This is a genomic window from Mesorhizobium sp. M0968 (genome assembly GCF_040319065.1).
Taxonomy (GTDB): domain Bacteria; phylum Pseudomonadota; class Alphaproteobacteria; order Rhizobiales; family Rhizobiaceae; genus Mesorhizobium.
In genome coordinates, this window is record NZ_JAMYNL010000008.1 from 111,559 (window position 1) to 166,584 (window position 55,026).

At 62.8% G+C, this 55,026-nt stretch carries 57 protein-coding genes, 1 tRNA gene and 2 pseudogenes (2 of these 60 cut by a window edge); 29 read left to right on the top strand and 31 right to left on the bottom strand.

The genetic code is table 11. From position 1 onward, the window contains the following. The 4 genes from NKH67_RS16605 to NKH67_RS16620 form a co-directional block, all read right to left on the bottom strand. Positions 1-75, bottom strand: partial view of a DUF2231 domain-containing protein gene (locus tag NKH67_RS16605; protein WP_353031325.1) — the start only. Its footprint begins 456 nt before the window's first position; 75 of the gene's 531 nt are visible here — the first part of the coding sequence; the start codon lies at positions 73-75; the stop codon falls past the left edge of the window. Between the two features lie 153 nt (positions 76-228). Beyond that, on the bottom strand, positions 229-1,224 hold the full coding sequence (locus tag NKH67_RS16610; protein WP_352769530.1) for an ABC transporter permease: 996 nt from the start codon (positions 1,222-1,224) through the stop codon (positions 229-231). Between the two features lie 23 nt (positions 1,225-1,247). After that, positions 1,248-2,792, bottom strand: coding sequence for a sugar ABC transporter ATP-binding protein (locus NKH67_RS16615; protein WP_352769527.1), 1,545 nt, complete (start codon positions 2,790-2,792; stop codon positions 1,248-1,250). Between the two features lie 112 nt (positions 2,793-2,904). After that, on the bottom strand, positions 2,905-3,867 hold the full coding sequence (locus tag NKH67_RS16620; RefSeq protein WP_352539964.1) for a sugar-binding protein: 963 nt from the start codon (positions 3,865-3,867) through the stop codon (positions 2,905-2,907). A 538-nt stretch (positions 3,868-4,405) separates the two neighbouring features. On the opposite strand from NKH67_RS16620, the gene NKH67_RS16625 reads away from it, so the two are divergent. Continuing rightward, positions 4,406-5,428, top strand: coding sequence for a LacI family DNA-binding transcriptional regulator (locus NKH67_RS16625; protein ID WP_353031406.1), 1,023 nt, complete (start codon positions 4,406-4,408; stop codon positions 5,426-5,428). A 69-nt stretch (positions 5,429-5,497) separates the two neighbouring features. Further along, a complete protein-coding gene (locus NKH67_RS16630; protein ID WP_353031327.1) occupies positions 5,498-6,640 on the top strand; it encodes an alpha-hydroxy acid oxidase in 1,143 nt (380 codons plus the stop codon). Between the two features lie 46 nt (positions 6,641-6,686). Here the strand turns inward: NKH67_RS16630 and NKH67_RS16635 are convergent, their stop codons facing one another. The 3 genes from NKH67_RS16635 to NKH67_RS16645 all read right to left on the bottom strand — a co-directional run bounded on the left by NKH67_RS16635 (position 6,687) and on the right by NKH67_RS16645 (position 9,537). After that, positions 6,687-7,001: an antibiotic biosynthesis monooxygenase family protein gene (locus tag NKH67_RS16635; RefSeq protein WP_352619465.1), complete on the bottom strand. Its 315-nt coding sequence runs from the start codon at positions 6,999-7,001 to the stop codon at positions 6,687-6,689. Between the two features lie 646 nt (positions 7,002-7,647). Then, positions 7,648-7,724 (bottom strand) — tRNA-Arg (locus tag NKH67_RS16640). Positions 7,725-8,049: 325 nt separating this feature from the next. Next, entirely contained in the window at positions 8,050-9,537 is a 1,488-nt protein-coding gene (locus NKH67_RS16645; protein WP_352455990.1) for an ATP-binding protein, read from the bottom strand. 335 nt (positions 9,538-9,872) lie between these two features. On the opposite strand from NKH67_RS16645, the gene rpmH reads away from it, so the two are divergent. From rpmH to yihA, 5 genes are all read left to right on the top strand, one after another. Beyond that, positions 9,873-10,007, top strand: a complete 135-nt coding sequence (gene rpmH, locus NKH67_RS16650; protein WP_008833937.1) for a 50S ribosomal protein L34 — start codon at positions 9,873-9,875, stop codon at positions 10,005-10,007. Positions 10,008-10,030: 23 nt separating this feature from the next. Then, positions 10,031-10,384, top strand: coding sequence for a ribonuclease P protein component (gene rnpA / locus NKH67_RS16655; protein ID WP_352539960.1), 354 nt, complete (start codon positions 10,031-10,033; stop codon positions 10,382-10,384). Positions 10,385-10,397: 13 nt separating this feature from the next. Further along, complete coding sequence (gene yidC / locus NKH67_RS16660) at positions 10,398-12,221, top strand: membrane protein insertase YidC (protein ID WP_352539959.1); 1,824 nt, start codon at positions 10,398-10,400, stop codon at positions 12,219-12,221. 143 nt (positions 12,222-12,364) lie between these two features. Beyond that, positions 12,365-13,003: a CatB-related O-acetyltransferase gene (locus NKH67_RS16665; RefSeq protein ID WP_352682273.1), complete on the top strand. Its 639-nt coding sequence runs from the start codon at positions 12,365-12,367 to the stop codon at positions 13,001-13,003. Beyond that, positions 13,000-13,659 (top strand): ribosome biogenesis GTP-binding protein YihA/YsxC, encoded by a 660-nt coding sequence (yihA, locus tag NKH67_RS16670; protein WP_353031329.1) that lies wholly within the window; start codon positions 13,000-13,002, stop codon positions 13,657-13,659. The genes NKH67_RS16665 and yihA overlap by 4 nt, the downstream gene beginning before the upstream one ends. 21 nt (positions 13,660-13,680) lie before the next feature. Here yihA and NKH67_RS16675 read toward each other — a convergent pair whose 3' ends face one another. Continuing rightward, the gene (locus tag NKH67_RS16675; RefSeq protein WP_352472344.1) at positions 13,681-14,430 is read right to left on the bottom strand and encodes a TetR/AcrR family transcriptional regulator; all 750 of its coding nucleotides are present in this window, start codon (positions 14,428-14,430) and stop codon (positions 13,681-13,683) included. Between the two features lie 143 nt (positions 14,431-14,573). Here NKH67_RS16675 and NKH67_RS16680 point away from each other — a divergent pair, with 143 nt between their 5' ends. Together NKH67_RS16680 and NKH67_RS16685 are read left to right on the top strand one after the other, a co-directional pair. Then, positions 14,574-15,752 carry an HlyD family secretion protein gene (locus tag NKH67_RS16680; RefSeq protein ID WP_352682277.1) on the top strand — a complete coding sequence of 393 codons (1,179 nt, stop codon included), beginning with the start codon at positions 14,574-14,576 and terminating at the stop codon, positions 15,750-15,752. 22 nt (positions 15,753-15,774) lie between these two features. After that, the gene (locus NKH67_RS16685) at positions 15,775-17,373 is read left to right on the top strand and encodes a DHA2 family efflux MFS transporter permease subunit (RefSeq protein WP_352682279.1); all 1,599 of its coding nucleotides are present in this window, start codon (positions 15,775-15,777) and stop codon (positions 17,371-17,373) included. Positions 17,374-17,499: 126 nt separating this feature from the next. Here NKH67_RS16685 and msrB read toward each other — a convergent pair whose 3' ends face one another. The 4 genes from msrB to NKH67_RS16705 form a co-directional block, all read right to left on the bottom strand. Further along, complete coding sequence (gene msrB / locus NKH67_RS16690; protein WP_023677487.1) at positions 17,500-18,000, bottom strand: peptide-methionine (R)-S-oxide reductase MsrB; 501 nt, start codon at positions 17,998-18,000, stop codon at positions 17,500-17,502. Positions 18,001-18,174: 174 nt separating this feature from the next. Next, the gene (locus NKH67_RS16695) at positions 18,175-18,732 is read right to left on the bottom strand and encodes a fasciclin domain-containing protein (protein WP_023677486.1); all 558 of its coding nucleotides are present in this window, start codon (positions 18,730-18,732) and stop codon (positions 18,175-18,177) included. Between the two features lie 204 nt (positions 18,733-18,936). Continuing rightward, entirely contained in the window at positions 18,937-19,641 is a 705-nt protein-coding gene (locus NKH67_RS16700; RefSeq protein ID WP_353031408.1) for an anti-sigma factor, read from the bottom strand. Then, positions 19,638-20,177: a sigma-70 family RNA polymerase sigma factor gene (locus NKH67_RS16705; RefSeq protein WP_352501141.1), complete on the bottom strand. Its 540-nt coding sequence runs from the start codon at positions 20,175-20,177 to the stop codon at positions 19,638-19,640. Before NKH67_RS16705 ends, NKH67_RS16700 begins: the two co-directional genes overlap by 4 nt. 126 nt (positions 20,178-20,303) lie before the next feature. Between NKH67_RS16705 and NKH67_RS16710 the strand changes: the two genes are divergently transcribed. Together NKH67_RS16710 and argB are read left to right on the top strand one after the other, a co-directional pair. Beyond that, entirely contained in the window at positions 20,304-21,800 is a 1,497-nt protein-coding gene (locus NKH67_RS16710) for an amidase (protein ID WP_352813992.1), read from the top strand. A gap of 96 nt (positions 21,801-21,896) precedes the next feature. Beyond that, positions 21,897-22,790 (top strand): acetylglutamate kinase, encoded by an 894-nt coding sequence (gene argB, locus NKH67_RS16715; RefSeq protein WP_352472350.1) that lies wholly within the window; start codon positions 21,897-21,899, stop codon positions 22,788-22,790. A 19-nt stretch (positions 22,791-22,809) separates the two neighbouring features. Here the strand turns inward: argB and bchE are convergent, their stop codons facing one another. Further along, a complete protein-coding gene (bchE, locus tag NKH67_RS16720; RefSeq protein ID WP_353031331.1) occupies positions 22,810-24,348 on the bottom strand; it encodes a magnesium-protoporphyrin IX monomethyl ester anaerobic oxidative cyclase in 1,539 nt (512 codons plus the stop codon). 102 nt (positions 24,349-24,450) lie between these two features. Continuing rightward, positions 24,451-24,927 (bottom strand): Lrp/AsnC family transcriptional regulator, encoded by a 477-nt coding sequence (locus NKH67_RS16725; RefSeq protein WP_352455982.1) that lies wholly within the window; start codon positions 24,925-24,927, stop codon positions 24,451-24,453. 140 nt (positions 24,928-25,067) lie between these two features. Between NKH67_RS16725 and phhA the strand changes: the two genes are divergently transcribed. Beyond that, on the top strand, positions 25,068-25,901 hold the full coding sequence (phhA, locus tag NKH67_RS16730) for a phenylalanine 4-monooxygenase (RefSeq protein WP_352472351.1): 834 nt from the start codon (positions 25,068-25,070) through the stop codon (positions 25,899-25,901). Here phhA and NKH67_RS16735 read toward each other — a convergent pair. Continuing rightward, a complete protein-coding gene (locus tag NKH67_RS16735) occupies positions 25,896-26,396 on the bottom strand; it encodes a MarR family winged helix-turn-helix transcriptional regulator (RefSeq protein ID WP_352691423.1) in 501 nt (166 codons plus the stop codon). The genes phhA and NKH67_RS16735 overlap by 6 nt on opposite strands. A gap of 93 nt (positions 26,397-26,489) precedes the next feature. On the opposite strand from NKH67_RS16735, the gene NKH67_RS16740 reads away from it, so the two are divergent. Then, positions 26,490-26,657 (top strand): hypothetical protein, encoded by a 168-nt coding sequence (locus NKH67_RS16740; RefSeq protein ID WP_023677478.1) that lies wholly within the window; start codon positions 26,490-26,492, stop codon positions 26,655-26,657. Between the two features lie 49 nt (positions 26,658-26,706). Here NKH67_RS16740 and NKH67_RS16745 read toward each other — a convergent pair whose 3' ends face one another. Further along, a complete protein-coding gene (locus tag NKH67_RS16745; RefSeq protein WP_023677477.1) occupies positions 26,707-27,468 on the bottom strand; it encodes a GGDEF domain-containing protein in 762 nt (253 codons plus the stop codon). A 161-nt stretch (positions 27,469-27,629) separates the two neighbouring features. On the opposite strand from NKH67_RS16745, the gene NKH67_RS16750 reads away from it, so the two are divergent. Continuing rightward, positions 27,630-28,337 (top strand): pyrimidine 5'-nucleotidase, encoded by a 708-nt coding sequence (locus NKH67_RS16750; RefSeq protein ID WP_352455977.1) that lies wholly within the window; start codon positions 27,630-27,632, stop codon positions 28,335-28,337. Positions 28,338-28,371: 34 nt separating this feature from the next. Here NKH67_RS16750 and NKH67_RS16755 read toward each other — a convergent pair whose 3' ends face one another. Next, entirely contained in the window at positions 28,372-29,211 is an 840-nt protein-coding gene (locus NKH67_RS16755) for an LOG family protein (RefSeq protein WP_352455976.1), read from the bottom strand. Positions 29,212-29,356: 145 nt separating this feature from the next. On the opposite strand from NKH67_RS16755, the gene dapD reads away from it, so the two are divergent. The 4 genes and pseudogenes from dapD (at position 29,357) to NKH67_RS16775 (ending at position 32,864) form a co-directional block, all read left to right on the top strand. Beyond that, on the top strand, positions 29,357-30,211 hold the full coding sequence (gene dapD / locus NKH67_RS16760) for a 2,3,4,5-tetrahydropyridine-2,6-dicarboxylate N-succinyltransferase (RefSeq protein ID WP_023677474.1): 855 nt from the start codon (positions 29,357-29,359) through the stop codon (positions 30,209-30,211). A 30-nt stretch (positions 30,212-30,241) separates the two neighbouring features. Further along, positions 30,242-30,619, top strand: a complete 378-nt coding sequence (locus NKH67_RS16765; RefSeq protein ID WP_352455974.1) for a DUF805 domain-containing protein — start codon at positions 30,242-30,244, stop codon at positions 30,617-30,619. A gap of 21 nt (positions 30,620-30,640) precedes the next feature. Continuing rightward, positions 30,641-31,429, top strand: coding sequence for a hypothetical protein (locus NKH67_RS16770; protein WP_352455973.1), 789 nt, complete (start codon positions 30,641-30,643; stop codon positions 31,427-31,429). A gap of 887 nt (positions 31,430-32,316) precedes the next feature. After that, positions 32,317-32,864, top strand: a pseudogene (locus tag NKH67_RS16775) (GGDEF domain-containing protein). On the opposite strand, the gene NKH67_RS16780 reads toward NKH67_RS16775, so the two are convergent. Next, complete coding sequence (locus NKH67_RS16780) at positions 32,854-33,885, bottom strand: 2-dehydropantoate 2-reductase (protein ID WP_353031334.1); 1,032 nt, start codon at positions 33,883-33,885, stop codon at positions 32,854-32,856. The pseudogene NKH67_RS16775 and the gene NKH67_RS16780 sit on opposite strands and share 11 nt — an antisense overlap. Before the next feature lie 130 nt (positions 33,886-34,015). On the opposite strand from NKH67_RS16780, the gene dapE reads away from it, so the two are divergent. Together dapE and NKH67_RS16790 are read left to right on the top strand one after the other, a co-directional pair. After that, positions 34,016-35,215 carry a succinyl-diaminopimelate desuccinylase gene (gene dapE / locus NKH67_RS16785; RefSeq protein ID WP_352819590.1) on the top strand — a complete coding sequence of 400 codons (1,200 nt, stop codon included), beginning with the start codon at positions 34,016-34,018 and terminating at the stop codon, positions 35,213-35,215. 2 nt (positions 35,216-35,217) lie between these two features. Beyond that, the gene (locus NKH67_RS16790; protein ID WP_352455970.1) at positions 35,218-35,826 is read left to right on the top strand and encodes a transporter; all 609 of its coding nucleotides are present in this window, start codon (positions 35,218-35,220) and stop codon (positions 35,824-35,826) included. On the opposite strand, the gene truA is transcribed toward NKH67_RS16790, so the two are convergent. Genes truA through def form a run of 4 tightly spaced genes read right to left on the bottom strand, consistent with a single transcriptional unit; the run spans position 35,808 to position 38,564 of the window. Next, complete coding sequence (gene truA, locus NKH67_RS16795; RefSeq protein WP_352977482.1) at positions 35,808-36,563, bottom strand: tRNA pseudouridine(38-40) synthase TruA; 756 nt, start codon at positions 36,561-36,563, stop codon at positions 35,808-35,810. The two genes, NKH67_RS16790 and truA, sit on opposite strands and share 19 nt — an antisense overlap. Positions 36,564-36,581: 18 nt before the next feature. Further along, entirely contained in the window at positions 36,582-37,091 is a 510-nt protein-coding gene (locus NKH67_RS16800) for a GNAT family N-acetyltransferase (RefSeq protein ID WP_352919951.1), read from the bottom strand. After that, positions 37,088-38,017 (bottom strand): methionyl-tRNA formyltransferase, encoded by a 930-nt coding sequence (gene fmt, locus NKH67_RS16805; RefSeq protein WP_352814130.1) that lies wholly within the window; start codon positions 38,015-38,017, stop codon positions 37,088-37,090. The genes NKH67_RS16800 and fmt overlap by 4 nt, the downstream gene beginning before the upstream one ends. A 16-nt stretch (positions 38,018-38,033) precedes the next feature. Next, positions 38,034-38,564: a peptide deformylase gene (gene def, locus NKH67_RS16810; RefSeq protein ID WP_352539945.1), complete on the bottom strand. Its 531-nt coding sequence runs from the start codon at positions 38,562-38,564 to the stop codon at positions 38,034-38,036. 103 nt (positions 38,565-38,667) lie between these two features. Here def and NKH67_RS16815 point away from each other — a divergent pair, with 103 nt between their 5' ends. Beyond that, a complete protein-coding gene (locus NKH67_RS16815) occupies positions 38,668-39,930 on the top strand; it encodes a DNA recombination protein RmuC (RefSeq protein ID WP_352835755.1) in 1,263 nt (420 codons plus the stop codon). A 39-nt stretch (positions 39,931-39,969) separates the two neighbouring features. Here the strand turns inward: NKH67_RS16815 and NKH67_RS16820 are convergent, their stop codons facing one another. The 3 genes from NKH67_RS16820 to NKH67_RS16830 all read right to left on the bottom strand — a co-directional run bounded on the left by NKH67_RS16820 (position 39,970) and on the right by NKH67_RS16830 (position 42,337). Next, positions 39,970-40,374: a GFA family protein gene (locus tag NKH67_RS16820; RefSeq protein WP_353031336.1), complete on the bottom strand. Its 405-nt coding sequence runs from the start codon at positions 40,372-40,374 to the stop codon at positions 39,970-39,972. A gap of 67 nt (positions 40,375-40,441) precedes the next feature. Beyond that, positions 40,442-41,404: a cation diffusion facilitator family transporter gene (locus NKH67_RS16825; protein ID WP_353031338.1), complete on the bottom strand. Its 963-nt coding sequence runs from the start codon at positions 41,402-41,404 to the stop codon at positions 40,442-40,444. 123 nt (positions 41,405-41,527) lie between these two features. Beyond that, entirely contained in the window at positions 41,528-42,337 is an 810-nt protein-coding gene (locus NKH67_RS16830; protein WP_353031340.1) for a transglutaminase-like domain-containing protein, read from the bottom strand. A gap of 215 nt (positions 42,338-42,552) precedes the next feature. Here NKH67_RS16830 and NKH67_RS16835 point away from each other — a divergent pair, with 215 nt between their 5' ends. Both NKH67_RS16835 and NKH67_RS16840 read left to right on the top strand, forming a co-directional pair. Then, entirely contained in the window at positions 42,553-42,678 is a 126-nt protein-coding gene (locus NKH67_RS16835; RefSeq protein ID WP_013528464.1) for a hypothetical protein, read from the top strand. A gap of 153 nt (positions 42,679-42,831) precedes the next feature. Continuing rightward, positions 42,832-43,138, top strand: a pseudogene (locus NKH67_RS16840) (DMT family transporter). Positions 43,139-43,220: 82 nt separating this feature from the next. On the opposite strand, the gene NKH67_RS16845 reads toward NKH67_RS16840, so the two are convergent. Further along, positions 43,221-43,649 carry a DUF6481 family protein gene (locus tag NKH67_RS16845; protein WP_023718183.1) on the bottom strand — a complete coding sequence of 143 codons (429 nt, stop codon included), beginning with the start codon at positions 43,647-43,649 and terminating at the stop codon, positions 43,221-43,223. Between the two features lie 228 nt (positions 43,650-43,877). Here NKH67_RS16845 and NKH67_RS16850 point away from each other — a divergent pair, with 228 nt between their 5' ends. The 3 genes from NKH67_RS16850 (at position 43,878) to NKH67_RS16860 (ending at position 47,389) form a co-directional block, all read left to right on the top strand. After that, the gene (locus tag NKH67_RS16850; protein ID WP_353031342.1) at positions 43,878-44,939 is read left to right on the top strand and encodes an LLM class flavin-dependent oxidoreductase; all 1,062 of its coding nucleotides are present in this window, start codon (positions 43,878-43,880) and stop codon (positions 44,937-44,939) included. A 133-nt stretch (positions 44,940-45,072) separates the two neighbouring features. Then, positions 45,073-46,233 (top strand): AI-2E family transporter, encoded by a 1,161-nt coding sequence (locus NKH67_RS16855; protein WP_352977473.1) that lies wholly within the window; start codon positions 45,073-45,075, stop codon positions 46,231-46,233. 154 nt (positions 46,234-46,387) lie between these two features. Continuing rightward, a complete protein-coding gene (locus NKH67_RS16860) occupies positions 46,388-47,389 on the top strand; it encodes an LLM class flavin-dependent oxidoreductase (RefSeq protein ID WP_352814003.1) in 1,002 nt (333 codons plus the stop codon). 157 nt (positions 47,390-47,546) lie between these two features. Here NKH67_RS16860 and NKH67_RS16865 read toward each other — a convergent pair whose 3' ends face one another. Together NKH67_RS16865 and NKH67_RS16870 are read right to left on the bottom strand one after the other, a co-directional pair. Next, on the bottom strand, positions 47,547-48,170 hold the full coding sequence (locus NKH67_RS16865) for a L,D-transpeptidase (RefSeq protein ID WP_353031344.1): 624 nt from the start codon (positions 48,168-48,170) through the stop codon (positions 47,547-47,549). Between the two features lie 254 nt (positions 48,171-48,424). Further along, a complete protein-coding gene (locus NKH67_RS16870; RefSeq protein ID WP_254815864.1) occupies positions 48,425-49,444 on the bottom strand; it encodes a LacI family DNA-binding transcriptional regulator in 1,020 nt (339 codons plus the stop codon). Positions 49,445-49,661: 217 nt separating this feature from the next. On the opposite strand from NKH67_RS16870, the gene NKH67_RS16875 reads away from it, so the two are divergent. From NKH67_RS16875 to NKH67_RS16885, 3 genes are read left to right on the top strand one after another with little or no spacing between them, the layout of a single operon-like run. Further along, on the top strand, positions 49,662-51,245 hold the full coding sequence (locus NKH67_RS16875) for a sugar ABC transporter ATP-binding protein (RefSeq protein ID WP_353031346.1): 1,584 nt from the start codon (positions 49,662-49,664) through the stop codon (positions 51,243-51,245). Beyond that, positions 51,242-52,555 carry an ABC transporter permease gene (locus tag NKH67_RS16880; protein WP_353031348.1) on the top strand — a complete coding sequence of 438 codons (1,314 nt, stop codon included), beginning with the start codon at positions 51,242-51,244 and terminating at the stop codon, positions 52,553-52,555. The genes NKH67_RS16875 and NKH67_RS16880 overlap by 4 nt, the downstream gene beginning before the upstream one ends. Next, positions 52,552-53,517 carry a substrate-binding domain-containing protein gene (locus NKH67_RS16885; protein WP_352835774.1) on the top strand — a complete coding sequence of 322 codons (966 nt, stop codon included), beginning with the start codon at positions 52,552-52,554 and terminating at the stop codon, positions 53,515-53,517. Before NKH67_RS16880 ends, NKH67_RS16885 begins: the two co-directional genes overlap by 4 nt. A gap of 68 nt (positions 53,518-53,585) precedes the next feature. Here NKH67_RS16885 and NKH67_RS16890 read toward each other — a convergent pair whose 3' ends face one another. The 3 genes in view from NKH67_RS16890 to NKH67_RS16900 are tightly spaced (each overlapping or abutting the next) and all read right to left on the bottom strand, a layout consistent with a single transcriptional unit that may run on beyond the window. Further along, positions 53,586-54,047, bottom strand: coding sequence for a MarR family winged helix-turn-helix transcriptional regulator (locus NKH67_RS16890; protein WP_352506064.1), 462 nt, complete (start codon positions 54,045-54,047; stop codon positions 53,586-53,588). Further along, entirely contained in the window at positions 54,044-54,628 is a 585-nt protein-coding gene (locus NKH67_RS16895; RefSeq protein WP_352506039.1) for an amino acid synthesis family protein, read from the bottom strand. The genes NKH67_RS16890 and NKH67_RS16895 overlap by 4 nt, the downstream gene beginning before the upstream one ends. Beyond that, positions 54,621-55,026 carry the 3' end of a UPF0280 family protein gene (locus NKH67_RS16900; RefSeq protein ID WP_353031350.1) on the bottom strand. 470 nt of this gene lie beyond the right edge of the window, so the window shows 406 of its 876 coding nt (coding positions 471-876); the start codon falls outside the window, past its right edge; the stop codon is at positions 54,621-54,623. The genes NKH67_RS16895 and NKH67_RS16900 overlap by 8 nt, the downstream gene beginning before the upstream one ends.

Here is a 55,026-nt window from a genome sequence, read left to right on the forward strand (position 1 = left end):
GACAGGAAAAGGTATCAGCATCGGGTGGAGGGGGTGAGTTCCTACTTTGGCGGTACTAACTGGATTCGTGGGCATGGAGCGCCTCCGCGTAGCAAAGCTTAAATAAACGCTCAGATACGGGTTTCGTTCCAAATAGAGACCGACCTGAACTGCTGTCGCGAAGCTCCGGCTGACTCTTTCACGCCACCTGCCATGGCAGTCGGCGAATTTCATCCAGCTATTTTTGCGTCACTCAGCGGCAGCACCCGCCACGCCCTTGCGTGTGGCTTCCAGCATCCGCCGCCGCGCCCTGAACACGCCCCATTGCTGGTCGACCAGCACGCCGATGAGGATCACCCCGCCCATGACGGCGAAGTTGAGCGAGGACGGGATGCCGAGCAGGTTGACGAGGTTCTGCAGCTCCTGCAGCAGCACGGTGCCGAGCAGGACGCCGATCAGCGAGCCTTCGCCGCCACGCAGCGAGAAGCCGCCGAGCACCGCGGCCGCGATGGCATAGAGCTCGTAGAACTGGCCGTGGCTCGCCGGCGAGATCGAGCGTGTGTACATGGCGAAATAGATAGCTGACAGCGCCGTCAGCACGCCGCAGATGAGATAGGCGGCCATGACGATGCGGCCGGTGCGGATGCCGGAATATTTTGCCGCTTCCTCGTTCTTGCCGATGGCATAGAGATAGCGCCCGAACACCGACCGGTGCAGCACCACCCACATGACGACGGCGATGACGATCAGCGCGATGAAGCTGTTCGGCACGCCCCAGGACCGCCCCGCCGTCAGGAACTCGAGTTCCGGGAAGTTCTGTCCGAAGGCAAAGCCGGCGGTGCCGTCAGCGGTGTAGAAGCGCGCCACGCCGCGATAGATCAACAGGCCGCACAAAGTCACCACGAAAGGCTGCAATTTGAGCCGGGTGATCAGCCAGCCATGCGCCAGCCCGATGATGCCGCCGAGCACCAGGATCAGCGGCAGGGCGACCGGCCAGGCCATGCCGCGCGTGGCGATGAAGTCGATGAACAGCACGCCGAGCAGCGCAACCACCGAGCCGACCGACAATTCGATGCCACCGGTGATGATGACGAAGGCTTGGCCAATCGACAGGATGCCGAACAACCCGATCAGGTTCGAGGTGTTGGCGAGATTGATCGGCAGCAGGAAGCGTGGGTTGATGATTGCCACCACCGCGCCGACCACCAGGATCAGGATCAGCAGGCCGAGATCTTTCTTGCTCATCGTCTTCTCCCAGTGCCTGCGAACTACTTCGGCTGCTTGCCGACCGCCAGCAGCAGCACGTTTTCCTGGCTGAACCGGTCCTTGTCGAGAATGCCCGAGATCTGGCCTTCATGCATGACGGCAATGCGGTCGGAAACGCCGATCACCTCCTCCATGTCGCTGGAGATCATCAGCACGGCGACGCCGGCGTCGGCCAGCGCCCGCATCAGCCCGTAGATCTCGGCCTTGGCGCCGATGTCGATACCGCGGGTCGGTTCGTCGAGAATCATCACCTTCGGCTTCATCGCCAGCCATTTGGCAAGCACGACCTTTTGCTGGTTGCCGCCCGACAGCGTACCGGTACGCGTCTGCACGGAGGGCGCCCTGATGCCGAGATCGGTCTTCTGCTTCTCGGCGGTGGCGGCCTCGGCGCCGGCCGAGACCAGCGAGCGCCGCGAATGCGCCGGCAGATTGGGCAGCGAGATGTTTTGGGCGATCGAAAGGTCGAGCAGGATGCCGGTCAGCTTGCGATCCTCGGGGACGAGGAAAATACCGTTGGCCACTGCGTCCGCGGCCGAACCAAGAACCAGATCTTTTCCGTCAAGCTGGAACGAGCCGCCAAAGCTCTTGTCGATGCCGAACAGGACGCGCGCCAGCTCCGTCCGGCCGGAGCCGACGAGACCGGCGAGGCCGAGGATCTCGCCATGCCTGACATCGAGGTCGACGGGCCGGTCGGGATAGGCAGCGGTGCGAATGGCCTTGACCGACAGCGCGACAGAGCCCGGCGGGCGCGCCGATTCCGCGGCCTTCTCGCGCTCCTTCAGCATGCGGCCGATCATCAGCTTGACCATCTGGTCGTGATTGATCGCGCTCTTCGGCAAGGTTCCGGCGAGCATTCCGTCCCTGAGCACGACGACGCGGTCGGCGACGCGCTCGACCTCGTGAAGGCGGTGCGAGATGAAAATGACACTGATGCCGTCTGCCTTCAGCGCCTTGATGACGCCGAGCAGCTTGTCGGTTTCGGCGATCGGCAGGCTCGAGGTCGGTTCGTCGAGGATAACCAGCCTTGCCTCGATCGACAGCGCCTTGGCGATCTCGACCATTTGCTGCTGCGCCAGCGACAGCGCCGACACCGGCGTATCGGCCGAGAAATTGGCGCCCACGCGTTTGAGCAGCGGCGCCGCCTGCGCTCGCAGCCTGGCGCGGTCGACGAGCTTGAGCGGCCCGGCGCGCAGCGGTTCGCGGCCAAAGAAGATATTGGCGGCCACGTCGAGGTTTTCGAACAGGTTGAGTTCCTGGTGGACGAAGGCGATGCCCGAGCCGATGCTCGCCTCGACAGTCAGCCCGTCATGGGCGGCGCCATCGACGGTGATGGTGCCGGTGTCCGGCCTGGTCACGCCCCCGAGGATCTTCATCAGCGTCGATTTGCCGGCGCCGTTTTCGCCGACCAGGCCGATGACCTCGCCGGGCCTTACGTCCATCGAGAATCCGTCCAGCGCGACGACACCGGGATAGGTCTTGCGCACACCGTCGAGGCTCAGGAACGGAGCGTCCGTGGATGCAACGATGGATGGGTCGGAATAATTCATCACGCCTGACAGCAGCCGGTGAGCCGTTTGGTCTCAGACTGACGGGCCTCGCGAGGCCCGTCAATAGAACGCCGGCTCAAGGCGAACCTTGAGCCGGCGCAACCTAATTTGCTCAGTTTCCAGACATCGCCTTGAGGCTGGCGGCGTAGGCGTCGACATCGTCCTTGCCGATGATCTTGGTCGGGATGATGATCAGGCCATCGGCGGGAATGCCCGACTTATCGCCCTCGAGATAGGCAGCCATCAGCTTCATGCCCTGATATGCCCATTCGAAGGGCTGCTGCACGACGGTGGCGGCGACGGTGCCTTCCTTGACGCCGCCCAGCGTGATCGGATCGTCGTCGAAGCCGACGACGGTGATCTGGCCGAGCTTGCCGGCATCGCGCAGCGCTTCATAGATGCGCGGCGTGTTGTAGGAATAGAAGCCGACCATGCAGGTGACGTCGGGGCTGGCGACCAGCGCGTCCTCGACGTTCTTCTTGGCGCGAGCCTGATCGATGTCGTCGCCACGCACGTCGACCAATTCGATCTTGGTGCCGGCGAGACCTTCCTTCATGCCCTGGATGCGCTCCTTGGCGTTGTCGGCGCCGAGCAGGCCGACGAAGCCGAGGCACTTGCCGCCGTCAGGCATGGCCTTCTTGGCGATCTCTGCCGCCTGCTTGCCGGCATCGACATTGGACGAGCCAATATAGGCGACACGCTTGGTCTGCGGTGCGTCGCTATCGGTGGTGAACAACGCCGTTTCCGAGGCGATCTTGTTCAGCCCGTCGGTCGACGTCTTGGGATCGACGGCCGAGACCATGATCGCCTTCACGCCGGCCGTCACCAGATCGTCCATCAGGCGCTGCTGGATGGCGACCGAGGACTGCTCCGGATATTTGAGCTCCAGATTGTAATTGGGCAGTTCGCCTTGAGCCTTCTTGACGCCGGCTTCGGCCGCCTTCCAGAAATCGGAAGCGCCGTTGACGACGAAGGCCAGTGTCGGCTTGTCGTCGGCCCGCGCAATTGCGCTGGCGGACAGGCCGAGCAGCAGGGCCGCAGCGGCGACGGACGCATTTCGTATTACAGATTTCATATTCAACCTCCCATTTGACTTAGTAATTTTCGCTGATGATGAACGTGCCGACGCGGCTTGGACGCCCTCCTCCCCAGGGTTCCGGCAGCGAGGAACGACGCCATTCCAGCCGCGATCATCGACTTTAGAGACTCATTCGCCGTTCGTAAATAGTCCGATTTGTCTGACATTTCCCGAAACGGCAGGCGAACTTCGGCTGACGGGAACCGTCCGATACCAGGCTGGCTTGCATTCCGAACACGCACGGTCCGATGTCGTCCGGGCATGACGGATTGACGTTATAGGGATGCCAGATATTAGTAAAGAGTATTAGTTGATCGGGATTTCTCGCCACAAAAGAGAGATCTTCCCAGTCGCTGCCGCTTGGGATTGGCGACTACATCGCGTAAGAGGGTAGATTATATCTATTAGCGCCGCTTTGCCTTATAAATGCGAAATTCGAGGGACTAACGACGTGAACGAACCACTTCGGGATGCGGTCCTTCAGGGTACCAGACGGCGAAAGCCGTCCGGGAAAAACCCCAAGGGCCGCGTCACCATGACCGACATCGCCAGGGCCGCAGGCTGTTCGCAGGCGACGGTCTCGTTCGTCCTCAACAACACGCCGGGCATAAGGCTGTCGCAGCAAACCCGAGAGCGAGTGATTGAGACCGCACGAACGCTGGGCTATTCGCCGCCGGTGTTTTCTGCCTTGCGAGCCCCTGTTGCCGCATTCGGCGGGCTGGATGGCGTGATCGGCTTCGCAGTCGACCAACTGGCGACCAGCCCGGAGGCGGTCGTCGCCATTGAAGGGGCGCGGCAAGCCTCATGGAACGCCGGCAATGTGCTTTTGGTGGCGCAGACCATGGGCGACGAGGTGATGGAGCCTCGCGCCATCGCGGCGCTGACCAAGCGGGGCATTTCGGCGCTGATCTACATGACCATCTTCACCCGCGAGATCGTCGCGCCGGACCATCTCTACGGCCTCGACATTCCGGTCATCCTGCTCAACTGCTACACCGCCGACTATGCCTTCCCCGCCGTGGTACCGAGCGAGATCGCCGGCGGCCAGAGCTCGACCCGGCACCTGATCAGCCATGGCCACAGACGTATCGCCACCATTACCGGCGAGCCCTGGATGCAGGCGGCGCAGGACCGCCTGAAGGGTTACCGCCGGGCGCTGGCGACAGCCGACATCCCGTTCGACCCGGCGCTGGTCGTCGAAGGCGATTGGTCGGCGAGCGCCGGCTATGCCGCGACCGTCGAGCTCTTGGCGCTGAAGGACCGGCCGACCGCCATCTTCTGCCAGAACGACCGCACCGCGATCGGCTGCTACGAGGCGCTGAAGGAGGCCGGCCTGCACATCCCCCGGGATATTTCGGTGATCGGTTATGACGACGAGGAGATCGCGCGGCATCTGTTCCCGCCGCTGACGACGTCGATCCTGCCGCATATGGCGATGGGACAATGGGCGATCGAGCAGCTCGAAGTCCCCGCTGCTCCCGGTCGTGGCCGCTATCCCATCACCAAGCTCGAATGCCCGCTGGTGGAGCGGGAGTCGGTTGGCGCTCTGGCGGGCTGAGGCGAGAGCGCCGGCGATCGACAATGGCACAGGCTTGACATCAGGCCCGGCATATACCCGATTGATTTCATGAGATTGCAAAGCTGCTACAATTTTCAGGACTTCCGCCGGCTGGCAAAACAGCGCCTGCCAGGTCCGATCTTCAATTATATCGATGGCGGCGCGGACGACGAGACGACGCTGCGGCGCAACACGGCGGCGTTCGAGGACTGCGATCTCGTCCCCAACGTCCTTGCCGGCGTTGGACAGATCGACATGTCGGTCACCGTCATGGGCCAGAAGCTGGCGATGCCGGTCTATTGTTCGCCGACGGCTCTCCAGCGGCTGTTTCACCATAGCGGCGAGCGCGCCGTCGCCGCGGCGGCGGAGAAGTTCGGCACGATGTTCGGCGTCTCGTCGCTCGGCACGATCAGCCTGGAGGAAGTCCGCAAGCACAGGACGCCGCAGGTCTATCAGTTCTATTTTCACAGGGATCGCGGCCTGAACCGCGCCATGATGGAGCGCGCCAAGGCGTCCGGCGTCGAGGTGATGATGCTGACGGTCGACAGCGTCACCGGCGGAAACCGCGAGCGTGACCTGTGGACCGGCTTTTCCATCCCCTTTCGGCTTACGCTCGGCGGCATGATGCAGTTCGCGATCAAGCCGAGATGGGCTATCGACTATTTGACGCACGAAAAATTCAGCCTGCCGCAGTTGGACGGCCATATCGATCTCGGTGGCGGAGCGCTTTCCATCAGCCGCTATTTCACCGAGATCCTCGATCCATCGCTGGATTGGAAGGACGTCGAAGGCATGGTCCGCTTCTGGAACGGCCAGTTTTGCCTGAAGGGGATCATGAGCGTCGCCGATGCCAGAAAGGCGGTAGACATCGGCTGCACCGGCATCGTTCTGTCAAATCATGGCGGCAGACAGCTGGACGGCTCGCGCAGCCCCTTCGACCAGCTGTCGGAGATCGTTGACGCGGTGGGCGACAAGATCGACGTGATCATCGACAGCGGCGTCCAGCGCGGCACGCATGTGCTGAAGGCCCTGTCGTTGGGCGCCAAGGCCGTCGGCGTCGGGCGCTACTATCTCTTCCCGCTGGCAGCCGCCGGGCAGGCCGGCGTCGAACGGGCGCTCGGCCTGATGCGAACCGAGATCGAACGCGACATGCGGCTGATGGGATGCAGGTCGGTGGCAGAGCTTTCCAGGGGGAATGTGCGGTTTAGGTGATAGAGCCGGGAAGTGGCGCACGGCATAAGCTTTTCGAAGTGCGAAACTATACCGACCTGCCGCTGCTCCTGCCGTCCGTTTCGAAGACAGCCTCGCCGGAAACAGCATCCGTATATCCGCCCTCAAGCTGCTGCAACGTATGCCGGAACCGATCAAGATTGCCCAGCATTTTGGGCCTGGCATCGACCATATGCTGAAACGTGTCCCACTCTCCAATCGAGAAGAAGGCGCCATCTCCCGATTTGATGAGAGCCATTTTTCGCAATCCCTCGAAATTGCGCGGAGCGCTGCTGAACAGTTCGACGAATTCGTCTTCACTACCCGGCTTGACCCGGAAACGGACGCTGTTGAATGCCGTCATGTACGTTCCCCCGTGAAAGAACTGAAAACCTCGAATATGCGAGGCCCTAACGCACCTCGAACCCTTCGAACAGGTGTACAGAAAAATCGGAAGGCTGGCTTCAGTCACCTCTGGCCGAAAGCTCCGTTTCTGGCGCTATTTCGCCAGGAAGAGGATGACGCTCGATCTCAATCGGTACGCCCTTCCGACCGGCAATGAAACGCACTGTTAACGCCGTTCGCGGTGACAGGATGTTGGCCGCAGTTCGAAGATATAATCTGCGTCTCGCTGTCAGTTGCGGAGGCGAAAATGAACTTGCTTCGGATTGCGCTCTTGTGCACGGCCGTGATCGACCTTGGAATACCGGCCGTTCGCGCTGAGGATCGGCCTGTGCCGCAGAACAATAAAGCCGCAACAGCGCAGCCGCCCGTTCATTGTGAAGGCCAAAATTGTCTGCCGCCGGCGAAGGATCCGGTGCAGGAATGCACCGGCCAGGATTGCACGCCAGGCCCGCCGACTGAACCGGGCCCGGAGATTAAGCAGGCCGACTGAGCAGCATTAGCTGACGATCCCCTTTTTGGCATGGATGGCGCTCAGCCCTCGCGACTTTCCGGCCACCGGTGGTAGATTCTGTTACTTATGTTCCCCGGGGTAGGCATGAGTTTATTGGCGCGCCCGAAGAGATTCGAACTCCTGACCCCCAGATTCGTAGTCTGGTGCTCTATCCAGCTGAGCTACGGGCGCGCAACAGGCCATGCTTTGCATAGCCCCGCGATCCGATCCTGGCGACCGGCCGCGAATGTGAGCTGTTCCCTAGCGACTGAATTTGCGAAAAGCAAGCCGATCCTGGCCAAAAGTTTTGCCGTCATGTTTTGCCGTCATGCGCCGGCCGGCGAAGGCAAGATCGCGTCACGCGGCGGCCGAGCCGATAGGTCGTCGTCTTGGACCGGTCATTTGCCAATCGGAACGGTCCGTAACGAAACGAGCCGTTGCACGGCGGCCGAGCCGATGGCTCGTGGTCTCGGGACCAACCCTTGGTGATTGAAACGATCCGTAACGAAACGGTTCGTTACGCCGGGCGGCGCAGCCCATTGCGGGCCTGGTCGAGCCGGACCGGCTGGTCGGGAATGGTGACGGCGAATGTGGTGCGGCCGCCGATCGATTCGACCAGCTCCACCGTGCCGCCATGGGCGCGGATCAATTCATGGGCGATCGCCAGGCCAAGGCCGGTGCCGCCGCTGCGGGCCGAGCCGCGAAATGCCGCGAACAGGTTTTCGCGCGCCTTAGGCGGCAGGCCGGGGCCGGTGTCGGTGACGACGATGCGGCTGACGCTGCCGATGCGCTCGGCCGATATGGTCAGGCGGCGCACCACGGCGCTCTCGGTGTCCGCCGCCATCGCCTGCACGGCGTTGCGGCTAAGATTGGTGAGCACGCGGAACAGCTGGTCGGAATCGGCATCGACCTCGAGCACCGGGTCGACGGCGTTGACGAATTCGATGCCGCATTCGATGTCGAGCAGGCCCTGGACGTCTTCGACCAGCTGGCGCAGCCGCAGCCTGCGGCGCGACGGCGGCGGCTCCTGGGTGCGGCCATAGGCCAGCACGCCCTCCGAGTAGGACACCGCACGGTCGAGCGCGCGCAGCAGTTTTGGCGCGAAGGCCTGCACGGTCGGGTCCTTGACCTGGCGCAGGCGGTCCGACATGAGCTGCGCCGAGGCGAGGATGTTGCGCATATCGTGGTTGATCTTCGACACGGCCAGGCCGAGATCGGCCAGGTGCTTCTGCTCGGTCAGCATCTTCTGCAGCCGCTCCTGCATCTGCGACAGCTCGCGTTCGGCGACGCCGATCTCGTCGGCCCGGGCGGCGGGGTGAATGATGCGACCGGGGTCGTCGGGCGCCTCGGAAAAGGACAGCATCGAGCGTGTCATCGTCCTGATCGGGCCGATCATGATCAGGTCTATCGCGGCGTAGACCAGCATGGCGGTGAACAGCGAGATCAGCAGCGAGACGAAGGCGACGTTGCGCGAATAGATCAGCATGGCATTGCGCAGGCGGTGGTCGGGCATGATCAGCTCGAATTCTTTGTCGCTGTCGCCGACCGGCCCGAAAACGCGCAGCATCCGCTTGCCGCCGAAAAACAGCGTGTCCAGCGCGCCGGTCATACCCTCGATCATGCCGACATTGGCGATATCGATATGCTCGTCGACCTGCGGCGGCATTTCGGCCACGACCAGCAGCCGCGAGACGCCGCCGTCGCGCACGGCGATCGCCTTGGCGCCGATCGCCATCAGTACGTCGTTCTGGGCGGCACGCGACAGCGAGGCAGGTTCGCCCTGCACCAGGACGATGGAAACCGCGGCGGCGGTGCTCAGCCTCTCCTTCAGCCAGCTCAGCCTGTAGCTGGCGATCCAGGGCACGAAGATGAGGATTTCGGCCAAGAGCACGAAGACGATGGTGAGCAGCAGCAGCTTGGTCGACAGGCCGCGCGCCAGCGGCACCCTGCGGGTGGCGGCCTTCGCCTGGGCGATGCTTTCGTCGGTTGCTGGGACTTCACTCATGCTCGTCGTCACGGCTGCCTGTCATCACGGCTGCTTGTCTTAGGGACTGCTCGTCTTCACGATCGCTTGATCGGGCAAGATTAGGCGATTGCGGCTTTTTTGCCAAATTCATCCTTGGTCGAAGCCGGACAAAGGGCCGCAAGGACTTCCCTGCCGGTCCGACAACGCCGGCCCGACACCCTGGATTGACTTCCAAAACCCTTCTTTCTATAAGCCCGCTCACGCTCGGGCCATTCGTCCCGGCGCGGTTTCGATCGCGCCAAAACCGGCCCGGCAAAGCTCCTGTTACAAAGTGACAGAATCAAGAAGGGCCGCACCCCGCGGTATTTAAACAAATGAAGCGTACTTACCAGCCGTCCAAACTCGTCCGCAAACGCAGGCACGGTTTCCGCGCCCGCATGGCCACCAAAGGTGGCCGCGGCGTCGTCGCAGCCCGCCGCAACCGCGGCCGCAAGCGTCTCAGCGCCTGAGCACCAAGCGAGAGACAAGATCGTTGCCCGCAACCGGCAAGCCAACGGGTGCCCATCCCAAGCGGCTTCTGAAGCGCGCGGAATTCCTGGCTGTCCGCCGCGGCGAAAAGCGCCGCGGGCGGCTTTTCCTCGTCGAGGTCCTGGGCCGCGGCGACAGCGAGGCGCCGCGCGTCGGCTACACCGTCACCAGGAAGGTCGGCAACGCCGTCGTTCGCAACCGCATCCGGCGGCGGCTCAGAGAGGCCGTGCGCACGCATGCCGCCGATGACATGGCGCCCGGCAATGATTATGTCATCGTCGGGCGCGAAGACGTGCTTACCACTCCGTTCGGCCAGTTGAAGGCCGAACTCTCCCGCAGATTGCGTGGAACACGATAGGCCAAGGGCTTCGATGGAAAACAACCGCAACTTCTTCATCACCATCGCACTGTCGGTGCTGATCCTGGCGCTTTGGCAATATTTCTATGTGATGCCGCGCAGCGAGATGCAGCGCGAAGCCGCCCGCATCGAAGAGCAGCGCGTGGCGGAGCAGAAGAAGGCCGCCCAAGGCACCAGCCCGGGCGCCAGCGAAACACCGGTGCAGCCGGGCGCCATTCCGAACGCGCCTGGCGGCGAAGCCGTCACCGCGGCCGGCCGCGACCAGGCGATTGCCTCGACCAGCCGCGTCAAGATCGACACGCCGAGCCTCGAAGGCTCGATCAACCTCACCGGTGCGCGCCTCGACGACCTCCGGCTCAAGCACTACACAGAGACGGTCGACAAGACTTCGCCCGAGATCGCGTTGCTCAACCCGGCGTCCCTGCCGAACGGCTATTTCGCCGAGATCGGCTTTTCCGGCACGCCGGATGTGGGCAGGCTGCCCGGCCCTGACACGGTCTGGCAGACCGACGGCAATGCGACTCTGACGCCAGCGACGCCGGTCACGCTGACCTTCACCAATGACAAGGGCCTGACCTTCAAGCGCACCTTCTCTGTCGACAGCCAATATATGTTCACCGTGTCCGACACGGTCCAGAATGGGGGCTCGGCACCCGCGACGTTGTCGAACTATGGCCGCGTCACCCGTTTCGACAAGCCGGCTATCGCCAGCACTTATGTGCTGCACGAGGGCCTGATCGGTGTTACCGGCAGCGAAGGCCTACAAGAATACAAATACTCCAAGGTCGAATCGGAGAGAGAATTCAAGCCAGGCAAGTCGACCGACGGCTGGCTCGGCATCACCGATAAATACTGGGCGGTGACCCTGGTGCCGCCGAGCGGCCGCGAATTTCAGCCCAAATTCTCTTATTTCGAGTTCAAGAGCGGGCCCCATCCGCACAGCTACCAGTCCGATTTCCTGTCCGATCCGGTCACGATCGCTCCCGGGCAATCGACGACCGTGGAGTCGGAGATATTCGCCGGCGCCAAGGAAGTTTCGACGATCAACGCCTATGAAAAGGACCGTCATATCCGCCAGTTCGACCTGCTGATCGACTGGGGCTGGTTCTATTTCATCACCAAGCCGATGTTCTGGCTGATCGACACGCTCTACAAATTCTTCGGCAATTTCGGCCTGGCGATCCTTGCCACCACCGTCATCGTCAAGGCGCTGTTCTTCCCGCTCGCCAACAAGTCCTATGCGTCGATGGCGAACATGAAGAAGGTGCAGCCCAAGATGCTCGAGATCCGCGAGAAATACGCGGACGACAAGATGAAGCAGCAGCAGGCGATGATGGAGCTCTACAAGACCGAGAAGATCAATCCGCTCGCCGGCTGCTGGCCGGTGGCATTGCAGATCCCGGTGTTCTTCTCGCTCTACAAGGTGCTCTACATCACCATCGAGATGCGGCACGCGCCGTTCTTCGGCTGGATCCAGGATCTGGCGGCGCCGGACCCGACATCGATTTTCAACCTGTTCGGGCTGATCCCCGTTACCTTGCCGCACATGCTGATGATCGGCGTCTGGCCGCTGATCATGGGCGTGACGATGTTCCTGCAGATGCGCATGAACCCGACGCCGCCGGACCCGACGCAGGCGGCGATCTTCACGTGGATGCCCGTGATCTTCACCTTCATGATGGCGGGTTTTCCGGCCGGCCTCGTCATCTACTGGGCCTGGAACAACACGCTGTCGATCCTGCAGCAGGGCGTGATCATGAAGCGGCAAGGCGCCAAGATCGAATTGTGGGACAATCTGGTCGCGCTGTTCCGCAAGAAACCGTCGCCGGCGGAATAGCCGGCGCTCCTAGGATGCGAAACCAAAAGCCCCGGTTCGTCCGGGGCTTTTTGCACAAGCTGCCCGCCTGGATTAAGCGATTGGTACTGCCGGACGGATCGCGCTATTTTGACCTGGCTGGCAGTTGCCCGACGGAGCTCGATATGACCGGACCCAATCCATCGATCAAGCATCCGATCCCGTTGCACACACGCGTCGGCTTTCTGAAACCGCTGGTGACGGCGCCGAATATCGAGATCGGCGACTTTACCTATTATGACGACCCTGACGGACCCGACAAATTCGCCGAAAAATGCGTGCTGCATCATTATCCGTTCATCGGCGACAGGCTGATCATCGGCAAGTTCTGCGCCATTGCCGAAGGCGCGCGCTTCATCATGAACGGCGCCAATCACGCCATGTCCGGCTTTTCGACCTATCCGTTCAACATCTTTGGTCACGGCTGGGAGGAAGGTTTCGACCCGGCGACATGGTCGAAGGAGGTGCGTGGCGACACAATCGTCGGCAACGACGTCTGGATCGGCATGGAAGCGGTTATGCTGCCCGGCGTGAAGATCGGCGACGGTGCCATCGTCGCGGCAAAGTCGGTGGTGACGCACGATGTGCCGGCCTATGCGATCGTCGCCGGCAATCCGTCGAAGGTGGTGAAGATGCGCTTCGATGACAGGACCATCCGGCGGCTGCTGGCGCTGGCGTGGTGGCACTGGCCGGTAGAAAAGATCAGCCGCAATCTCAATGCCATTCGTGGCAGCAACATTTTTCTTCTGGAGGCAGCGGTTTGAACGCGTTGAACAAGACCACGATCGGCATCGAATTGTTCACGCGAGCCTGGATATTCATCCGCGGCGTGCCGGCAATGAAATTCCTGCCGCCGGAGGGTCCGCCCGAGATCGCCTTTGCGGGCCGCTCCAATGTCGGCAAATCGTCGCTGATCAACGCGCTGGTCAACCAGAAGGGGCTGGCGCGCACCTCCAACACGCCGGGCAGGACGCAAGAGCTCAACTATTTCGTGCCTGGCGGATTTTCGGGAGAAGGCGCCGATCTGCCGCCGATGGCGCTGGTCGACATGCCAGGCTATGGCTACGCCACGGCACCGAAGGAAAAGGTCGACGAGTGGACGAAGCTCGTGTTCGACTATCTGAAGGGCCGGGTGACGCTGAAGCGCGTCTACGTGCTGATCGATGCCCGCCATGGCATCAAGGCCAAGGACGACGAGGTGCTGTCGCTGCTCGACAAGGTGGCGGTGTCGTATCAGATCGTGCTGACCAAGACCGACAAGATCAAGGCGGCGGGGGTACCGCGACTGGTCGAGGAAACGCTCCAGAAGATCAAGAAACGCCCGGCGGCCTTCCCCTTCGTGCTCGCCACGTCGTCGGAAAAGAGCGAGGGCCTCGAGGAATTGCGTGCGGCCATCGTGCTCGCCGCCAATGGCGGATAGGCCACCGACCCTGGCAGCCTGTCAGGCGGGGCTGGAGGCCCGTTCCTGCTCTGCAAGCTGTTCGGTGCCGTAGGCCTTCAGGAACACATCGACGCCCGACCTGACGATGTGTTCGATCTCGGCCACACTTGGCGCCTTGGTGCGATAGGCGAAAATGCACTGGCGGAAAAGACCGGCCAGACACAGCTCGGTGAACTGATAGGCGGCAAGCTCGACGTCGTCGATCTTCAGCAGGCCGCGTTCGATAGCCATGTTGAGGAAAACGACGACCCTGTCATGGCCACGCTTCGGGCCGCGTTCGTAGAACCGGGCACCAAGCTCCGGGATGCGTTCCGAGGCGCCGATCACCGTCCGCTGCGCCAGGATGACCCTCGCCGAAGTGATCTTCATGGACAGCACGATGCCGAACTTCACCAACGTCTGGCGAAGGTCGCCGATCTGATCGAGCACCTCGTACATGTTCTTGAAAATCGTGCCGCGCTCTTCCTCGATCAGCGCTTCGAAGAGCTCTTCCTTGTTGGCGAAGTAGACATAGATGGTGCCCTTGGACACGCCGGCCTCGCGCGTAATGTCGTTCATCGACGCGGCTTCGAAGCCCTTTTCGATGAAGACACGGCGCGCACCGTCGATGATCTGGCTGCGCTTGACCGGGTCTTGACCCGCGGCCGGGCGGCCGCGCGGCAGGCTGTCCAGCAGATCGCACTGGTCCTTGCCAGCGCCGGGCAATGGGCCTGAATCAGGCAAAGGAGCGGCCTTGGGGGCTTCGGCCATAATGTCACACCTCGTAAAATAATTCGAACCATCCGGTTCGATTGCTCTTGATATGGTCCTCTTTAAGCGCTAAGTCAACGTCGAGATCGAACCGAACGGTTCAGTCTGACAAAATTCAGCGCCAGTTAATTTAGAGAGATATCATGTCCTCGAACGCGCCCACCAGTGCCGAAGTCCGCCCCTTCCCCAATGCCAAGGTCCAGCCTGCGATCGAAGCGCCGGAAACCCCTCTCAAGCCCGCCGACGTCACCCCGCTGGCTCCCGCCAAGAAGAAGCGGTCGATGCGCTCGATGTTGTTGCCCATCATCGGCCTGGCCCTGCTAGGCGCCGGCGCCTGGTATGGCTATGATTACTGGACTGACGGGCGCTTCATGATCACGACTGACGATGCCTATGTCCAGGCCGACACGGCGTTCATCTCGCCAAAAATCTCGGGTTATGTCGATCAGGTCAAAGTGACCGAGAACCAGCAGGTGAAGGCCGGCGACCCGCTGCTGATCGTCGATGACGGTGACTACAAGATAGCCGTTGCTCAGGCGGAGGCGCAGATCGCCACGTTGAGCAAGACGCTCGACCGCATCGATGCCCAGACCGAGGCGGCACGCGCCTCGCTCAAGCAGGCGCAGGCGCAGAAGACGGCCGACCAGGCCGCGGCCGATAATGCGAAGCGAGCTCAGGTTCGTGCCGCCCAGTTGCTCAAGACCCGCGTCGGTACCCAGGCCCAGTTGGACGATGCCCAGACGGCGGTCGAGCAAGCCAATGCCGCACTAGCCGGCGCCGACGCGCAGATCGCGGCGGCTCAGGCGAATATCGGCGTGCTCCAGGCGCAGCGGGCGGAATCGGCAAGCACGCTGGGCTCGCTGCAGCTTGCCCACGACAAGGCGGTGCGGGATCTGTCCTTCACCGTGCTGCGCGCACCCTATGACGGCGTGGTCGGCAACCGCTCGGTCGAGCAGGGCGACCTGATCAGCCCCGGACAGAAGCTCGCCGTCGTCGTGCCAATGGACAAGCTCTACATCGTTGCCAACTTCAAGGAGACCCAGCTTGCCCGGCTGGTGCCTGGTGAAAAGGTCAGAGTGTCGGTCGACGCGATCGACGGTCAGGACATCGAGGGTACCGTGTCGTCGCTGGCCCCGGCTTCGGGAGCAGTGTTCTCGCTGCTGCCGCCGGAAAACGCCACCGGCAATTTCACCAAGGTGGTGCAACGCGTTCCAGTTCGCATAGACGTGCCCGCGGATGTGCTGAAGACGGGCAAGCTGCGCGCCGGCCTGAGCGTCGTCGTCGCCGTCGACAGCCGCACCGCGCCTTCCGCATCGAAGTAAAGCGGAACCGGGAGCAAGGGTCATGGCGACCGCAACCCTAACTGCAGGATCGGCGCCGGCGCCAGCCATACCGGTGCCGGTCGACCACATCTCGACGCGCCGCGTCATCGCCTTCCTGGCAATGGTGTTCGGCATGTTCATGGCCATCCTGGACATCCAGATCGTCTCGGCCTCGCTGGCCGAGATCCAGGCGGGCCTCAGCGCCAGTTCGGACGAGATTCCGTGGGTGCAGACGGCGTATCTGATTGCCGAGGTGGTGATGATCCCGCTGTCGGGCTTCCTCAGCCGGATGCTGTCGACGCGGGTGCTGTTCACAATCTCGGCGGCAGGTTTCACCGCGGCCAGCGCGCTGGCGGCGACCGCAACCAATATCGACCAGATGATCGTCTACCGCGCCGTGCAGGGCTTCATCGGCGGCGGCATGATCCCGAGCGTCTTTGCAGCCGCCTTCACCATCTTCCCGCCGTCGCGTCGCGCCATCGTCTCGCCGATGATCGGCCTGGTGGCGACGCTGGCGCCAACCATCGGCCCGACCGTCGGCGGCTATATCAGCCATGCCATGTCCTGGCACTGGCTGTTCCTGGTCAACGTCGTGCCCGGCATTCTGGTGACGACGGCTGCCTGGTCGCTGATCGACTTCGACAAACCCAATCTCAAGCTGTTCAGCAAGTTCGACTGGTGGGGGCTTGCCGGCATGGCCGCCTTCCTGGGCTGCATGGAATATGTGCTGGAGGAAGGTCCCAACAACGACTGGCTGCAGGATCAGGCGGTGTTCATCTGCGCCGTCATCATGACCTTCGGCGCGGTGCTATTCTTCTGGCGCGTGTTCACCGCCGAGGAGCCGATTGTCGATCTGAGGGCTTTCAGCAATATCAATTTTGCCTTCGGCTCGTTGTTCTCCTTCGTCGTCGGCATCGGCCTCTACGGTCTGACCTATCTTTATCCGGTGTTCCTGGGGCGGATCCGCGGCTACGATTCGATGATGATCGGCGAGGCGCTGTTCGTCAGCGGCCTGGCCATGTTCTTCACTGCGCCCATCTCCGGCATCCTGTCGAACAAGATGGACCCGCGCATCATGATGATGATCGGCTTCTTCGGCTTCGCCACGGGGACCTGGTGGATGACCCATCTTACCGCCGACTGGGATTTCTATGAACTGCTTATCCCGCAGATCCTGCGCGGCTGCTCGATGATGCTTTGCATGGTGCCGATCAACAACATTGCGCTCGGAACCTTGCCGCCTGAGCGGCTGAAGAATGCGTCTGGCCTGTTCAACCTGACCCGCAATCTCGGCGGCGCCGTCGGCCTGGCAGTCATCAACACCGTGCTGATCGACCGCAATGCCTTCCACTACGCCAGGCTCTCCGAGCACGTGCAATGGGGAAGTGCCGCTGCGCAGCAGAAGCTGCAGAACATGACGCTCAACTTCGAGCAGACCGCCGGGCTCGACGCCTCCAAGGCGGCCATCTCCAAACTGTCAGGCATGGTCCAGCAGCAGGCGTCGCTGCTGTCGTTCATGGACGTATTCTTCATGCTGACGGTTTTGTTCGCGACGCTTGGGCTATTCACCCTGGTGATCCGCAAGCCAGCCGCTCAGGGCGGCGGTGGCGGAGGCCATTGAGGCGCGCTGGATCCCCCGCCTGGCGCCCTCGCGCATGACCCCGAAAAGCGATTTTCGGGGTCATGCGCAAAATCAACCATTACGAAGTCCTCTCGCGCTCCGACAAAGTCAGGGTCGCAGCCGTCCTCACGCCGTCGCCGGCTTGAAGGTCAAGGCAACGCCATTGATGCAGTGTCGCAACCCGGTCGGCGGCGGACCGTCGTCGAATACGTGGCCGAGATGGCCGCCGCAGCGGCGACAATGGACCTCCGTGCGGGTCATGCCCAAAGACCTGTCCACGGTCTTGCCGACGGAATTCGGGATTTCCTGCCAGAAGCTCGGCCAGCCTGTACCGGAATCGAACTTGGTCTCTGACGAATAGACCGGCAGGCCGCAGCCGGCGCAAGCGAAGATGCCTTTGCGGTGCTCGTTGAGCAGCGGACTGGTGCCCGGGTATTCCGTGCCCTCCTTGCGCAGCACATTGAAGGCCGCGTCGGACAGGATGGCGCGCCACTCGGCTTCGGTCTTGGTAACCTCGAAAGTCTCAGCCGCGCGTGCATCCTGGGCTCCGCCCATGCGCAGCGCGGTGGCGCCTGCGACAACGCCAATGGCTGCCGCACCACTCAAAAGAAGCTCGCGACGGTTCATGGCCATTCCTCCTGTCATTGCTTGTGCCAAATTCGACCGCCACACGGAAATCAAAAGCCGGTGACGATCGCTGTCCTCAAAGCGGGACTCCGCGCCTATCCACATCTTGCGTGAACGGCGCGGAGTGTGCGCAGGGAGGCCCTTAGCGATATCTTCGCCGGCAGCGTGCGTTTGTTACATCTTCGGCAGGAGAACCTTGTCGACGACGTGGATGACGCCGTTGGACTGCTCGACATCGGCGATCGTCACATTGGCGACGTTGCCGTTCTCGTCGGTCACGGTGACCTTGCCGCCGTCGGCCTTGAGCGACAGTTCGCAACCACCGACCGTCTTGACCTTGTGGGTGCCGCCGTCGTTCTTGACCATCTTGGCGACGTCGGCGGCCATCGCTTTGGCGCCGATGACATGGCAAGTCAGGATCTTGACGAGCTTGTCCTTGTTTTCAGGCCTGAGCAGCGTCTCCACCGTGCCGGCTGGAAGTGCCGCAAAGGCCTCGTTGGTCGGCGCGAACACAGTGAAGGGGCCAGCGCTTTGCAGCGTATCGACCAGGCCGCCTGCCTTGACGGCAGCGACCAGCGTCGTGTGGTCCTTCGAGTTGACAGCATTTTCGACGATGTTTTTCTGGGCATACATGGCGGCGCCGCCGACCATCGGATTTTGAGCATAGGCAATGGTGGCGAGCGCGGAAATGGCGACCGTGCCGGCAAGCAAAAGGGTGGCGAATTTACGCATGATTTCAATCTCCTCTGGTTATCGTTCCCCTCATTTGGGAACGCAAGGAGATACGCGATAGAAATGCTGGAGTTTCGCCCTCTCCGCAAAAAAATATTTGTCGCTGCAATTTGCCCGGCGCGGATCGACAGCCGCTAACAAGCTTTGCAGGCGTTTAAATCACGGGAGATAGATTTCAGGTCTGCTTCCGGAGATGAGAAGCGGTCAGATGCTCTTCAGATCGCCCGCTGCGACCACCGGTCCAGTCGGCTGGCCGGTCGGTGAACCGCCGGCAGGCTCAACGCTGACCGCAAGCACGGCGCCTTGCGCCAATTTCTCCTGGACGGCGGGCGGGATGGGCAAATGCGCGGTCGCACCGGCCGGGATGACGCCCATCGACACCGGCGCCTTCTTACCTTCGATCATCCACAGCTCGAAGTCCTTGCCGGCGGCCCGCTCGCCGGAAACGTGGGAAAGACCGACCTCGTGACGGGCGGCATCGTAGACGACGAGATATTTGACGTCGCTGCCTTCGGCCGCCAGCGAGGCGACAAGCCGCGCCTGCGGCGGTTCGATGGACGGGCGGAGGTAAGGCACGGCGATGTAGATCGCCAGCGCCGCAATGGCGGCGGCGGCAAGACCGCGCCAGAAGCCAAGGCTCGACCACAGGCCGGCGCGCGGCTCTGCAGCGAAAAGCCGGCGGTCCAATGCTTCCTTGACCCTGATCGGAGGCTCTGTCTCCGGATAGGCGGCGGCCATCGGCGAAAGATGCGCCTCCCAGGCATCGACAAGGCGCGCGAAGGCGGCGTCCGCATCGATGCGGCGCGACGCGATCTCGCGTTCATCGGCGGCCAGAACGCCAAGAACGTATTCGGCGGCGAACAGGTCGTCGCCCCCACGTTCCGGTCCATTGTCGTCAGCCAGCGTCATCTTTCCAGGCATTCTCTCAGTTTCAACAGGCTGCGCCGCAGCCAGGTCCGCATCGTGTTCAGCGGTACGCCATAGCGCTCCGCCAGTTCGGCATAGCTTTTGCCATCCAGATAGGCGCCCCGGACGGCCGCCGCCCGGTCCTTCTCCAATTCCTCGAGACAATGGTAGATGCGTTCGGACTCACCGCCCGCCACGGCCATGGCCTCCGGCCCCGGCGCCGGATCGGCCACGTCGAGCGCGGCATCGATATAGGCGGCAGGCTCTCGCCGCGCCCTGATCCGATCGATCGCATGATTGCGCGCAATGGCCACCAGCCAGGAGATCGGGCTCAGATCCGAAACGGCGAAACGGTCCGCCTTCGTCCATATCTTGACGAAGACCTCTTGAAGCGCTTCTTCAGCATCTCCCCGATCCTTCAATACACGAAGGCAGACGCCGAAAAGTTTCGCGCTGGTCTGCCGGTAGAGCAGATCGAACGCAGCCCGGTCCTTCATCGAAGTCCGGACAATCAGGTTGCTGATGTCCTGCGGCGTCATTCGCCGCCAAATTAGGCGATTGTAATGTATTTGCAACGACTGAAATGGTCTTGCGCACCGGCAGCGCCAGCGTCGATTGCCAATGAAATCGCCGCCCGCTAGCTTGCAATGAGCGGGAGGGCGACCATGTCGATTGAGCGGGTTCTGTGGGAGCATGACGCAACCGGCCAGGCCGCACTCGTGCACAAGGGAGAGATCACACCGCAAGATCTCGTCGATGCGGCGATCGCCCGGGCCGAGGCCACCCTGCCGGAGATCAACGCCATCGCCGAACCGCTTTTTGAGGCGGCGCGGGCGCGAGCGAAAACCGTCGACCACAAGCTGCCGCTTGCCGGAGTGCCCTTTGCGCTGAAGGACCTCGGCATCGCCATGAAAGGCGTGCCGACGCATGGCGGCAGCCGCATCCCGGCCTTCACCCCCGATTTCAGTTCGGTGATGACGGAACGCTATCTGGCTGCCGGCCTGATCCCGATCGCCACCAGCACCGCACCCGAACACGGGCTGAGGCTGGTGACCGAGTCGGTGGCTTACGGCGTCACCCGCAATCCATGGAACACCGCGCATACGACCGGCGGTTCCTCGGGCGGTGCGGCTGCGCTGGTCGCGGCCGGCGTCGTGCCGGTGGCGCATGCCTCGGATGGCGGCGGCTCGATCAGGGTGCCTGCCGCTTGCACCGGGCTGGTCGGGCTGAAAACCTCGCGCGGCCGCGTACCCTTGACGCCGCTCGTCACCGAAAGCTGGTACGGCTTCGTCGTCGACCATGCGTTGGCCCGCTCCGTGCGCGATACGGCCCTGCTGCTCGACCTGACCCACGGGCCCGACCCGCTGTCGCCCTACGCGGCACCCTCGCCGAACGGCAGTTTCACTGCGGCCGCCGGGCGCGATCCGGGCAAGCTCAAGCTCGCCTTCTATCGAAAATCGCCGCTCGGCTTGCCGATATCCGAAGAGACGTTGAAAGCTCTGGATGCGGCGATTGCGCTGGCGCGCGAAGGCGGGCACGGCGTCGAGGAGATCGACCTGCCCTATATCGATCGTGATTTCATCGCCGATTTCGCCAGAACCGTCGCCGCGGCGGTGGCCGGCACGATGCGTGGCGAGGCCTTGCGCGTCGGCCGCTCCATCTCAGGCGACATCGAACGCGCCACGCGCGTGATGAGCCGGTTCGGTGAAATCCTCTCGGCCGGCGAAATCTATGCCGGCCTGCAGCGGCTGCACGCAACCTCGCGCCAGCTTATCACCGAAACCGCGCACTATGATGCAGTGCTGATGCCTGTCATCGCGCACCCGCCGCTCGCCTGCGGCACCATGGACCCGAAAGGCGCCGACGAATTCATCGAGAATGTCCTGGACAGACTGCGCCTCGCCGGCCTGCTGAAGTTCAAGCCGCTATTCGGCCAGCTGATGGACAAGAGCCTGTGGTTCACCCACTGGCCGGCGATCCAGAACGTCAGCGGGCAACCGTCGATCACGCTTCCGGTTTACGTCACCGATGCCGGCCTGCCGCTCGGCGTCCAGGCCGCCGGCCGCCCCGGCGACGAGGAAACGCTTTTGTCGTTCGCCGCGCAGATGGAAAGGATCTCGGGCTGGCTGGGCCGACGGGCGCCGCTGCAGCGGCCGGCATAGGCGGTGATTTGATCGATCGTGACAGCAAAGCCGTTTGCCCCGTCGTCCAATTCCCGCTAAGACGCCGCCGTTCATGCCAAGCTGGGAACCACGCCGATGACGGATGTCGCCGCCACCGCCGAAATGCAGGCCGCGCTGCTTTCAAGGGCGCTGCCCTACATGCAGCGCTACGAGAACAAGACGGTCGTGGTGAAATATGGCGGCCACGCGATGGGCGACATCGCGCTCGGCAAGGCTTTCGCCCGCGACATCGCACTTTTGAAACAATCCGGCGTCAACCCGATCGTCGTGCATGGCGGCGGGCCGCAGATCGGCGCCATGCTCGCCAAGATGGGCATCGAATCCAAATTCGAGGGCGGCTTGCGCGTCACCGACCAGAAAACCGTCGAGATTGTCGAGATGGTGCTGGCCGGGTCGATCAACAAGGAGATCGTCGCGCTGATCAATGCCGAAGGCGAGTGGGCGATCGGGCTGTGCGGCAAGGACGGCAACATGGTGTTTGCCGAAAAGGCGCGCAAGACCATGATCGATCCGGATTCCAACATCGAGCGGGTGCTCGACCTGGGCTTCGTTGGTGAGCCTGTCGAGGTCGACCGCACATTGCTCGACCTCCTGGCGCGGTCCGAAATGATCCCGGTGCTGGCGCCGGTGGCGCCCGGCCGCGACGGCCATACCTACAACATCAACGCCGACACTTTTGCCGGCGCCATCGCCGGCGCCTGCCAGGCGACGCGCCTGCTGTTCCTTACCGACGTGCCCGGCGTGCTCGACAAGGACAAGAAGCTGATCGACGAGCTGACCGTGGCCGAGGCCAAGGCCCTGATCAAGGACGGCACTGTCTCGGGCGGCATGATCCCCAAAGTCGAGACCTGCATCGAGGCAATCGAGCGCGGCGTCGCAGGCGTCGTCATCCTCAACGGCAAGACGCCGCATGCGGTGCTGCTCGAGCTGTTCACCGAACACGGCGCCGGCACGCTGATCGTGCCGTGAGGCCGGGTGTCTGAGAGGCTCAAGCGTTTGGCGAAATAGCGGTCACGGACTTACGCGGCAGGCGTTCGACAACCATCGATTCCTCGTCCTCGTCTTGCGGCGCGCCCCAGAATTCGGCGAGCGTCGGGCCATTTTTGAGGCGGCGGTCGCGGACCAGAAAGCCCCAGACTTCGCGAAACCAGACGCGGCGGCCCATTCTGGTGTACCAGCGCATCGAATGTCGTTGCTCCGGATCCTTGTGGAACAGGATGCGCGCCAAGGCCTTGGGCCGCGACTGCACCGCCAGTTCGATCAGCTTGACGGCGAAGAACAGCATCCACGGCTTGAGGCGGGTCATCCGCAGGACCTGGTGCTTGTAGTCCCACAGGCGGGCGTCCAGCTGGATCACCTTGCGGTCCCTGGCAATCCTGAAGAACGGCGTCCAGCGATGCGGCGTCACATAGAGCGCCTGGATCTGGTCGGGGTCATAAGCGATCAGCTGGCGGAAGCCGCGCCAGAGGTCGCGCAAGCCTTCGTCCTCGAAACCGGCCACCCAGGTCGCCATCGACAAGATGCCGTTGAGGCGCAGCAGCCGTATCGCCTCGCGGTCGGATGAGGTGCTGCCGCCCTTGCGGATCAATGCAAGCGTCTGCTCGTCGGTGTTTTCCATGCCAAGCAGCCAGCGGATGACGCCGGCCTGGCGATAAAGATGCAGACTCTCGGCGTCGCGGACGATGTCGTCGGCGCGGGTGGAGCCGACGATCAGCACCGGCACATTCTCGGCGATCATCGCATCGAGAAAGGCGCGCCAGGCTTTTTTGGACGACGTCGGGTTCTCGTCGGCAAGGTTGATCAGCTCGACGCCATGCTCGCGGTATAGCCAGGCAATCTCCCGCGCGAACTTCACGGGGTCGCGGTGCCGCCAGCGCGTCCAGAAGCCGCGCTGGCCGCAATAGTTGCACAGATGCGGACAGCTTCGCGAGAACTGCATGACCAGCGCGCGCTTGCCTCCCCAATAGCTGTAGCGGCTGACATCGATCAGTTCCCAGCCGACGCGATAGTCGTCGAGGTTGGCGATCGTCCTTGCCGGCTTGGTGGCGAAGGGCCGCCGCAAATCGTCAGGAAAGGCGATGCCCGCCACGTCCGAGAGCGGCTTGCGTTTCTCCAGCGCTTCGACCAGCGCGACGATGGTCGCCTCGCCCTCGCCGCGCACGATGAAGTCGAAGACATTCGTTTCAGCCAGTATGTCGCGCCAATGATAGGTCGGAAACACGCCGCCATAGATCAGGATTGTCGCTGGCTCGATGTCCTTGACCATGCCGGCGATCAGCAAGGCTGTCGGATGTGCAGAGGTCGAGCCGGAATGGCCGATCAGAATGCAGTGGGGATGATCGCTCAAGGCGTCCCGGACCAGCGTGGCAAGCGCCATCGGCCCGAATTCGGCGTCCACAAGCCGCACTTGATGTCCCGCGTCGATCAGCGGACCGCCCAGTGCCAGCAAACCGAGCGGCGGCAGATGGTCGTCCGGCACGCGGCTGCCGATAGCTGTATGTGGCGGATTGATCAGGACGATTTTCATGGCGGACCTTATGCAATGGCGGTCCGCATGTCGTAGTCGGCGATCTAGCTCTGGAGATTGGCTCGATTCAGCAGTTCGTGTGCAGCTTTTCCGCAGAAATGCCTATCGTCTGAGATGTGCAAGCGGGACATGGCCTGGCCCCTTGATGTTCTGCAGCACAAGCTGCGTGTGTACGTCGCGCACGCCTTCGAGCCGCATCAGCCGGTGCATGACGAAGGCATTGAGTTCGTCGACCGACGGCACCATGACATGCAGCAGGAAATCGTAGTCTCCAGTCATCGTCCAGCACGACGACACCTCGTCCATGCGCTGCACGGCGGCGATAAAGTTTTCGGGCGAGCCGTCGCTGTGGGTTACGAGGCGCACCTGGATGAACACCTCGACCATCAGACCGACGGCGCGGCGGCTGAGCACCGCAGCGAAGCCCTTTATGATGCCCGCCTGCTGAAGGGCCTCGAAGCGCCGCGCGCAAGGTGTCGTCGACAGGCCGATCTCCTGCGCCAATTCGGAGACCGGCTTGCGCCCGTCGCGCTGCAGGATGTCGAGCATCTTGATCTCGAATTCGTCAAACTGAGGCATTTTCACTCTCCCAAAGCTCGATCGTGCAGCCTTTTACCTCCAACCCTGCGTTTGAGCCACCATCAAAGCTGATTTGCCTCGCGCCATCCGGCTAGAATTTCCGGCAATTGGCTGGTCATGATTTCCAGGGAGAGCAAGCCATGACAATGAACGTTGCCGACTATGCCCGCGAATGCGCGGCGCGAGGCCTTCGCGGCGATTATTCGGTCTGCCGTGCCGATTTCACCGTGGCGCAGGGCTACAATTATAGCGACGAAGAACAGGCGGTGTGGCGCACGCTGTGCGACCGCCAGACGAAGCTGACCAGGAAGCTCGCCCACCATTCCTATCTCGATGGCGTTGCGGCGCTCGGCCTTCTCGACAAGATCCCGGATTTCGGTGCGGTCAGCGAGAAGCTGCGCAAGCTCACCGGCTGGGAGATCGTCGCTGTGCCGGGGCTCATCCCCGCCCAGCCGTTCTTCGACCACCTCGCCAACCGCCGCTTCCCGGTCACCAACTGGCTGCGAACCCAAAAGGAGCTCGACTACATTGTCGAGCCCGACATGTTCCACGATTTCTTCGGTCACGTGCCGATCCTGACGCAGCCGGTCTTTGCCGACTTCATGCAGATGTATGGCAAAAAGGCCGATAACGTGATTGCGCTCGGCGGCGACGAGATGATCACCAGGCTTTACTGGTACACCGTCGAATACGGGCTGATACGCGAGCCGGGCCAGCCGCTGAAGGCTTTCGGCGCCGGGCTGATGTCATCCTTCACGGAGCTTCAGTTCGCGGTCGAAGGCGGCGAGGCGCACCATGTCCCCTTCGACCTGGAAACCGTAATGCGCACCGGCTACGAGATCGACAAGTTCCAGCGTGCCTATTTCGTGCTGCCGTCGTTCGACGCCCTGCGTGATGCTTTCGAGACCGCCGATCTTGCGGCGATCGTGGCGCGCCGCAAAGGCGAGCCAGCGCTCGACCCGGCGAGCCTATAGGCTGTCGGTTATTTCCAACGCCTCGGCCTTCAGCCGGGCCAGCTGGTCGCGCTGAAGGTCGAGGGACGCCGTAACGAAGCGCAGGATCGTGGCGAGCTCAGTGTCGCTGAATGTGGCGATCACCTTTTCCCCCTCCTGCGCGATCGCGCCATAATAGCGCGTCGATAGTTCTCGTGTGAGTTCCGTCGCCTCTATGACCACCTTGCGCCTGTCCTCGAGGCTGCGCGTTCGTGTCAGCAGGCCGCGTGCCTCCAGCCGGTCGATCAGCGCGGTGACCGCGGCCGGCGTCAACCCTGTTGCGGCCGCGACCTCGCCAGCCGATCGCGGGCCGCCATAGAGCAGCGCCAGGCAATGGCGTTCCGCCATACTCAGCCCAAGCCTATCGCCCACTGCCTCGTCATAAGCCTGCGTCGCGTCCTGCCAGCCCATAATGGCAAGGCTGATGGCGGTCTTCATGTCGGCCCGATTCATGCTTGACGAATTTATTTCGATCATCTAACTATCGATCTGCCTAACATTATGGCTATTATAGTAATATGCTGCATCAGGCGCAAGGCAAGGCCTGTCGCAGCCTGCAAGGAGTGAAATATGAATCAGACCCCAACGCGCGGCCCACTCACACCGGCCGAGGAGTTCAAATATGCCAAGCTGGCGATGGAGTGGTATGGCTGGGGCTCTCCCATTGGCCTTGGCATCGCTCTGGTCGCGCTGGCGGCGGCCGCCCTGCTGTTCCGCATCGCCATCTTCGGATTTTGACAGTCTGGCAGCGGCGCGGTTGAATGCAGCAGAAGGCTTAGGGCCGAGCTCAGGCGGCTTCGGAAATATCGCGGTCGATGATCGACAGATTACGGCCGCGATGCTTGGCCTCGTAGAGCCGCTGGTCGGCGGCGCGCATTAGCTCCGACACTGCGGCGTCTCTGCCGCAGGTGATGCCGCCAATACTGACTGTCAGCGGAACCGTTCGTTCGTCGACGGGCCGGAAACGGATACGCTCGACTTCACGCCGGATGCGCTCGGCGATGCGCCTGGCCTCGTGTTCGGTGGCACCAATCAGAAGGGCGCAGAATTCCTCGCCGCCGATGCGGCCAAGCACGTCGCCGCTGCGCACGCCACGCTCTATCGCATTTGCGATCAGGAGCAGCGCATCGTCGCCGATCAGATGGCCGTAGCTGTCGTTGATGGTCTTGAAATGGTCGGCATCGACGATCAGCAATGCCCCGCGATCGGATTTGCGCCGGGAGCCGTCGAGAGCGGCAAAGAAACTTTCGCGGTTGAGCATGCCGGTCATGTCGTCGCGGCTCGCCTTTTCCGCCAAGCGCCTGTGCGCGGCGGCGAGTTGGGCATGGGCGCGGGCGAGCTCGCGATGCGCGGTCTGCAACCTTTCGCCCTGCCAGAACGTATAGGCGCCGACACTCCAGGCCAGCGCGAGCGGGCACACGGTGGATGTCAGCCAGATGGTGCGATTGATCGGAAACCCCATTGCCGGCACGACGATCAGCGTCAGCAAAAGCGAGACCGCGACGGAGGCGAAAGCGATGGCGGCAGACTTTAGAAATATGCGATTCATCGCTTGCTCCCACTGGTCCGTCTTGGTTCCAGCAAAGCGCTGAATGTCACCTTTCGGCGATGCTTAAGATTTTAATCATGGCGCCATTTTTACCACCCAGGGCGCGCATAGGTTGTGGATAAACCTCCTGTTAGAAAGATCGTTTCGTGCCATAAGGACGTATGACGACACTTCCCGACCCCGCCCGCTTTGCCCATGTCACCGACTGGGTGTTCGATCTCGACAACACGCTTTATCCGCATCATTCGAATCTGTTCTCGCAGATCGATGTGAAGATGACCGCCTACGTCGGAGAATTGCTGACGCTGCCGCGCGAGGAAGCACGCAAGCTGCAAAAGGAGCTCTACCGCGAATATGGCACGACGCTGAACGGATTGATGACGCGCCACGGCATCGACCCCGACGATTTTCTCGAGAAAGTGCACGACATCGATTATTCCTGGCTGGTTCCAGATCCCGTCCTAGGCACCGCCATTCGCCAGCTTCCCGGCCGTAAATTCATCTTCACCAACGGGGATCGCCGGCATGCCGAACGCACCGCGCGGCAGTTGGGCATTCTCGAGCATTTCGATGATATTTTCGATATCGTCGCAGCCGGACTGAACCCGAAGCCGGCGCGGCAATCCTATGAGAAATTTGCCGAACTCCACGCCGTTACCGGACAAAATGCGGTGATGTTCGAAGATCTTGCCCGCAACCTGTCGGTGCCGAAATCGCTGGGCATGACTACGGTGCTGGTGGTGCCGCGCAATTTCGAGCCGACCTTCTCGGAAATCTGGGAACGCGACCCGGCCAACGAGGACGATGTGGACTTCGTCACCGACGACCTCGCCAGCTTTCTCACGGCGATCGTGGAAGTCCCTGCTTGAGGCAGCCGGCGCGCTTCAAGTCCTTGCTTGCATGTCAAAGTTTATAGAAGCGGCTGACGATCCCCCAGGCCTCGTCAGCGGTGTCGACGAAATCGATGATATCCTGATCGCCGGGTGTGATCGTGCCTTGCTCGGCGAGGAAATCGAGGTCGATCGCCTTTGCCCAGAAAGCCTTGCCGAACAGAATGACCGGCACGCGTTCCATGCGGCCGGTCTGGATCAGGGTCAGCGTCTCGAAGAACTCGTCCATCGTGCCGAAGCCGCCTGGAAACACCGCAACGGCCTTGGCACGCATGACGAAATGCATCTTGCGGACCGCGAAATAGTGGAAGTTGAAGCAGAGTTCCGGCGTCACGTAGGCGTTTGGCGCCTGCTCGTGTGGCAGCACGATGTTGAGACCGATCGACGGCGCGCCAACATCGTCGGCGCCACGATTGCCGGCCTCCATGACACCCGGCCCGCCGCCGGTCACCACGACGAATTCGCGATAGTACGAGGTGGCCGACTGCTGTGAGCAGAGGCGGGCGAATTTGCGCGCCTCCTCGTAATATTTGCTGTTTTGCTCGAGGTTCTTCTTCTGCGTCTCGTTCTTGGCCGCCCAGGCTTCGCCGCCGGGCTCGGGAATGCGGGCGCCGCCGAACAGGATGACGGTCGATTGGATGCCGCGCTCGGCCAGGATCATCTCCGGTTTAAGCAGTTCGAGCTGCAGTCTGACCGCACGCAACTCGCGCCGCGTCATGAAATCGGGATCGTTCCAGGCCAGCCGATATGTCTCCGCGCGCGTTTGCGGCGTGTCCGGCACGCTTCTCGACCGCTCCAGATCCTCGTCCGAATGCGGCAGCGGCGTCCATCCCGCCTTTTCCATGGGAGTCATATTTGCTTTACCCGTCCAATCATTCACCTGCGCCGTCCCGTGACGCTGCCGCGATTGACCCTCCCCAAGCCTTCACATAGGGTCCGCGCGACTTTCAAACAGGTTAAGGCGCCGGCCCTTAACAGCTTGGTAATGGAGCGAATTCATGTCGAAGCCCGATCTCGCGAGCCTCGAGGAGATCATCGAGAACGCCTTCGAGGAACGCGACACGATTTCGACCGCAACCCGCGGCGAGACGCGCGAGGCCATCCAATCGGCGCTCGACCTGCTCGACCGGGGCGTCGCCCGCGTCGCCGAGCGGCAGGCCGACGGCAAATGGCACGTCAACCAGTGGCTGAAAAAAGCGGTGCTGCTGTCGTTCCGGCTCACCCCGATGGAGATCATAAAGGGTGGTCCCGGTCAGGCGGTATGGTGGGACAAGGTGCCCTCAAAATTCGACGGCTGGAGCGCCGTCGATTTTGAGAAGGCGGGCTTCCGCGCCGTGCCGTCGTCGATCGTGCGCCGCTCCGCCTATGTCGCGCCCGGCGCCGTGCTGATGCCGTCCTTCGTCAATGTCGGCGCCTATGTCGACAGCGGCACCATGGTCGACACCTGGGCTTCGGTCGGCTCCTGTGCCCAGATCGGCAAGAATGTGCATCTGTCGGGTGGCGTCGGCATCGGCGGTGTGCTGGAGCCGATGCAGGCCGGCCCTACCATCATCGAGGACAATTGCTTCATCGGCGCCCGTTCCGAAGTGGTCGAAGGCTGCATCGTTCGCGAAGGCTCGGTGCTCGGCATGGGCGTCTTCATCGGCCAGTCGACCAAGATCGTCGACCGTGCCACCGGCGAGATCTTCTACGGCGAGGTGCCGCCTAATTCCGTCGTCGTCGCCGGCTCGCTGCCGGGCAAGCCTTTTCCAAACAACGAGCCCGGCCCCAGCCTCTACTGCGCCGTCATCGTCAAGCGGGTCGATGCCAGAACCCGTTCCAAGACATCGATCAACGAATTGCTGCGCGATTGATCTTTCTCAACGAATACGGACGGAATTCGCTTGCCTGATAGATCAGACCTCATCTGGCTTTTCTTCAAAGCTTCGGGCCGCGTCAGCCGCGCGGCCTATTTTCTTGGAGGACTGCTGGTGGCCATCATACAGGCCTTCCCGCTCTACCGTTTCACGCTGGTGCCGGAGGGCACCACCGAGAGCAACATGTGGTCGTTCATTTTCTTCATCGCCTTCATTGCCTCGCTTTGGTCGAACGTGGTGCTGGCGGTCAAGCGGTTGCACGACCTCGACAAGCCGGGCGTTGCGGCGCTGGTGCTGTTCGTGCCGGTTGTCTCGATCATCGCTTTCCTCGTGCTTTGCCTGTTTCCAGGGCAACCCGGCCCCAACCGCTACGGCAAGCGCACCAACGCCCCGGCCGAACCCTGAGCACCGATCGGACATTTCGTCATGCGCTACCGCTCGCTTGATCCGAAACTGATCCTCGAAACCGCCGAACGGCTGGAAGGGCGCGTCGCCGAGCGCTTTCCCGATGCAGGCTTGCGCGGCGTCGCCGCCGAGCTCGTGTCGCTGTCGCGCGATCTGGCAAAGGCAGCCAAGGCGCTGGAGGCGCCGATCTGGTGGCTGCGCGGCCTCATCATCGCCGCCTTCGTCGTCGGAGCGCTGATGTTCCTGTTCGTCGGCACAATCCTGCCGCTCGGCCGCATCTCGGGAAACCACGATGCCTTCCAGTCGGTGCAAGGCATCGAAGCCTCCCTCAACATGATCATCCTCGCGGTGCTGGGCTTCCTGGCCCTGATTCGCTCCGAGGAGCGGATCAAGCGCAAGCGGGTGTTTCGCCAGCTCCACGGGCTGCGGTCGCTGATCCACGTCATCGACATGCACCAGCTGACCAAGGATCCGGCAACGCTTTCAGCCAGTTTCAAGCCGACTGCGCATTCGCCAGCCCGCATCACCAACGCCGCCGACCTTGCCCGCTATCTCGACTACTGCTCCGAAATGCTGTCGATCACCGGCAAGATCGCCGCGCTGTTCGCGCAATCGGTGAATGACGCCGTGGTCATCGACGGCGTCAATGACATCGAGAACCTGGCTTCGAACCTCTCGCGAAAGATCTGGCAGAAGATCACGCTGATCGAAACCCCTCATGGGCAGCCGGCACGTGCGGCGAAGACCGATCCCGAGCCGGGCCCGCCGCGCCGGCCTGCAGTCCGCAGACGACCGGGGCCGGCAAGCTAAAACCGGCAACCCGGCGGCAGATCCGCTAGAGCGGTTCATCGTTTCGCAGAAACGCCGAACCGCTCTATCTTTTTTGTTTTGACGCAATCCCAGACGGAAAACCGTTCCACACTTTTCCTGGAATTGCTCCAGAGCGGCGGAGCGGGGAGTTCCGAAAGCCCGGTTTGCGCCGGATGCTCTAAGCGAATGTTAATCACCCTGGCCCAGCATGCCGGCGAAGACTGTGTCGACCGGCACGGAGCGCTCGACTGGCAAGCGACCTATCCCTGATCACCAAGGAGCCGCGCAAAACGTGGAGCGCCGCCGCTCGCCTCTTTGCCTGGTTCTCTTCGCCGATGAAATTGGAACCGGAAGCTGTCCGCGCCCGGCTTCTCGACACCACCTTCGACCGCAAATTCGCAGTCCTGTTCGGCACCATCAGCGTTCTGTTGGTTGCAGTCAGCGCCGCTCTTGCCACTGGGGATTGGTGGCCCTACGCCTGGATTGCCGCCGACCTGATGCTTTTCACCGTCCGCGTTCTGCTGATGCGGGAATGCGAGCAGGCCCGCAGGCGCGGCTCGAAAGGGCCGCTGGCGGGCCTGATGGCAGCCAGCGGCGTCTGGTCGGTCGTTTTCGGCCTCGGCTGCTATGGCTGTGTTGCCAGCGGGAATATGGCGCTTTCCGTACTTGCCGCCTTGAATGTCGCAGGCGTCGTCGGCGTGGTGTCGTCACGCAATGCGGCGACCCCGCGCTTCGCCATATTCGTCATGTTGGCCGTAAGCCTGCCTTACGTGGTCGGTGCATTGTTTTCTGCGGCGCCCGGAATGCCGATCGTCGGAATTCAAACGCCGTTCTATGTGGTCGGCGTCATCATCGTGCTGCTTCAGAACCACGCAATCAATGCCCGCATGATCCGCGCCGAACTGGACAATCGCGACCTGGCCATCAAGGACGCGCTGACCGGCCTGCCAAACCGCATCTTCCTGCAGGAGAAATTGCGCGACATGTGCCGCGACCTTGCGGCGCCGGCCGCTAATGGCGGCAAGCCGTTTGCAGTGCTCAGCATGGATCTCGACGGTTTCAAACACGTCAACGACCGTTTTGGCCACGCCGTCGGCGACGTGCTGCTGCGCAAGGTGGCCGAACGATTGAAGCGGGGCTTCCGTCCGGGGACGTGGTCTTCCGCATTGGCGGCAATGAATTTGTCATCCTTTTGCCCGCAACCTCGGAGATCGAGGCCACCTACCTGGCAAAGCGGGCCATCGAAAAGGTCTCGGTGCCTTTCGACCTCGGGGTCGGTTCCGCCATCCATGTCGGCTTGAGCGTCGGCAGCGCCTTCGCACCCGCCGACGGCGGCGATCCGGAAATCCTGCTCACCTGTTCCGACCATGCGCTGTACGAAGCCAAGCGCACCGGCAAGGGCCGTTACTGGGCGCCTGTGCGGGCTACGATCTGACGGACGCGACAACGGCTTCCGGCGACAGGCAGGGCGATCCGCCTCTTTCCTGCTCGACCGCGCGCACCAATGCCGTCACGCGCTTCAGCAACGGCGCCGGCGTGCCGGCCTTTTCGGCCAAACGCAAGGCCGCGCCTTGCAGTTCGCCGATCTCCGTCGGCCGGCGGCGCTGAAGGTCATCCCACATCGACGAACGCGCGGCCGGATCGATGGCGAGCATCCGACGCGCCAAGAACTTGAACAGCCAGTCGGGCAGGCGAAGCACTTTCGGCAGCAGCGCGGGACGCAGGCCGGCGATGCGAGCGGGTTCGATGCCTGTTGCCGTCATTGCCGCCAACGCTTCGTCGATCTGGCCGGCCAGGATCAGCCGCCAGCGGCGATCGGCAAGCTCTGCCGCCAGCGGCAGGCCGGAAAGCGCCACCAGCGCGTTGTTGAGGTTGAGCAGCAGCTTGCCCCATAGCACCGCTTCGATGTCACCATGCGTGGCGACGGCAAAGCCCTCGACGTCGAGCAGTTCGTCAAGCCCTGTCGCGCCCTGTTCGATCATCACCTTGCCGCCGCTGGCGCGGTGCAGGCGAAGCGGCAATTCGCCCTCCGCCGATTGGACCACGTTGAACGGCACCATGCCGGCGAGCACCCGCCGGGCGGTGAGATGGGCTCGCAATTTATCGGCATTGTCGACGCCGTTCTGCAGACTGAGTATCACCGCATCCGGTCGGGCATGGGCCGCAATAAGCCCGGCCATGTCCTGCGTCGCGCCGCTCTTGACCGTTGCCAGGATGACATCGGCACCGGGGAATGCCGCGGCCGGATCGGCGGTGACCGACAATGCCTCCGGCTTGACGGATCGGTCGCGGCCATCACGGTCGGTGATGCGCAATCCACCTTTTTGCAGCGCCTTCTCGATGCGAGGCCGCGCCAGCAGAACCACCTTTCGCCCGGCAAGTATCAGGCAGCCGCCGGCGTAGCACCCGATACTGCCGGCACCGGCGATTACGATCGTCCTGCCATGCGTGATCATGCGATGGCCCTGTCCTGGTTGAGAGGCCTTGCCGCAACTTATACGGCATGAAAACCATAATGTCGGCGGCATGGCTGGCCCTTATGTCTGGCCGTGACAGGCCTTGCGCTTTCGACTATCGCTTTTGCCCATGACGCTGCCTACCGATCCGACCAGAAATCTGGCTGCTCTCATCCGCTGCGCTTCCGTGACGCCCGCCGAAGGCGGTGCGCTGAGCGCGCTGGAAGAAATGTTGAAGCCGCTCGGCTTTGCCGTCGAGCGCCCGGTGTTTTCCGAAACCGGCACACCTGACATAGAGAACCTTTACGCGCGGCGTTCCGGCAACGGCCCGCATCTGATGTTTGCCGGCCATACCGATGTGGTGCCGGTGGGCGATGAAACAGCCTGGACGCACCCACCCTTTGGCGCCGAGATCGCCAATGGCGAGATGTTCGGCCGCGGCGCCGTCGACATGAAGGGCGGCATTGCTTGTTTCGTCGCGGCGGTAGCGCGACATATCGCGCAGAAGGGCGGCCCGAAGGGGTCGGTCTCGCTGCTGATAACCGGCGACGAGGAAGGGCCGGCGATCAACGGCACGACGAAACTGCTCGAATGGGCGGCTGCCAAGGGCGAGAAATGGCATGCTGCGATCGTCGGCGAGCCGACCAATCCCGATGCGCTCGGCGATATGATCAAGATCGGCCGGCGCGGCTCGCTCTCCGGCACGGTCGTCGTCAACGGCCGCCAGGGCCACGCCGCCTATCCGCAGCTAGCCGACAACCCGGTGCGCGGCCTGGTGACGCTGGTCGACGCCTTGCTTCACCCCGTCTTCGACAACGGAACAAGGGATTTCCAGCCGACCAATCTTGAGGTGACCTCCATCGATGTCGGCAATCCTGCCACCAACGTCATCCCGGCGAAGGCGGCGGCTACCTTTAATATTCGCTTCAACGACACATGGACCGCCGAGACGATCCAGGCCGAGATCCACAACCGCCTCGACCGGGCGGCGAAACGCAAGAAATACCGCGCCGGCAAGAAGACGCCGGTCGACTACGAGATCGTCTGGCGCGACGGACCGAGCCACGTTTTCCTGACACGCGACGACAGGTTGATCGAGACGCTTGGCGGCTCGATCAAGGCGGTGACCGGCAGGAAGCCGGCGCTCTCTACCTCCGGCGGCACCTCCGATGCCCGCTTCATCAAGGATTATTGTCCGGTGGTCGAATTCGGACTGGTCGGCAAGACCATGCACATGGTCGACGAACGCGTGGCGATTGCCGACCTCGAGACGCTGACGCAGATTTATCTGCGCTTCGTTGAAGACTGGTTTGCGCAGGACATATCCTAGTGATGCTTTCAGCGGATGAAACCTACGCTTCGCTTGCCGGTGCCTGGCGGCTGATGCTCGGCAAAGCCGACGGATTTCGCCTGCTCGACCTTTCGGCGGACGGTTTCTGGAACTCCTTTTTTGCCATTGTCGTCGCGGCGCCGGCACTGATCGTCGGCTGGGTCGGTATTGCCAACGAGATCGGCGATCCCAACGCATTCGTCGGCCGTTTCAGCATGTTGATCCGCCTGGCCACCGTCGATATCGGCGCCTGGGTGCTGCCGCTCATAGGCCTCGCCCTGGTGGCGCCGCGGGTCGGCGTCGGCGGCCGTTTCGTCCATTATGTCGTGGCCAGCAATTGGGCCTCGGCGATCATCGCCTGGATGATGCTGCCATCGGCGTTGATCCGGCTTTTCCTGACATCGGCCAACGAAGTCTCCGGACTGGTGTCGCTGCTGTTGTTCGCGCTGTCGATGGTCTTGACCTGGCGGATGACCAACGTTGCGATCGGCAGGGGTGCGGCCACCGGCAGCGCCGTTTTTGCCGGCATGTTCGTGGCGTCGCTGATCGTCCTGTTCGGCCTGCAGGCGCTGCTCGGGATCAGCGTTCCGGATCAGCCAGGCGTCGGATAATCGACGCCGACGAGAAACAGCCCGTCGGGCGGCGCCACCTGACCGCAGGCCGCACGGTCGCGCGCCTCAAGCGCCGCCTTGAGGTCGGCAACAGTCCAGCCGCCTTCGCCGACACGTTTGAGCGAGCCGACCATCGAGCGCACCTGGTTGTGCAGGAATGACCGCGCCGAAGCGCGGACCTCAATGAAATCGCCCGCCCGGCTGACATCCAGCCGGTCGAGCGTGCGGACCGGGCTGGTGGCTTGGCACTGGGTCGAGCGGAAGGTGGTGAAATCATGCCGGCCAAGCAGCACCTTTGCCGCCTCGTGCATGGCACCGGCATCGAGCTGCTTTGGTACCCACCAGATCTTGCCCTTATCGAGCGCCGCCGGCGCGCGGCGGTTGACGATGCGGTAGAGGTAATGGCGGCCGATCGCCGAGAAACGCGCATCGAAGCCATCCGGCACGACGGCGGCCTTCAGGATGGCGATGCGCGCCTTGGCCGCTTGCAGATGCGCGTTGACGGCGTCGCGCACCTTGTCGCCGGGCCATGCTTTGATCAGATCGACATGCGCCACCTGAGCGGTCGCATGGACGCCGGCATCGGTGCGGCCGGCGGCGCGCAGCGAAACCTGCTCGCCACAGAACTTCTCGATCGCCCGCTCGATCGCCTCCTGCACCGAAGGCTGGTTGGCCTGGCGCTGCCAGCCGGCGAAGAGACTGCCGTCATATTCGATGTCGAGGCGAAAACGCGGCATTCCCGGATCGAGGCGAAATCAGGCGGCGAGGGCTGAGCCGAAGGCCGAGGCGTAGACCAGCCTGCCGGTCTCCGGCGCCTCGTCCCAGGCAAGCGCCTGCAGGGCTTCGCTTTGGTACTCGCTCTCGAACTTCGCTGCACGGGCGCGGCTGTAACCGAAACGTCCATAGTAAGCGGGATCGCCGAGCACCACGGCGAGCGTCTCGCCAGCAGCCTTCAGGCGGATATGCGCCTCCCGGACCAGCGCACCGCCGATGCCGGTGCCGTGGAACGACGGCTCGACCGCCAAAGGAGCCAAAGCCACCGCCGGGAAGCTCTTGCCGCCATTCTGCACGAAAAGCCGTGAAAACAGGATATGGCCGACCACTTGCCCGTCTTCGTCCGCCACCAGTTCGACGACGGCATCACCGCCGGTGACCAGCGCGTCGACCAGTCCGGCCTCCGTCTGCTGGCCGAATGCGTGTTCTTCGACAAGGCGGATCGCCTCGCGGTCCCGCGGCGTCGCCGCGCGTATGGACATCATGCTCATGACAATTTCATTCCTTTTTCGAGCTTGGCGCCGCGCAGAAACTCCTGCGCGGCAATGGGCCTTGCGCCCGCACGTTGAACTTCGACCGGCCTGATCGCGCCTGACCCGCAGGCGACTGTCAGCCGGTCATCGAGAATTCCTCCCGGTTCGCCGGCGCCTTGCGAGAGCGTCGAGCGAAGCAGTTTCAGCCGTTCCACGCGGCCGCCGATTTCGGCCTCGCACCATGCACCGGGAAAGGGCGACAGGCCGCGAATCTGGTTGTGCACGTCGCCGGCAGGTCGCAGCCAGTCTATGCGAGTCTCCGATTTATCGATTTTCTTGGCGTAGGTCACCCCCACCTCCGCCTGTGTGGTAAATGTCAGCGTATTCCGCTCCAGCCGTTCGAGCGCTTGCACTATGAGCGAAGCACCCAAGACCATCAGCCGATCGTGCAGATCGCCGGCCGTCATGTCGGGTCCAATGGGACATTTTTCAACCATTGCCACAGGGCCGGTGTCGAGGCCTTCCTCCATCCGCATCACCATCATGCCCGTTTCGGTATCGCCGGCCATGATGGCGCGCTGGATAGGGGCAGCGCCGCGCCAGCGCGGCAGCAGCGATGCGTGGCCGTTGAGGCAACCGAGCCGCGGCGCCTCGAGAATGGGTTTGGGGAGGAGCAGCCCGTAGGCGACGACCACGGCGACGTCGGCACCTAAGGCGCGGAACGCTTCCTGCTCCGCCTCGCCCTTCAGCGACACCGGCGACCGCACCTCGATGCCAAGCCGCTCCGCCTCGCGCTGCACCGGCGACGGCGTCAGTTCGAGCCCGCGCCGGCCGCCGGCGCGCGGCGGCTGCGTGTAGACGGCTGCCAACTCGTGCCCGGCCCCGGCAATCGCCCGCAGCGTCGGCACGGAGAATTCGGGCGTACCCATGAAGATGACACGCAGGGGCATTCGTCGACGCCTACCCCACCATCTTGCCCGGCGCCTTGTCCCTGGCGAGCTTCTTGAATTTCTTGACCACCATGTCGCGCTTCAGCTTGGAGATGTAATCGATGAACAGCACGCCGTTGAGGTGGTCGATTTCATGCTGCAGGCAGGTCGCCATCAGCCCCTCGGCCTCGATCTCCTGCAGCTTGCCGTCGCGGTCGAGAAACTTCACCCGCACCGCCGCCGGACGCTCGACCTCGGCATAGTAATCCGGGATCGACAGGCAGCCTTCCTCGTAGACCGAACGCTGGTCGGAGCTTTCGAGGATTTCGGGATTGATGAAGACGTGCGGTGCCGGCGTCTCGTCCTCTTTGGCCAGGTCGATCACCAGCATGCGCAAGGGTTCGCCGACCTGGATCGCTGCGAGGCCGATGCCGGGCGCGTCATACATGGTGTCCAGCATGTCGCCGGCCAGTTTGCGCAAATCCCCGTCGACACGCTCGACCGGTTTTGAAACCTGACGCAGGACGGGATCGGGAAGGATGATAAGCGGCTTGATCGACATGGCGTCTCACCTAAGACCTCGCAGGAAAAGCGTCAACCGGGGCGCCTTCGGGTCGTTCACGTTTTGATCTGTGCTGGCAGACCGAATCATCTATGCTGTCGACATGAACGATCTGGCCACCATCCTGTCCGAACCTGTCGCCCGCCTAGGCGCCACCACGATCACGCTCGGCCATGCCCTGGGTTTCGGCGCAATGCTGTTCCTTGGACTGTTCGTGGCGCTCGTCGTTGCGCTCTGGCGATCGGCCAAGGCGCGTGCAGTGGCGGCCGCCGAAGCCGCCGACCACGCCCGCGACGCCGAGGTGCGGATGGCCGGCATCTTGGCAAGCCAGGCGGAAATGCAGGGCCGCATGGGCGCCATCGCCGAAGTGTTCGGGGCGCGCCAGGCGGAACTGACACAGTCGATCGGCCAGCGTCTCGATGCCATGACCGGCCGCCTGGGCCAGACCATGACCGAGCAGACGAGATCGACGCATGAGAGCCTCGCCAAGCTGCAGGAACGGCTGGCGGTCATCGATATCGCGCAAGGCAACATCCAGTCGCTGGCCGGCCAGGTCGTGCAATTGCAGGCGATCCTTTCCAACAAGCAGACGCGCGGCGCCTTCGGCCAGTCGCGTATGGAAGCCATCGTCGCCGACGGATTGCCGCACGGCGCCTATGAATTCCAGGCGACCTTGTCGAATGGCAGCCGGCCCGACTGCCTGGTGAAGATGCCGAACGGCGCACCGTCGCTTGCCATCGATGCAAAGTTTCCGCTCGAGGCCTGGAATGCCATCCGGGCCGCCGAAGGCGCCGAACTGCAGAAGACCGCCGCACAGGCTTTCCGCCGCGACATCGAGGTGCATGTCCGCGATATTTCCGAAAAATACCTGATCCAGGGCGAGACGCAGGACACCGCCTTCATGTTCGTGCCTTCGGAATCGGTGTTCGCCGAAATCCACGAGAATTTCGAGGCCGTTGTCCAGAAGGCGCATCGCTCACGGATCGTCATCGTCTCGCCATCGCTTTTGATGCTGTCGATCCAGGTCATCCAGGCGATCCTCAAGGATGCCCGCATGCGCGAGCAGGCACACCTGATCCAGGGCGAGGTTATCCGGCTGATGGAAGACGTCTCCCGGCTAGACGAGCGGGTGCGCAAATTGCAGACGCATTTCGGCCAATCGGCCAAGGATATCGACGACATCCTTGTCTCGACATCGAAGGTGACCAGGCGCGGACAAAAGATCGAGGCGCTGGAGTTTGGCGTGCAGCCGGCGGAGGACACCGCTGGTTCGAATGGCAGCGGAGCAAAAGCGGAAAGCAGCCCGCGCGTCGCCGATTCGAAAACCGGGCAGTTGAGGCTAAGGGTCGTCGAAGGCGACGATTGAGAGCTACGCCGGAACCGGAGGCTTCGGCCCGGTCTGGCGCTACTGCTCCTCGATGATGGTTGTGCCTTCGAATTCGGGCAGCCAATGCAGCGCCGAGCGGTGCCAGATCTGCTTTCTCGGCACCAGTTGCTCGCGCTGCCGTGCCGTGCCGACCCTGATACCGTAAACCTTCGGTCCCTCACCCGCCGAAGTGGCGTAGAGATGCGAGCCGCACTCACCGCAAAATGCCTGGGCGCGCTTGGCGCCGCTCGAACCGGTCTTGATGTAGATCTTCGGCGTGCCCTTGGTGACCCTGTAATTGTCCTCGGACGCCGGCACGGTGACGCGAAAGGCCGTTCCGGTTAGCTTCTGACAATCGATGCAGTGGCAAATGGTGGTCTTTTCCGGATCGACCTCGGCCTCGTAAGTGATGGCGCCACAATGACACGCGCCGTCGATTTTCATCTTCGTTCCTCCTGGAGCTTTTGCCCGCGATCATAACCGGGACTGCCCGATGGCGCAGCCATTTTCCTCAGGCCGGTTCCTCTCCGGACGCCGCCAAGGCTTTGCTCCGGCGTTCCCAGGTGCCGGTGGTCTGCGGCTTGACGAAGAGCCGCGTCACCTCCGGCATCTCCGCCTTCAGCCGCGTCTCGAGGCGCTCGACACAGGTCTCTATCTCCGGCGCCGACAAATGATCCTCGAACTCGATGCTCAAAGCGGCGACGATCTCCTGCGGACCCATATGCAGCGTCAGCACGCCATTCGCCCGCTGCACCGCCGGGTCCTGCTGGACGATGGCCAATACTTTCATTTGCACCTCGGGCGAAGCCGGCTCGCCGAGCAGCAGGCTTTTGCTTTCGCGCGCCAGGAAGATCGCGGTCCCGCCCAGGATGAGCGCGATGCCGATCGATGCGGCGCCGTCGAGCTTCGGCATGTCCAGCAGTTCCGCCGCCGATATCCCGGCGAAGGCGACAACGAGGCCGAGAAGTGCCGCGCTGTCTTCGAACAGCACGGTGTAGACACTCGGGTCTTTGCTGAGCTGCACCGCCTCAAGCCAGCCGTGGCTGCCTTTTTGGTGGCGGAACTCCTTCAGCGCCACCAGCCAAGAGGTGCCTTCGAAGAGGAAGGAAAGGCCAAGGACAGCGTAGTTCACTTTGGCGTTGGCGATCGGCTCCGGCGCCATGATGTGCGTCACGCCTTCGTAGAACGATATGCCGGCACCCAGTGCAAAGACGAGGAGCGCGACGATGAAGCTCCAGAAGTACAGCTCGCGGCCATGGCCGAGCGGATGCGTGCGGTCGGCCGGCCGGGCGGCACGGTGCATGCCGTAAAGCAGCAGGCTGCCATTGCCGGTATCGACGAGCGAGTGGACGCCTTCCGAGAGCATTGCCGAGCTGCCCGTGAACAAGGCAGCGGCAAATTTGGTCACTGCGATCGCAAGATTTCCGGCGAGCGCCGCATAGATCACTTTTTTCGACCCGCCATGCGCCGCCATGGTGTGCTGCCCTGGTTGATGCACCGAGATTGGCGGAGCGCCCGCCCACGCTCCACAGTCCCCCACAACGCCCGAAGTGCCCAGTTGTTCACAAGGTCGGTTGTTCAAAAGGGCGGCGCGGGGCTATTCGACGACCTCGTCCGTCCAGACCTTGAAGCCAGCCAGCGCGCCCGGCCCAAAAATGTGGGTCAGCGGCACATCGGCGGCATCGCGTCCGGAGGCAATCAGGATGCGGCCGATGCGCGGCGCGTTATTGCGCGGGTCGAACGCGTGCCAGCGGCGACCGAGATAGACCTCCATCCAAGCGGCGAAATCCATGTCCGACCACGGCTTTGGCAGGCCGATATCACTGATATAGCCGGTGCAGTAGCGGGTCGGAATGTTCAGGGCGCGGCAGAAGGCAACAGCGAGGTGAGCAAAGTCGCGGCATACACCACTCTGCTCGCGATAGGCCTCGGCGGCGGTGCGCGTCGGCCGTGCATTGAAATAGTTGAAGACGATGTGGTTATGGACGAAGTCGCAGACCGCCTGGACGCGCGGAATGCCGAGCGGGGTGCTGCCGAACAGCCGCCACGCTTCATTCGACAGCACGTCGCTCTCGCAATAACGGCTGGGCAGCAGGAACAGCAGCGTCTCCGACGGCAGATCGCGCACCTCGTGCTGCCATGCCGTCAGCTCGCGCGTCTCGAAGGAGCCGGCGTCGCGGATGACCGCGTCGGTGCCGAACGCAAAGCGCCCGGCCGGCGCAACGAGACGGTTGCACCAATTGCCGAAACTGTCGCGGTAGCTCTCGATCGGCACCGGCGGGTTCGACGTCAGGAAGTCCGGCCGCTCAAGATCGGACGCGCGCGAATAATGGACGTTTAGCATCGCGATCAGCGGTGTTTCCTGCGGGAAGTCGAAGCTCATCTGGCAACCGATGTGGATCCGCATTGTCGTCCTGACCGGCCTGCCTGATCATCAGCCGGCGAAACGCGAGGGCTGATGCTGCAGTGCGAAGAAGACCATGGCACGGACCGCTGCGGTTTACGAGGGAATTAGAAACCGGTTGACAGCCCATCGGCCAGGCGACTGCACGGCAGCGGCCTCTTGCAGTCGAACGTTTTCTCTTGTTTCACTTCGCCAGATATCAACTGGAGGAACGAATCATGGCTAAGGGTGCGATGAAGGCAGGCAAGGAGGCCCGCAAGCCGAAGAAGGACGCGAAGAAACCGGCTCCGGCGCCGGCCCTGAAGGCACCGCCGGTGAAGGCGATGAAGCTGAAGGACAAGTAGAGCCGCAGCTACCGTTTCGGCTTATTTCGACCGGCCGCAAACGCGGCCGGTATGATTGTTCATTAAGCTCACGCGCATCCCCTTGGATGCGGCGAAGGTAATTTTTGCGCTTTTCAAGAAATCGGCCGAAAGCCATCGAAACGGAGCGTTCCGATGTCGTCGGTTTTCCTGTTCCTCGCCGGCCCTGTTCGAGATCGGCTGGGCGATCGGCCTCAAATACACCGACGGATTCTCGAAGCCGCTGCCAACCGTCCTGACGGTAGCCTCGATGATCGTCAGCCTGACCTTGCTCGGCCTGGCGCTGAAGGCGTTGCCGGTCGGCACCGCTTACGCGGTGTGGACCGGCGTCGGCACGGCGCTGTTGGGGATATGGCTGCTCGGCGACCCAGCGACGGCGATCAGGCTGGCCTGCATCGCGCTAATCGTCTGCGGCATCATGGGACTGAAGCTCGCGGCTTAGCCGATTCTGACAGACGAACGCGTTCGGGGCCGCTGCAAGGCGGCCCTGATTCTTGAATTCGGCTGATCAGTGCCGGAAGGCGCTATCGCGCGGAGAAGCCGGGCGGCGTCCTGCCGGTGCGCTGCTTGCGCGCGGCATAGCGTGCGTCACGCTTGGCCTTGCGTTCGGCCTCGTCGGCAAGAAAACGGGCGATGCGCTCGTTCTCTTCAGCTTCCCGGATCTTCGCTTCGGCCTGTGCGGCTTCTTCCGCGGCGATGCGTGCCGCTTCGGCAGCTGCCTCGCGCTCGGCCTTTTCGGCCGCTTCGCGCGCCAGCTTTTCCTGCTTCAGCCTGGCCTTTTCGGCCTCACGTATAGCGCGGGCCTCGAGGATTGCCTTGCGCTCGGCCTGTCGTGCCAGCACCGCTGGATCATCTGCCGCCGGCTTTGCCTTGAAGCGCTCCAGAAGCGCCTTCTTTGCCTCGTTTGCGGCATTGCGCCGCTCGAAAACGTCTTTTTCCCTATAGATAGCCAAGTCCACTTCCCTGAAGTCAATTTGCGACGCTTACATACGCGCGAAAACCGAGAGTTCAAGCGCCAAAACGGTATGCCAGCCATGAAATTCTGATCTGTTGCAGCCGGGAGACGCCATTTCGATTGAATTCGGCTGAAAGGCACCCGCACTGTTCACCATCCAGGCATCTGGCGGGGCGGCGGACTGATCGCTACGTGTAGCGCCAAGACAAAACGCTGGGATGACAGTATGGAACTCGGTCTCTACACCTTCGCCGACGTCAGCCCGGAACCGGGTCCCGGTGCGATCGGTGCGCATGAGCGGTTGCGCAATTTGATCGAGGAGATCGAGCTCGCCGACCAGGTCGGGCTGGACGTCTTTGGTCTCGGCGAGCACCACCGTCCCGACTATGCTGCCTCGGCTCCGGCGGTGGCGCTGGCGGCGGCGGCCGAACGGACCAAGCGCATAAGGCTGACCAGCGCTGTCACCGTGCTGTCCTCCGACGATCCGGTGCGCGTCTTCCAGCAGTTTGCCACCCTCGATCTTCTGTCCGGCGGCCGTGCCGAGATCATGGCCGGGCGCGGCTCGTTCATCGAGTCCTTTCCGCTGTTCGGCTACAATCTCGAAGATTATGACGAGCTCTTCGCCGAGAAGCTCGACCTGCTGCTCGCCATCCGCGATCATGTCAAGGTGACCTGGTCGGGCAGTCTGCGCGCGCCGATCAACGACCGCGGCGTCTACCCGCGGCCCTTGCAGGACAAATTGCCGATCTGGATCGCCGTCGGTGGAACACCGCAATCCGTCGCCCGCGCGGGCGTGCTCGGGTTGCCGCTGGCACTGGCGATCATCGGTGGCGAGCCGGCGCGGTTCGCACCACTGTTCGAGATCTACAGGGATGCAGCCAGGCGCGCCGGCAACGATCCGGCAAGCCTTGCCACCAGTCTCAACGTGCACGGCTTCATTGCCGACAGCACGGACCAGGCAGTCGACGATTTTTACGGGCCGCAGGCCGAGGTGATGAACCGCATCGGCCGCGAGCGCGGCTGGGGGCCGACATCGCGGGCGCATTTCGACCAATCGCGCGGTCCAAACGGCGCGCTGTTCGTCGGCAATCCAGAACAGGTGGCCGAGAAGATCATTGCCCAGCACAGGATATTCGGCAACGACCGCTTCCTGCTGCAAATGGCGATCGGCACCATGCCGCACGCCAAGGTGATGAAGGCCATCGAACTCTACGGAACCAAAGTGGCGCCGATCGTGCGCCGGGAAACTGCGAAGGCCGTTCCCGCCGTGGCGGCGCCGGTTGCCTGATTCCCAGTCACCTGATTCACCGGCAAGGCCGCGAGGCGGCCTGGCCGGTGACGCCGGCTAACGGAACCTTGAAGCGACAGAGGCGTTTTCGCCAACGGTCTGCACCAATCGCGGTGTGCCGCCGAGGGTCAGAATGAAAGCCGAACCCGACGCTTCGGGCGCAAGCGCTGCCGAAAGCCCGGATCCGCGCGTCGAGGCGCGGGCGGATGCGCATCTGATGCGTTCGCTGCTCGTCGGCATCTTCATCCTCATGGCGATCTACGCGCTTTACTTCGCCCGCGCCTTCTTCATGCCAGTCATTCTGGCTTTCCTGCTGGCGCTGACGCTGACGCCGATCGTTCGCTTCCTGCGCAAGCATGGCATGCCCGATGTCATTTCAGCGACACTGCTGGTGCTGCTTTCGTTCTGCCTCGTCGCCGTCGCGGGATATCTGCTCAGCGGCCCGGTCATCGATCTCATCAACAACACCTCGACGATCGGCCAGCAGCTTACCGAACGTCTGGCACAACTGCGCCGTCCGTTCGAAAGGATCGTGGAGGTTTCGCGTCAGATAGAGGGACTGACGCAGACATCCCAGGAGCCGGGCGTTCAGAGGGTGGCGATGGCGCCATCCGGTATTCTCTCGCAGGCCGCCGGCAATGTACTGTCGGCCGGCACCAGCGTCACCATCGTCTTCGTCCTGTCGCTGTTCCTGCTCGCCTCCGGCACGATGTTCTATGAAAAGATCGTCCAATCCTTCCCCAGTCTCAGCGAAAAGAAGCGGGCACTGCGTGTCGTCTACGACGTCGAACGTGAAATCTCGCATTATCTGCTTACCGTCACGATCATCAATACATGTCTCGGCGTGGTCATCGGGCTCGGCCTGTGGGCACTCGGCGTGCCAAACGCGCAGGTCTGGGGCGCGGCAGCGGCTCTGCTCAATTTCCTGCCCTATATCGGAGCGTTAATCACCATCACGCTGGTCACGATCATTGCGCTGATAAGCTTCGACACGATTTCCTACGCGCTGCTGGCGCCGGCCTTCGTCGTTCTATGCTACATCGTCGAAGGCCAGTTCGTGACGCCGACGGTGGTCGGGCGCCGTCTCGAAATCAACGCAGTGGCGATCCTCATCGCCATCGCCTTCTGGTCGTGGCTGTGGGGTTTCGTCGGCGCGCTGCTGGCGGTGCCGCTGCTGGTCGTCATCAAGGTGTTCTGCGATCATTTCGACGGTCTCAGCCATGTCGGCAATTTCCTGGCGGCGCAGCACACGGCAGCGATCGAGGACGAAGAGATTCCCGAGGTGAAAAAGTAGCGGCTTAAAGGGTCAAAAGCGTCCCCGATGGGGCAGATCACGACCTTGCATCGGTCGCACGTCCGTTGTGCCCTCAGCGCTCCATCAACATTTTGAATTTGCCACCTCGGCAACGGCTTCCTACATCCCTTCGGCCCACAGGAAACCCGCGCCGATGACCGTTCTTTCCGTTCTCGACCTGTCGCCGATCGTCGAAGGCAGCAACGCTTCACAGTCACTCGCCAATTCGCTCGATCTCGCCCGTCATGCCGAGCGGCTGGGTTACCGGCGCTATTGGCTGGCAGAGCACCACAATATGCCGGGCATCGCCAGCGCTGCCACCTCGGTGGTCATTGCCCATGTGGCCGGCGGCACCGATACGATACGCGTCGGCGCCGGCGGCGTCATGCTGCCCAATCATTCGCCGCTGGTCATCGCCGAGCAGTTCGGTACGCTCAACGCTCTGCATCCTGGCCGCATCGATCTCGGCCTCGGCCGGGCGCCCGGCACCGACATGGCCACGGCACGGGCGCTGCGCCGTAACCTCGACGCTGGCGCCGACAATTTCCCGCAGGACGTCGTCGAGCTGATGGGTTACTTGCAGCCGGCCGAAGACGGCCAACGCATCCGCGCGGTGCCCGGCGAAGGCGAAAAGGTGCCGATCTGGATTCTCGGTTCCAGCCTCTACGGCGCGCAGCTTGCCGCCATGCTCGGCCTGCCCTACGCTTTCGCTTCGCATTTTGCGCCGGCCGAGCTCGACCATGCTCTGGAGATCTACCGCTCGCGTTTCCAGCCTTCGGAGCAGCTCGACAAGCCTTATGTGATGCTCGGCCTCAACGTCTTCGCCGCTCCTTCCGATGCCGAGGCGCGGCTGCTGTTCACCTCGCTGCAGCAGGCCTTCGTCAATCTGCGCACCGGCCGGCCCGGCCGATTGCCGCCGCCGGTCGAAGGATATGAGCGCGACCTCGATCCAATGGCCAAGACCATGCTCGGCCAAGCGCTTTCCTGCGCCGTCGTCGGCTCTCCCGAAACAGTCAGGCAAGGCATCGAGGCGTTTGTGCGCCGGACAGGCGCCGACGAGTTGATGGTCACAGCGCAGATTTTCGACCATGCGGCGCGGGTGCGCTCGTTCGAGATCCTGGCCGACGCCCACAAATCGCTGTCGGAAGCTGCCTGAGAGTTGGTTCGCCACTTGCCACTGTTGCGGGCAAGGCCGGCCTTAGGCAGGGAACATCGCGAACGGGTGTGCGAAGACATAGCGAACAATTTCGCGCGTTTTGCGCGAAGGTTTTCGATCCGTCATGCTCGTCCGTTAGCGGGAAACGCGGCGTCCACTAAATGACGATCACCTTGGTGCCGATTGTGGCGCGGTCATAGAGATCGATGATGTCCTGGTTCATGAGGCGAATGCAGCCCGCCGACACAGCTTTGCCGATGGACCACCATTCAGGGCTACCGTGCAGGCGATATCCAGTGTCACCTTTCTCGTTAAAAAGATAGAGCGCCCGCGCCCCGAGCGGGTTCATGAGTCCGCCCTCCATATGGGCCGGTATGATGCGGCCTCGCTTCTGCTCGCGCACGATCATCGCAGACGGCGCGCTCCAATCCGGCCATTCGCGCTTCCTCGCAACGTGAGCAGTGCCATGCCACTCGAAGCCCGCCTTGCCGACGCGGATTCCGTAGCGCAGCGCCTGACCGTCTCCCAACACGTAGTAGAGGAACTTCGCTCCTGTATCGACAATGATGGTGCCCGGCGCCTCTTCAGTCGCATAAGGCACTGTCTGCCGATGGAACTTTTGGTCAACCTTGTAGATCGGAACCGGCGGAACGCGAAAACCGGCGTCGGTGAGGCCGCCATAGGCCTGGGGAAAGGTCTGTAACGCTCCGCCGGTGGTGCAGCCGGAGAATGCGGCCATCCCAGCAAGTACCAGCCCGATTAGGATCGATTTCACGCGCATGACTCAAGCCGGCGCCCGTGTGAACGATCTGTCGCATCTCGTCATATTCCTAATCCGACATGCTTCGATTGCCAAGATTTTCCTGACTGTCGGCTGGCTAATTGTTGGCCACTTGGCCCGATCGGCGCCGCGTCCTTCAATTGCTCGGTTTTTGAACGACGAACCCCCGTAGTGGCTGCGCAGACCTGGGGTCGGCAGGACAGAGGGAGCGCTGTCCGTCCGGCATTGCAAAGTTTCTGAACAGAGCCCACGCGCTACGCGCTGACGCTCTGCGCAGTCGCACCTAGCGGACGGCATGAATTGCGGATCATCAAGCGTCCCTTGAGCGTCAGCTTGCGCGGCGGCGCATCCCTGTTTCCGGCGAGCCGGTCGAGCAGCAGATTGGCCGCCTGTTCGCCGATCGCCTGCACGGGCTGTGCGACCGTGGTCAATTGCGGCCGGAACACATCCGACCACGGAAAATCGTCGAAGCAAGCGACGGAAATATCCTCCGGACAGGACAGGCCGATATCGCGAATGGCCTTCATGGTGCCGATCACCATCGGGTTGTTGGCCGAAAAGATGGCGCTCGGCCGGTCGTGCAGCGAAAGCAGCTGCATGGTGGCGTTGTAGCCATCGACTTCGTGGAAGTTGCCGAAGCGGACGAGCTCGGGTTCGGCCGGCAGGCCGGCGGCCTGGAGGGCCTCGCGGTATCCCGCCATGCGGTCATGCATCGGCGAGATATCGAACGAGCCGGAGATGTAGCCGATGCGCCGATGGCCGAGATCGATCAGATAAGTGATGGCGTCGAACACCGCGCGCTGATTGTCGAGAACGACGGCATCGGTGTCGACACCCTGGCAAACACGGTCGAGCAGCACGACCGGCACATTGGCGTCGTCGACAATCCGTTTGAGGATCGCGCCGTCACCGACACGCGCGACGATCAGTCCGTCGACCATGCGGTCGAGCAGCAGCCTGATCTGGTCGTCCTGCGTGTTCAGGTGCTCGTCGGTGCAGCACAGCATGACGGCGTAGCCGGCCCTGTCGAAAGCCTGCTGGATGACCGAAACCACGTCGGTAAAGAACGGATTGGTGATGTGTGGGACGGTGAGCCCGATGGTGCGTGTGGTGCCCATCTTCAGGCTGCGGGCAATGGCGTTGCGCTTGTAGCCGATGTCGCGGATCGCCTGTTCGATGCGCTGGCTGAGCTCGGGGCTGACGGTCGCGGTGCCATTGATCAGCGCCGATACGGTGGCCACGGAAACACGCGCGGCCTCGGCCACATGAAGCATAGTCGGGGCAGTGAATTTGCGCTGCTTTTTTCGTCCTGACGCTGTCATTTTCGAAACGTTTCACCACTCCACGGTAGCAATACGTACGGAATCTTATGATTTTAAGCAAGAATTGAAATGGAACAATCTCAGGCTCCAGATATTGCCTTGACATGATCGAAACGTTTAGATTAGCGTTTGAGGTGTTCGGTGACGACGGAGGGAGGCCGTCCTTATCATGCAGCACGGCAATTCCATCCCTGCGCAAGGCGTTGTGGCGGACGGCTCGGCGATCGTGCTGAGCGCCGAGCACATCTCCAAGTCCTTCGGCGGTATCGCCGCGCTTGTCGATGTCGGCTTCGAACTGCGGCGCGGCGAGGTCCATGCGCTGATGGGCGAGAACGGCGCCGGCAAGTCGACGCTGATGAAGATCCTGTCCGGCGTCTATACGGACTATAACGGAACGGTCAGTATCGATGGCCATCCGGTGCGCTTTGCCGGCGTCCGCGAAGCCGAGCGCGCCGGCATCGCCATCATCCACCAGGAGCTGAACCTCGTTCCCGAACTTAGCGTCGCCGACAATATCTTTCTCGGCCGCGAGAAGCTGATCGCCGGGCTGATCGTCGACCGCAAGGCGAGCAGCCGCGCTGCCGGCGCGCTCTTGCAAAGGCTCGGCATCGAGCTCGACCCGGATGCGCGCGTCGGTGCCTTGCGCGTCGGCGAACAGCAGCTGGTCGAGATCGCCAAGGCGCTGTCGATGTCGGCGCGCATTCTGATCATGGACGAGCCGACCTCGGCGCTTTCGCCGGCCGAATGCCAGCGGCTGTTCCGCATCATCCGCCAGCTCGCCGACAGCGGCGTGGCGATCGTCTACATTTCGCACCGCATCGACGAGGTCATGCATCTGGCCAGCCGCGTCACCGTGTTTCGCGATGGACGCCACGTCCTGACGCGGGCGATGGACAAGCTCGACGAAGACGCCATAATTTCGGCGATGGTCGGGCGAAACCTGCTTGCTTCCTCCCAGGAGCACCGCATCCCCGGTGGCAACACGGTCCTGTCCGTAAGCGAGCTGTCGCTGTCGAAGCCCAATCGCAATGGTTGGCGCACCGTGCTCGATGGCGTCAGCTTCGATCTTGCCGCAGGAGAAATCCTCGGTATCGGCGGGCTGCTGGGCTCGGGCCGTACCGAAATCCTGGAAACCATCTTCGGGTCCAGCGGCGGACGTGCCGGCGGTGGGATCAGGCTCGATGGCGAGGCAGTAGAAATCCGTTCGCCGCGCGATGCGCGCCGGCTCGGCATCGCCCTGGTCACGGAAGACCGCAAGACGCAGGGCCTCCATCTCGAGGCCTCGATCACCGACAATGTCGCGCTGCCGCTGGTCGGCGCCCTGGCGCGGTTCGGCGTGCGCTCGTTGGCCGGTGAGCAAGGGCTGGCACGGGACGCCGTCAAGGCGCTCGGCATTCGCTGCGAGACCGTCGAGCAGCCGGCCGGCACGCTGTCCGGCGGCAACCAGCAGAAGGTCGTCATCGGCAAATGGCTAGCGACGAGGCCGCGGGTGCTGCTGCTTGACGAGCCGACACGCGGCATCGATGTCGGTGCCAAGCGGGAAATCTACGATCTCATCTTCAAGCTGGCGCGAGACGGGCTGGCAATCGCCGTCATCAGCTCGGAATTGCCGGAGCTGCTGCATCTTTCCGACCGTATCCTGGTCATGGCCGACGGCCGCCAGATGGGAATCCTATCCCGCGCGCAAGCCAGCGAGGAGGCCATCATGCGGCTTGCGGCGCCGCGACGGACGATGACGAGGCCTGCCGCATGAGCATTTTGCATATCCTGTCCCGGACGAAGCTCTATTGGGGCCTGATCGCCATCTTCCTGATCGGCGTGCTCGGCTCGCCGATCAGCTCCAAGGGCAACAACATCTTCCTGTCCTACGGCAACCTGCTCGATGTGCTGCGCCAGGTGTCGACCACCGGGCTGATTGCCACCGGCATGACTGCGGTGATCATCACCGGCGGTATCGACCTTTCCGTCGGCTCGCTGATGGCTATCTGCACGGTCGTCTGTGCCATGCTGCTGACGGTCCCCGGCGTGACGCCGGCGGTGGTGCTGGGGGTGCCGACAGTTGCCCTGGCAGCCCTTTGCCTCGGCATTCTCGTCACTCGTTTCATCCTGCTGAACATCGAAAAATCCCGCGCCGGCGCGCAGGCCATGCACGAAATCAGGTTGGACAGCGTTCGCGGGCTGGTGACGCCCGGCATTGTCGGGGTGATCCTGTGCAGTCTGGTGCTGTGGTTCCTGCTGCCGCAGGTGGGCTCAAAATTCGGCGTGCTCGGCGTGTTGCTGGTGGCGCCTTGCGTCGGCCTGCTGTTCGGTGCGCTCAACGGCTTCATCATCGTCGCCGGGCGGCTGCAGCCCTTCATCGTCACGCTGGCGATGATGGTCACGGCGCTCGGCATCGCCCGGTTGACCGCCGGCCAGAACAATGCGGTGCTGCCGGTCTATACCGGCTCGAACGCCACGGCCGATTTCGAAATGCTGCGCTCGCTGGTGTTCGGCGTGATCCCGATGCCGGGTCTGTTCTTCCTCGGCGCCATCCTGATCTACGGCGCCGTGCTGCGCTTCACGCCGTTTGGCCGCTATGTCTATGCGATCGGCGGCAATGAGGAGGCGGCGCGGCTGTCGGGCATCGCCGCCGGCCGCGTCAAGATTGCCACCTATGCCGTGTCAGGGCTGCTGGCCGGCATCGCGGCGGTGCTCTATGTCGCGCAATACCGGCAAGGCAAGCCTGATGCCGGCGCCGGGCTGGAGCTCGACGCGATCGCCGCCGTGGTCATCGGCGGCACCAGCCTGATGGGCGGACGCGGCAGCCTCACCGGGACGTTCTGCGGCGTGCTGATCTTCGGGCTGCTCTCCAACATCCTGCAGCTGCACAACATCAATTCGAACCTTCAGCTGGTGCTGAAGGGGATGATCATCATCGGTACCGTGCTCGTACAGGAGCGCAATGCCGGTGATCTTCTCTTCTATTTGCGACTGCCCGGCGGGCAAGCGCACAAGGAAACGGCCGCGGCAAAGCGGCCGTCGCAAGAGACCGCGTCTCTGAATATTGGAGGAAACAAGAAATGAAACGACGTGAATTGTTGAAGCTCGCCGGGCTGACAGCGGCACTCCTGACCACGACCGCCATGCTTGCCGGCGGCGCCCATGCGCAGGACAAGAAGTGGAAGATCGGCTTCTCGCAGGTGACGACCATCGAACCCTGGCGCGCCCAGTTCAACAAGGACATCCTGGCCGAAGCGGCCAAGCATCCGGAAGTCGAGCTGATCATCACCGACGGCGAGGACAAGACCGAGAAGCAGGTCGCCGATGTCGAAAACCTTATCCGTCAGGAGGTCGATGCGCTCTTGGTATCACCGAAAGAATCCGCCGGCCTGACCGGTGTCGTGCAGCAGGCGATCGATGCCAAGATCCCGGTCTTCGTGCTCGACCGCAACGTCGAAACCAACGACTACACGCAGTTCGTCGGCGGCGACAACAAGCTGATCGGCCGGGCTGCCGGGGAATATGCCGTCGAGTTGCTTGGCGGCAAGGGCAAGGCCGCCGGCAACGTCGTCGAGATCTGGGGCGGCATGGGCACCCAGCCGGCACACGACCGCCATGACGGCTTCCATGAATTCACCGACAAGGAGCCGGGCATAAAATACCTGCTCGACCAGCAGTCGGGCGACTGGAAGCAGGACCAGGCCTACAACATCATGGCGACGGCGTTGCGCAACAACGAGAAAATCGATCTTGTCTACGGCCACAATGATCCGATGGCCTATGGCGCCTATCTTGCCGCCAAGGACGTCGGACGTGAGAAGGACATCAAGTTCATCGGCATCGACGGCCTGCCCAATGAAGGCGTGCAGCTGGTCGCCAATGGCGAGCTGACGGCGACGTTCACTTATGTGACGCCGGGCGCCGAAGGGCTGCGGCAGGCGATCAAGTTCCTGAACGGGGAGAAAGTGGAAAAGACCATCACCCTGCCGACGGAGAAGATCACCAAGGAAAATGCCGCCCAGATCCTGAAGGACAACGGCCTCTGAGACGAGGCTTTCCTGCCGGGCGTTCAGCGCCCGGCAGGAACAACAACCAAGCGCCGGCAGGCAGCAGATTAAGCCAGCTTGGCCAGCAGCTTCATGAAAATGGCCGCTTCCTTGGCAGAAAGCGGCGCCAGCGTTTCCTGCGTAATCTCACGGGCAAGCGGGATCAGCCGCTCGATCGCGTCGCGCCCCTCAGCGGTCAGATTGACCAGCAGGCGCCGTTTGTCGACTTCGTGTTTGCTAAGTTCGACAAAGCCACGCGCTCTCAGCCGGTCGATGACGCCCTTCACGGTCGCCGCATCCATGGCGATCAGGCTGCCAAGCTGGTTCTGCGAGGTCTCGCCGACGTCGCGCAATTTGGCCAAAGCGGCAAATTGCGGCGGCGTCAGATCGGCGATGTGTGCGGCGAAGATCGAGACATGGCGCTGATGCGCCTTGCGCAGGATGAAGCCGACCTGCTCCTGCAAGCGATAGTCGTTTTCGTCAGGCTCCTCGGCCTCGACCAGCTTGAGCCGATTGTCCTCGGCGCTCACCGCAGCCCATCCCATGCCTTAATTTCCTTGGCCGCCAGCCCACCCATGCGGTCGTGCACGCGCGGGCCGCAGGTCATGGCGAGGCAAAACAGGATCTCGTCGGGACGGGGGCCATCGCTGATGCCGATTTCCATGGCATCGAAATGGCTGCGCACATAGGCGGCGTTGATGTGGCCGAGCGGCACATCGAGCCGCGCGCCGAAGCCGCCGACCTTCTTTGCCGAGGGCACGATCGCCTTGGCGTCGCCGAGCCGTTCGCGCATGGCATAGCCGCCCGGCACATGCCACAGCGCGCCATGCTCCAGCTCGCCCGCCATGCCGACGATGGCGCCCTTGCCGTAACCGTCGATCTGTTTGACGTCGCCGCCCAATGCGGCAACAAGCCTGTCGGAGAGCAGCAGCCCGAGCGGCTTCAAATCCTCCATGGCGCTCTGCAGTTCCTCGACGTAATGGCCGGCGAACGGGTTCTTGACCACAGCCATGGCCGCCGCGCGGCGCCGCGGCACCTTCGCCACCGGCCCGCCTTCGTGAAAAATCTCTTCGGTCAGCACGGCGATCTTGCGGATCGGAAACTCAGGCATGAGCAATTTCCCTCTCTAAAACTTTATTGGCGAGCGCCATCGGACCTGCGATGCGCGCCTGACCGCCGAGGAAAAGTGCCGCGGCGGCAATCAGGCCGCGCCGCCGAAACTCCTCGGCAACGGCAAATCCGCCTTCCAGCGCGATAGCGATTTCAGCGGCGGAAAGCAGCCCCACGCCCTGCGTCACCAAACGGTCGCCGAGGTCGCTGTCAGGTGCGAGATCGCGCGCCCGTGCGCGCCTAACGGCCGGATGACCGGGCAGTTCGACGGCGTTGGCGATCAAGGTCGCGGCGGCATCGGCTTCAGCACCCGTTCGCGCCAGCACCGTGACCGCGTCGGCGATGCCCAGCGAAAAGGAGCGGCCGCGCCAGCCGCTTGTCGCGACACCGCGGATCCCG

Bases quoted from the DNA above. Each gene is read 5' to 3' on its own strand.
- NKH67_RS16610 (WP_352769530.1), bottom strand. From the start codon at position 1,224: ATGAGCAAGAAAGATCTCGGCCTGCTGATCCTGATCCTGGTGGTCGGC.
- NKH67_RS16615 (WP_352769527.1), bottom strand. From the start codon at position 2,792: ATGAATTATTCCGACCCATCCATCGTTGCATCCACGGACGCTCCGTTC.
- NKH67_RS16620 (WP_352539964.1), bottom strand. From the start codon at position 3,867: ATGAAATCTGTAATACGAAATGCGTCCGTCGCCGCTGCGGCCCTGCTG.
- NKH67_RS16625 (WP_353031406.1), top strand. From the start codon at position 4,406: ATGACCGACATCGCCAGGGCCGCAGGCTGTTCGCAGGCGACGGTCTCG.
- NKH67_RS16630 (WP_353031327.1), top strand. From the start codon at position 5,498: ATGAGATTGCAAAGCTGCTACAATTTTCAGGACTTCCGCCGGCTGGCA.
- NKH67_RS16635 (WP_352619465.1), bottom strand. From the start codon at position 7,001: ATGACGGCATTCAACAGCGTCCGTTTCCGGGTCAAGCCGGGTAGTGAA.
- NKH67_RS16645 (WP_352455990.1), bottom strand. From the start codon at position 9,537: ATGAGTGAAGTCCCAGCAACCGACGAAAGCATCGCCCAGGCGAAGGCC.
- rpmH (WP_008833937.1), top strand. From the start codon at position 9,873: ATGAAGCGTACTTACCAGCCGTCCAAACTCGTCCGCAAACGCAGGCAC.
- yidC (WP_352539959.1), top strand. From the start codon at position 10,398: ATGGAAAACAACCGCAACTTCTTCATCACCATCGCACTGTCGGTGCTG.
- NKH67_RS16665 (WP_352682273.1), top strand. From the start codon at position 12,365: ATGACCGGACCCAATCCATCGATCAAGCATCCGATCCCGTTGCACACA.
- NKH67_RS16675 (WP_352472344.1), bottom strand. From the start codon at position 14,430: ATGGCCGAAGCCCCCAAGGCCGCTCCTTTGCCTGATTCAGGCCCATTG.
- NKH67_RS16680 (WP_352682277.1), top strand. From the start codon at position 14,574: ATGTCCTCGAACGCGCCCACCAGTGCCGAAGTCCGCCCCTTCCCCAAT.
- NKH67_RS16685 (WP_352682279.1), top strand. From the start codon at position 15,775: ATGGCGACCGCAACCCTAACTGCAGGATCGGCGCCGGCGCCAGCCATA.
- msrB (WP_023677487.1), bottom strand. From the start codon at position 18,000: ATGAACCGTCGCGAGCTTCTTTTGAGTGGTGCGGCAGCCATTGGCGTT.
- NKH67_RS16695 (WP_023677486.1), bottom strand. From the start codon at position 18,732: ATGCGTAAATTCGCCACCCTTTTGCTTGCCGGCACGGTCGCCATTTCC.
- NKH67_RS16700 (WP_353031408.1), bottom strand. From the start codon at position 19,641: ATGACGCTGGCTGACGACAATGGACCGGAACGTGGGGGCGACGACCTG.
- NKH67_RS16705 (WP_352501141.1), bottom strand. From the start codon at position 20,177: ATGACGCCGCAGGACATCAGCAACCTGATTGTCCGGACTTCGATGAAG.
- NKH67_RS16710 (WP_352813992.1), top strand. From the start codon at position 20,304: ATGTCGATTGAGCGGGTTCTGTGGGAGCATGACGCAACCGGCCAGGCC.
- argB (WP_352472350.1), top strand. From the start codon at position 21,897: ATGACGGATGTCGCCGCCACCGCCGAAATGCAGGCCGCGCTGCTTTCA.
- bchE (WP_353031331.1), bottom strand. From the start codon at position 24,348: ATGAAAATCGTCCTGATCAATCCGCCACATACAGCTATCGGCAGCCGC.
- NKH67_RS16725 (WP_352455982.1), bottom strand. From the start codon at position 24,927: ATGCCTCAGTTTGACGAATTCGAGATCAAGATGCTCGACATCCTGCAG.
- phhA (WP_352472351.1), top strand. From the start codon at position 25,068: ATGACAATGAACGTTGCCGACTATGCCCGCGAATGCGCGGCGCGAGGC.
- NKH67_RS16735 (WP_352691423.1), bottom strand. From the start codon at position 26,396: ATGATCGAAATAAATTCGTCAAGCATGAATCGGGCCGACATGAAGACC.
- NKH67_RS16740 (WP_023677478.1), top strand. From the start codon at position 26,490: ATGAATCAGACCCCAACGCGCGGCCCACTCACACCGGCCGAGGAGTTC.
- NKH67_RS16745 (WP_023677477.1), bottom strand. From the start codon at position 27,468: ATGAATCGCATATTTCTAAAGTCTGCCGCCATCGCTTTCGCCTCCGTC.
- NKH67_RS16750 (WP_352455977.1), top strand. From the start codon at position 27,630: ATGACGACACTTCCCGACCCCGCCCGCTTTGCCCATGTCACCGACTGG.
- NKH67_RS16755 (WP_352455976.1), bottom strand. From the start codon at position 29,211: ATGACTCCCATGGAAAAGGCGGGATGGACGCCGCTGCCGCATTCGGAC.
- dapD (WP_023677474.1), top strand. From the start codon at position 29,357: ATGTCGAAGCCCGATCTCGCGAGCCTCGAGGAGATCATCGAGAACGCC.
- NKH67_RS16770 (WP_352455973.1), top strand. From the start codon at position 30,641: ATGCGCTACCGCTCGCTTGATCCGAAACTGATCCTCGAAACCGCCGAA.
- NKH67_RS16780 (WP_353031334.1), bottom strand. From the start codon at position 33,885: ATGATCACGCATGGCAGGACGATCGTAATCGCCGGTGCCGGCAGTATC.
- dapE (WP_352819590.1), top strand. From the start codon at position 34,016: ATGACGCTGCCTACCGATCCGACCAGAAATCTGGCTGCTCTCATCCGC.
- NKH67_RS16790 (WP_352455970.1), top strand. From the start codon at position 35,218: ATGCTTTCAGCGGATGAAACCTACGCTTCGCTTGCCGGTGCCTGGCGG.
- truA (WP_352977482.1), bottom strand. From the start codon at position 36,563: ATGCCGCGTTTTCGCCTCGACATCGAATATGACGGCAGTCTCTTCGCC.
- NKH67_RS16800 (WP_352919951.1), bottom strand. From the start codon at position 37,091: ATGAGCATGATGTCCATACGCGCGGCGACGCCGCGGGACCGCGAGGCG.
- def (WP_352539945.1), bottom strand. From the start codon at position 38,564: ATGTCGATCAAGCCGCTTATCATCCTTCCCGATCCCGTCCTGCGTCAG.
- NKH67_RS16815 (WP_352835755.1), top strand. From the start codon at position 38,668: ATGAACGATCTGGCCACCATCCTGTCCGAACCTGTCGCCCGCCTAGGC.
- NKH67_RS16820 (WP_353031336.1), bottom strand. From the start codon at position 40,374: ATGAAAATCGACGGCGCGTGTCATTGTGGCGCCATCACTTACGAGGCC.
- NKH67_RS16825 (WP_353031338.1), bottom strand. From the start codon at position 41,404: ATGGCGGCGCATGGCGGGTCGAAAAAAGTGATCTATGCGGCGCTCGCC.
- NKH67_RS16830 (WP_353031340.1), bottom strand. From the start codon at position 42,337: ATGCGGATCCACATCGGTTGCCAGATGAGCTTCGACTTCCCGCAGGAA.
- NKH67_RS16835 (WP_013528464.1), top strand. From the start codon at position 42,553: ATGGCTAAGGGTGCGATGAAGGCAGGCAAGGAGGCCCGCAAGCCGAAG.
- NKH67_RS16850 (WP_353031342.1), top strand. From the start codon at position 43,878: ATGGAACTCGGTCTCTACACCTTCGCCGACGTCAGCCCGGAACCGGGT.
- NKH67_RS16855 (WP_352977473.1), top strand. From the start codon at position 45,073: ATGAAAGCCGAACCCGACGCTTCGGGCGCAAGCGCTGCCGAAAGCCCG.
- NKH67_RS16860 (WP_352814003.1), top strand. From the start codon at position 46,388: ATGACCGTTCTTTCCGTTCTCGACCTGTCGCCGATCGTCGAAGGCAGC.
- NKH67_RS16865 (WP_353031344.1), bottom strand. From the start codon at position 48,170: ATGCGCGTGAAATCGATCCTAATCGGGCTGGTACTTGCTGGGATGGCC.
- NKH67_RS16870 (WP_254815864.1), bottom strand. From the start codon at position 49,444: ATGCTTCATGTGGCCGAGGCCGCGCGTGTTTCCGTGGCCACCGTATCG.
- NKH67_RS16875 (WP_353031346.1), top strand. From the start codon at position 49,662: ATGCAGCACGGCAATTCCATCCCTGCGCAAGGCGTTGTGGCGGACGGC.
- NKH67_RS16880 (WP_353031348.1), top strand. From the start codon at position 51,242: ATGAGCATTTTGCATATCCTGTCCCGGACGAAGCTCTATTGGGGCCTG.
- NKH67_RS16885 (WP_352835774.1), top strand. From the start codon at position 52,552: ATGAAACGACGTGAATTGTTGAAGCTCGCCGGGCTGACAGCGGCACTC.
- NKH67_RS16895 (WP_352506039.1), bottom strand. From the start codon at position 54,628: ATGCCTGAGTTTCCGATCCGCAAGATCGCCGTGCTGACCGAAGAGATT.